We start from the raw sequence: 57671 nt of genomic DNA, 5'->3' as shown, positions 1-57671 counted from the left end.
ATAATACTGCTGCTGGTTATCGTCAGTGTCACCGCTGTGACAAAAATAAGCAGTATTAACAGCAGTATCGAACAAATAGTCAGCGACCGTTATGTCAAAGTACGATTGGCGTTTGACGTCCGCGATGGGGTGAACGATCAGATTAAATATCTTCGCGGTATTGTCATCGATACCAAAAATCCTGAGCAAAATAAAAAACGTTATTTACAGCTGGATGACACCGTTAAACACACTAATTTAGCGATGGATAAAATCGCCGCTATCCAGACGACGGTAACAGGCAAGCAAAAGATTAAATCTTTGCAGGACGCGGGGGATACGTTTGATGCTGCAAAAGATGAGCTGATTGCGCTGACCCGCGCCGGTGATATGGACGGCGCGACGGAATATGTGTTGCGTAAACTGACGACCTCGCAAAATGCGTTTCTGGATCTGGCGACAGCGTTCGCTAACTCGCAGGATCAGCAGTTGCAGGCTGAAGGAAAGAAAGCCGTCGCAGATGGATATACCGCGATCCAGCTGACGCTGATTTTCTCCGCGCTGGCGGTTCTGGTGGCGGCGGCGCTGGGTTATTTCCTCACACGCTCCATCACGCGTCCGCTGCATACTGCCGTAAAAGTGGCGGAAAACGTCGCGGCAGGGGATCTGACCACGCAAATTCAGGTGACATCAAACGATGAGACCGGTCAGCTCATGCAGGGGTTGAAAAACATGAACGAAAACCTGCTGAAAATTGTGACCGAAGTCCGCGCTGGCACCAACGCAATTAACAGCGCGTCGGGTGAAATCGCGGCTGGAAATCTGGATTTGTCTTCCCGTACTGAACAGCAGGCCAGTTCTCTGGAAGAAACGGCTTCAGCGATGGAGCAGATGACGGCGACGGTTAAGCAGAATGCCGATAACGCGCGTCAGGCCAATCAGCTGGCGGCGCAGGCCTCCCGCGTGGCAGTGCAGGGCGGCGAAGTGGTGGGTGAAGTGGTCAACACGATGGAAGGTATCAATGCGTCTTCCCGCAAAATTGTCGACATCATTGCCGTCATTGACGGCATCGCGTTCCAGACCAACATTCTGGCGCTGAACGCTGCGGTAGAAGCCGCGCGTGCCGGTGAGCAGGGGCGCGGGTTTGCGGTGGTGGCTTCTGAAGTGCGTAATCTGGCGCAACGATCAGCGAGTGCGGCGAAAGAGATTAAGGTGTTGATCGACGATTCGGTGGCAAAAGTGGACAACGGCACGCAGCTGGTCGCGAAAGCCGGTTCGACGATGGCGGAAGTGGTGTCCAGCGTGAAAAACGTGACCGACATTGTGGGCGAAATCGCTATCGCCAGTAACGAGCAGAGTACCGGCATTGAAGAAATTAATAAGGCCATCACGCAGATGGACGAAGTGACGCAGCAGAACGCCGCGTTAGTGCAGGAAGCCTCGTCCGCGGCGTATTCGCTTAATGAGCAGGCGGAGCGTTTGTCGCAGGCCATCAGCATCTTTAAAGTCAGCGCCGGTTCTGCGACGGCGGCTGTTCGTCAGGCGGCACAGGCTAAGGCTCCGGCATTGCCGAACCGCCAGATGGCGCTGCCAGGCAAAATTGACGAAGGCTCATGGGAAACGTTCTGAACCTCTGATGATCGCTGACATTGTCTGATTCATTTCTCAAAACCCGACATCTTTTGTCGGGTTTTTTTATGTTTTTCATCATTTTTTGCGATAATCCCTGCGCCAATAAAAAGGAGAAGGCTTTGATGATGAAAAATACCCTGCGTAAAACGGTGCTGATGGCGGCGGCTGTGGTGCCAATGCTTGCATTCAGCGCGGCGTCATGGGCGCAAACTGCCACGAAAATGACTTCCATTCAGCAACAACTGACGGCGCTGGAAAAAGAGAGCGGCGGACGTCTCGGCGTGATGCTGATTGATACGGCGGACAACTCGCAAATCGCTTATCGTGCCGATGAACGATTTGCGATGTGCAGCACCAGTAAGTTCATGGCAGCGTCGGCAATTCTGAAAGAGAGCGAAGTGAAGAAGGATCTGCTCACTCAGCATGTCGAACTGAAAAAATCGGATCTGGTGAATTACAACCCGATCACTGAAAAGCATCTCAATGATGGCATGACGATGGGCGAACTGGCGGCGGCGGCCTTGCAGTACAGCGATAATGCCGCGATGAACAAGCTCATCGAGCACCTTGGCGGACCACAGAAAGTCACCGATTATGCGCGCACGCTGGGTGACAAAACTTTCCGTCTGGATCGCACCGAACCGACGCTGAATACCGCCATCCCCGGCGATGACCGTGATACCAGCACGCCGCGTGCGATGGCGCTGAGCCTGCAACACGGCACGCTGGGCTCTGCGCTGGCTGAACCGCAGCGCGCGCAACTGGTGGAATGGATGAAGGGGAATACCACCGGTGCGATGAGTATCCGCGCAGGATTACCAGCGACGTGGGTTGTCGGTGATAAAACCGGCAGCGGCGATTACGGCACCACTAATGATATCGCGGTGATCTGGCCGGAAAACAAAGCGCCGCTGGTGCTGGTGACCTATTTCACCCAGCCTCAGCAGGATGCAAAATCCCGTCGTGATGTGCTCGCCAGTGCGGCGAAAATTGTGACGCAGGGTTATTGATTGACGCTTAGTCAGGCGAAGAAAAGGGTCCGAAAGGACCCTTTTTTGTATCCGTTTAACGCCCGACGCGCGCCATTAATGCAGCCGGATAACGGTCGCCCTGAACTTTCACCGTTTCCAGCGCATTGGCTATCGTGCGCAGTTCGCTTTCTGAAAGCGTGACATCGGCTGCGCCCAGGTTTTCTTCCAGACGATGCAGTTTTGTCGTGCCGGGAATGGGCACGATCCACGGCTTCTGTGCCAGCAACCACGCTAACGCTATCTGAGCAGGTGTCACTATTTTGTCCTGCGCAATCTGATGAATCACCGCCACCAGACTCTGGTTCGCTGCCAGCGCTTCAGGTGAAAATCGCGGAACCTTACTGCGGAAATCGTCACTGCCAAAGGTCGAATCTGCGGTGATAGATCCGGTGAGGAACCCTTTGCCTAACGGGCTGAACGGGACAAAACCGATGCCCAGTTCTTCCAGCGTCGGAATAATTTCCTGTTCAGGTTCACGCCACCACATCGAATACTCACTTTGCAGCGCGGTCACCGGTTGTACCGCGTGCGCACGCCGGATTGTCTGCGCGCCCGCTTCGGAAAGCCCGAAGTGTTTCACTTTACCTTCGCTGATCAGGTCTTTCACCGCACCGGCGACGTCTTCAATCGGTACTTGCGGATCAACGCGGTGCTGATAAAGCAAGTCGATAACGTCAGTTTTCAGGCGTTTCAGCGAACCTTCAACGGCCTCGCGGATATGTTCCGGGCGGCTGTTTAGGATTTGCTGTTTATTGTCATCGCCAAAGGTGAAACCAAATTTGGTGGCAATAATGACGTTATCCCGTACCGGCGCCAGCGCTTCGCCGACCACTTCTTCGTTGAGATAAGGGCCGTAAACTTCGGCGGTATCAAAGAAAGTCACGCCCCGTTCGACGGCGGCACGGATCAGTTCAACCGCCTGTTTAGTATTGGTAGCAGGGCCATAACCGTGGCTCAGTCCCATGCAGCCTAAACCGATTGAAGAAACTTCAAGGCCAGATTTTCCCAGCAGACGTTTTTGCATGTGATTTTCCTCGATTGATGTTTTTGATATCCTGACATCTTGTGATTATGGGATTTCAGGATTTATCGTTACACGCCACTGCAGGTGGTCAGTGCCGCTGGTCAGTGTCGAAAATAATAGCGCCTGAGCTTTCATTAGATTAGAGGGTGTTATCTGCAAGAGTTTATGAATTGTATTCATGAATCCGTATTGAGCGACTTATCTCTGTGCTTCGCAGTAAAGATAAACCTCGTTAAGAATTTGAAAAATAGTGAAAGTATTTCCTGACAATGCAGCCTGTGAACGTGCTCCGCTGTTATATCCTTACAGAATAACCTTGTATTAACGGTAGTAATAAAAGTCCGAATTATTTCGTCCCTAAGTGGAATTTATATCGGTGTAATATATTTAAACATTTATATCAGGCCAATATTCAGCCAGTTACTGCCGTTTTAATTATTATTAACGCTTAAGCATTGTCCCCAAGGCTATAATAGCTATGTTCACTAAAGCGTCTGAACGGGCATGCTGGCCCGTGCAGTGTCACGTCTAACTGGCCGTACCTGTAAAGGACTGCCATGCAGGACAGCACAGGGTTATGAGCCTGTTGTAATAGGTATTTATCCTATGTTTAGCAGGCCGGAAGTGCTTTTTATGCCTTTATTAATGACCGCGTAATGGGCATAACTCAGCACGATCGTTCATTAAATCAGCAACATATTGATTCGTATGCAAAAGAATAAACAAATCTATACAAAATAAATTATTGAGGTGGGGGCAAAAAAGCCATATATTGGCCGCGTTTTTCACAGGCTAGTAATTTTCTTAATCAAATTTATTCAATTGTGGCGTTCTAATAACCCACGGTTGTAGGAGAGATATGATGACGGATAAAGTCCGTATTGACAGTTTAGGTGCGAATTCATTAAACGGAAACAATGAAACCTATTTGGCGAGACAAGCTGAATTTGAATCGAATGTTCGGAGCTATCCTCGTAAATTGCCTCTGGCAATAGCGAAAGCCAACGGCGTGTGGATCACTGATGTTGAGAATAATCAATATCTTGATTGCCTGGCAGGCGCGGGTACGCTGGCTCTGGGACATAATCATCCTGACGTGCTGCAAAGCATCCAAAATGTCATTACCAGCGGCTTGCCGTTACATACACTGGATCTGACAACACCGTTGAAAGATCAGTTCTCCGAATATCTGCTTTCTTTATTGCCACAACAGGGCAAAGAATATTGCCTGCAGTTCACCGGCCCGTCGGGTGCTGATGCGGTTGAAGCCGCAATGAAACTGGCGAAAAAAGTCACTGGCCGTACCGGTATCATCAGCTTCTCGGGTGGCTACCACGGTATGACTCACGCCACGCTGGCAGTGACCGGTAACCTGTCTCCGAAAGAAGCGGTTAACGGCATGATGCCCGAAGTCCAGTTTATGCCATACCCGCACCAGTACCGTTGCCCGCTGGGCATTGGCGGTGACGCTGGCGTTAAAGCATTAACCTACTACTTTGAAAACCTGATCAACGACGTGGAAAGTGGCGTTCGCAAACCTGCGGCTGTGATTCTGGAAGCCGTTCAGGGCGAAGGCGGCGTGAACCCGGCTCCGGCCGAATGGTTGCAGCGCATCCGTAAAGTGACTCAGGAACACGGCATTCTGCTGATCCTCGACGAAGTTCAGGCGGGCTTCTGCCGTACCGGCAAACAGTTCGCCTTCGAACACGCGGGCATTGAGCCGGACATCATCGTGATGTCTAAAGCTGTCGGCGGTGGTCTGCCACTGGCTGTGCTGGGTATCAAAAAACAGTTCGACGCCTGGGCTCCGGGTCACCACACCGGGACTTTCCGCGGCAACCAGCTGGCGATGGCCACCGGCCTGACCACGCTGAAAATCCTCAAAGAAGAAAAAATTGCCGAAAAAGTGGCTGCACAGGGCGAGTGGCTGAAAGGCAAACTGGCTGACATGCAGAAACGTTATCCGGTAATAGGTCACGTGCGCGGTCTGGGTCTGATGATCGGTATCGAAATCGTGAAGCCAAACGAAGCGCAGGATCACATGGGTTGCTACCCGGCTGACGGCGAGCTTTCTGCCCTTTTGCAGAAAAAATGCTTCGAAGCGGGCCTGATCCTTGAACGCGGTGGCCGTAATGGTTGCGTTCTTCGCCTGTTGCCTTCCCTGCTGATCACCAACGATGAGCTGGGTATTTTCCTCGATAAGTTTGAGCAGGCGCTGTTAGCGGCTGGCATCAAGCCTGTCTGAGCGGAGTAAGAGATTCTGATGTCCGAGTTAAACCCGATTCTGGCAGGTTCAGCGCAAAGCACTGAAGCCTATCAGCAAGCCATTGCGCAAAGCACTGAAGCGGTTGTGCAGTGGCTGCAACAACCTGAGATGTATCAGGGCAAAACCGTTGCTGAGCTGCGTGAACGTATCAAACTGGACTTCAATCCCAACGGCCTGGGTAACCAGGCCGCGATTGAACGCGCCATTGAATACTTTTTAAAAGACAGCCTGTCTGTTCATCACCCGCAATGTGTCGCGCATCTGCACTGCCCGAGTCTGGTCGTCAGCCAGGCGGCGGAAGTGCTGATCAACGCCACTAACCAGAGCATGGACTCCTGGGACCAAAGCCCGTCAGCGACCATCATTGAGATGAAGCTGATCGAATGGCTGCGTACTCAGGTGGGCTATCAGGCTGGCGACGCGGGCGTATTCACCAGCGGCGGCACCCAGAGCAATCTGATGGGCCTGATGCTGGCGCGTGATGCCTTCTTTGCCCGTCAGGGGCATTCCATTCAGCAGGATGGTCTGATCGGTAATCTGCGTAAAATTAAAGTGTTATGTTCTGAAAACGCGCACTTCTCCGTGCAGAAGAACATGGCATTGCTCGGTCTGGGCTATCAGTGTGTGACGCTGGTGAAAACCGACGAGTTCGCGCGTATGGATCTTAACGATCTGCGCGAGAAAGTCGCACAGGCTCAGGCGAATGGTGATCAGATTCTGGCGATCGTTGCCACCGCCGGTACCACCGACGCCGGTGCTATCGACCCGCTGCGAGCCATTGCTGAACTGGCCGCTGAGCATCAGATTTGGGTTCATGTGGATGCGGCGTGGGGCGGTGCATTATTGCTGTCCGAAAAATACCGCGACTATCTGGACGGCATCGAGTTAGTGGATTCCATCACACTGGACTTCCACAAACAGTTCTTCCAGACCATCAGCTGCGGCGCGTTCCTGCTCAAAGAAGAGCGCCATTACGAGCTGATGCGCTATCAGGCGGCTTATCTGAACTCTGAGTTCGACGAAGCTGCTGGTGTGCCGAATCTGGTGTCCAAATCCCTGCAAACCACCCGTCGTTTCGATGCACTGAAACTGTGGATGGGTCTTGAAGCGTTAGGGCAGAAACAATATGCCGCGATCATCGACCACGGTGTAACGCTGGCACAGGAAGTCGCGCAGTATGTGACTTCTGAAGCTGCGCTGGAACTGGTGATGAAGCCACAGCTGGCGAGCGTTCTGTTCCGTTATCGTCCTGAGCAACTGGCAGGCAGCAGCGATGCGGCTATCGCGTTGCTGAACCAGAAAATCGGCGATGCGCTGCTGGAATCCGGTCGTGCGAATGTTGGTGTGACCGAGCATAACGGCGTGACCTGCCTGAAACTGACTCTGCTGAACCCGACGGTGACGCTGGAAGATGTGAAAATCCTGCTGGCGCTGGTGGAGAAAACCGCGCAGCAACTGCTGAACGCGTAAGTTTTAGTTCTGCACGAGTCCGCAGTAAAAAGCCGGTGATACGAAAGTATTGCCGGTTTTTTTATGTATTTTTTTACCCCGCACGCCTGATGGCTTGTGAACTTTCCTATTCTTTCGCCCGGCTGACCCTCGTTTCCTATACTGGTAGTTTGTGCTGAAAAGGGGAGGGACGATGAATTTTCTGTCACATTTTAATTTTATCGCGCTGGTGATGACGCCGGCATTCTGGATAGGCGTCGCGACAATGGTCGTGGTCACGCTGGTGACTTACTGGCTGCTGAGCTGGTTACTGTCGTTTGTGCGCAAAGGCGTTAAAAACTGGGGAGAAGTGCACCCGGCGACCAACAGAATGCGGTCCATATTGGGCGATATTCTTGAGCGCACTAATAATCTGCTGATATTTTTTGCGGCATTCCTGTTCAGTCTGCGTTTCGTCAATCTGCCGGACAATCTCTATAACACCATCAGTCACGCGTGGTTCCTGGTTCTGGCGCTGCAAATGGCACTCTGGCTGGATCAGGGCGTGGTGTCGTGGCTGCGACATATCATGAGACAGCCGGGCATGAACAAAAACCCGGTGACGCTGGTGATCACCGGCCTGATATTCCGCGCGTTGGTTTGGTCGGTGATGCTGTTATCGATTCTGGCTAACGTCGGCGTCAACATTACCGCGCTGGTGGCCAGTCTGGGTGTCGGCGGTATAGCTATCGCGCTGGCTATCCAGACCATTCTCAGCGATGTGTTTGCCTCGCTGTCGATAGGCTTTGATAAGCCTTTCGAGATTGGTGATTTTGTGGTGTTCAATGACGTCGCCGGTACGGTGGAACATATCGGCCTGAAGACCACGCGAATCCGCAGCCTGAGTGGTGAGCAGATTGTCTGCGGGAACGCCATTTTGCTTCAGCAGACGCTGCATAATTACAAACGTATGCAGACCCGCCGCATCGTGTTTAATTTCGGTATCGCCATCAATACGCCGCCGGACAAGCTGCGTAATATTGGTGAGATGGTCAAAGAGATTATTATCGATGTGGGCGAAACCAAATTCGACCGAGCGCATCTTCTGGGTTTCGGCACTGACCGCCTGAACATCGAAGTGGTACATATCGTCAATACCGCCGATTACAATAAATACATGGATATCCAGCAGGAAATTAATATCCGCATTATCGAAAAGTTAATGGAAAACGGTATTGAGATGGCGCTGCCTAATATGATTGTCAAAACACCGGAGAAAAGCGGTGCGGGAGAATGGGAAGCCGCCAGCGCAAAACCACTGGCGTAGGATGAAAATAAAGGGTTGCCGCGAATAATTTCGCAGCAACCCTCTCTCTTATGGATCTGATTATCGCAATTGCTGTGCGATAGCGCTGTACATCAGCGAGGCTTCCAGTGGCTGTGCGCTGAAATCAGGTTCTGCCTGCGGCCACGTTGACCACTGAACTATCACCAGGTTTTCCGCGCGATTCACCATAATCACCTGACCATAAATACCCAGCGCCCACATCGAACCTTTTAACGATTCAGACGGCGCAGGCGTGACGTTTTTGGCATTAACCGGCACGGCGTTGTTCCACCACTGATAACCGTACATCCCGTCGGGATGCGCCGCAGAAACTGAATTCTTCGCCTTGTTCCAGTCTGATGCCTGTGTCAGCCAGTTTTCAGGCAGGATTTTCTTGCCGTCCGGCAACTGGCCGCCACTCATCACAAACTCACCGAATCGGCCCCAGTCTTCCAGCGTCGCGTTAAATCCGTGCGCACCGACGTCATGTTTCCCCTGCTGATATGAATGCCAGACGCCATCCTGCGCCATGCCGTAAGGCTGCCAGAGCGTTTTTTCCAGATACTTTGCCAGCGGCATGCCGGTGGCTTTTTCCAGCACATCGCCCAGCAGCCATGCACCGCCGGAAGAATATGACCAGAATTCACCCGCCGGATGGGCGCGTTTCAATCCGGTAATAATTTTACGTACGCAATCGTAGGTGCCCGGCTGCGCCTCACATTGAGTCAGATGAGCAAAATCCGAACCGGGATTGGTGTAATCCTCATTCCACGCCACGCCGGACGTGTGCTGGATAAGCTGGCGCAGCGTGACGCCTTCCCACGCGGTGCCTTTCAGATCCGGCTCGTAATCGGTGATGACGTCATCCAGCGAGCGGATTTTTCCTTCTTTGACAGCAATCCCCACCAGCGTCGACACCACAGATTTCCCTACGGAGCGTGATGTCCACAATGTGTGGTCAGTGTTGCCTTCGCCCAGATATTTGTACGCGATTTTGCCGTTTTTCAGCACCAGCATACCGGTGACATTTTCGCGCTTCAGGTAATCCTGCAAGGTATAGGTTTTACCGTTCACGCTGTACGTTGGATTCTGAAGTTGCTTTTCTGCCTGTGCAAATGGCGTGGCCTTGCCGTGACGGAACACATCACCGGCATAGTTGCGGTAGTCGTTCCGAAAACCAATAACGCGTGCGGCCTGATCCCAGTTCAGCATGTCTTTAGCATCCGGCAGCGTTTTATCGAAAGGCACCGGACAGGCGCTGAGCATCACGCCGCCGCAATCCTGTGTCTGCCCTGCAAATGCAGGCGTCATAAACGACACCGCTGCGCTCATCGCTACAGCCAGCATCAGGGGTTTTAAGAGGGGATTGTTCCGTGTTTTCATTTTTTCGCTTATCCATCAGAGTATCGGGAAACATGAGTATAAGGAGGGGAAACAGTTTGAAAAAATCATCTTATGGGGGAAAATCCCCCGCATAAACGTAGTCGAAAGGAGCTGAAATGTCCGCGTTACGTTATTCCTTCTCGCAGATTGAGGCCTTTGCCTGTGTCGCTGAACTGGGGAATTTGTCCAGAGCCGCAGTATCCCTGGGTAAAGATCGCACCACGCTGCGTGACTTAATTGATTATCTCGAAGACGCGCTGGGCTACACGTTGTTTATCCGTCAGGGGCGTACGCTGGTGCTCACGGAGCAGGGCCAGCAACTTCACCGGCAGGCGCATTTGCTGATGCGTCAGGCTCAGGCATTTGAGTTTTACGCGCAGTCGCTGCCAGAGACTGAGCAGCAGGAACTGGTTATGGTCTACGATCCTTTCGTCTCGCAGGCGTTTATAGACGCGGTGATTGTGATGATGGCAAAAGAGGGGATCCGCTTCAGCGCCTGGAGCGCGTCGAGAGAAGAGGCCGAAGCTGCCCTGAACGCCGGAACGGCGCAGATTGCGGTTTGTCAGGCGAACAATCGTGCGCTGGGCATGGATATGGAATGGTGCGCGCTGGGAAATATCGAACTGGATTTTTACGCCTCCGGCGGGTTGTTTCAGCATCAGCAGCGTCCGCTGACATTGCTTAATCTTTCCCTGAAACCTCAGCTGGTCATGCATCACAAGCACGATGAACAGATTGCCCGCCGGTTACAGATTTCCGGTCATACTTTGTATGTTAACGAACGCTCAACGCTGCGTAGTTTGCTGGAGAATGGCCTGGGCTGGGGATTTTTACCCACGCATTATCAGGCATCCACCTGGAATGATGTGCAGGCCATAGAGACGGAAGTGGGTAATCAGGGACTGACTATTACCATGGTGGCCATCTGGCAACCCGGTCAGACAAAACAGCCAGTAACTGGCAGCCTAATCAGCATGCTCCCCGAATTATGGCGCAACACCCTCCACCGCTGAGTGACTCCCTGCCGGATAAATAGGTTCACCGGCAGGCAATTTCATAAGGCTTTGCTACGCTTTCTGAGCATCCCAATTTTATAAACCTCACCCTGCATACCGTACCGTTTTCCCGATAATCTGCTGAGGAGTGCATTCTATGCCATTTGTTAAAACCAACGACGGCGTTAATATTTTCTTCAAAGACTGGGGTCCAAAAAACAAGCAACCCATTGTTTTCCACCACGGATGGCCGCTGAGTGCCGATGACTGGGACAATCAGATGTTGTTCTTCCTGGCCGAAGGCTTTCGTGTGATTGCCATCGACCGCCGCGGGCACGGGCGTTCGGATCAAACCAGTGAAGGTAACGATATGGACCACTATGCGTCAGATGCTTCTGCTGTGGCCGAGCATCTTGATTTGCATGATGCCGTGCATATCGGTCATTCGACCGGTGGCGGTCAGGTTGCCCGCTATGTGGCGAAATATGGTCAGCCTCAGGGACGTGTGGCAAAAGCGGTGTTGATCAGTGCCGTGCCGCCGTTGATGGTCAAGACTGACGCTAATCCCGGAGGCACGCCGATTGCCGTCTTTGATGATTTCCGCCGTGCTCTCGCGGCGAACCGCGCGCAGTTTTATCTGGACGTCGCTTCCGGCCCTTTCTACGGATTTAACCGCGAGGGTGCACAAGTGTCACAAGGCACCATCAACAACTGGTGGCGTCAGGGGATGATCGGCAGCGCCAATGCACATTACGAAGGGATAAAGGCGTTTTCAGAAACGGACCAGACGGAAGATCTCAAAGCCATCACCGTGCCGACGCTGGTCTTGCAGGGGGACGACGATCAGGTTGTGCCGTATAAAGATGCCGCTCTTTTGCAGGATAAGCTGCTGGCGCACAGCACCCTGAAGATTTATCCGGGCTATCCGCACGGCATGCACACCACTCACGCTGACGTGATTAACGCAGATATCCTGGCGTTTATCCGCGGTTAATTTCCTGGTGTTGCTGCTTTTTTATAAACCCGCCCTGGTTAACTGACCCCATAAATTTGGACGGTTGATATCAGGCGGCTAAACGGGCCTGGGTTCGGTACTCTACCGGACTCAGGCCCTTTCATTTCTGTTCTATTCATTAGTGATGGTAATCGTCGATATATTCGTCAATAGCTACGCGTAATACACTGGTACTTTCCAGATAAAGGCATTCCACTTTCAGCGTACCAGAGAAGCTGTCTGTCACCGCATTGTCATCACAGTTTCCTTTGCGTGACAGGCTCGGTTTCAAGCCGGTGTCCCTGAGCCGCTTATAATAGTGCCTCATCTGATACGCGATGATTTCACCGTTGTACAGGTCAGGAACCGGGGATACATTTTGATCATGCACAGGCAGCATGGGCTGCCGTCAGAATGCGGTCTCCAGTGTCTCCAGCACGTTGTAATTCTCATCGACCAGCAGCAGCGCTTTCCATTTGTCGAAGGTCAGACAGGGGTGAGAGGTGCTGAACACCAGAATATCCTCCACCTGCACGTCGGCCTCAGGAGCCAGTTCCAGCATCGCGTGCTGATCCATAATACCCGTGGTTTTGATACTTTTTGCCGTCAACGGAAGTGCTTTACCCTGACGATAATGCGCCACCGGTTGCGGCAGACCTGCATCGAAGGCGCTGTCGCGCTTGCCGAAGTTCACAATCGCACGGCCACTTTCCGGCACCGATTGCACCATTGCAACCAGTTCCAGCGCTGACACCAAATCCCCCCCCAATTCGCAGGCCACGCGGTCGCGGGCCATCAGCTCGTCTTGTGCCTGCTGATAAATGCCTGCGTCATGGGTGATATAGCAGCCGGGGCGAATCACCACGCGGCAGTTTGTCGGTTTTTGTGCATCCAGCCAGACGTTACACACCACGTCATACCAGACTGATCCTGCGCCCGTGAGAATAAATTCCCCTTCGACATAGCGCTCAAGCTGGCAGGCAAGGGCGGCGGCATCGCGTAACAATGCTTCCACTTTGGGCTGCGGATTTTCACCGTGCAGCACCCCTTCGTAAAGTTCAAGGCCGCGTAAATGTAAGCCCGGCAAACCTGAAATCTCTTCTGCCAGCAGCAGGGCTTGCGCGGTGGTACGGCAGCCGCAACGCCCGCCGGGTACGCCCAGTTCGATCAAAATATCCAGCTGCTGGTTCTGTGCGCTGAAAAATGCCGAAAGGGTTTTGGCATTGGCAAGGCTGTCAACGCAACAGAGGTAATCGACGTCCTGATATTCATTTTTGAGCGCTGAAATCAGCTGCATATTCGCTTTGCCCACCAGCTGGTTAACCATCAAAACCCGCTTCATGCCGCTGACCATTGCGATACTGGCCTGCCAGGCGCTGCCCACGCCAACGGCCCAGGCACCAGCACGCTGCTGTTGCTGAAAAATCCACGGCGTCATGGTGGTTTTGCCATGAGGGGCCAGCGATACGCCACGGGTATCGGCATAGCGTTGCATCCACTCAATGTTATTTTCCAGAGCGGATTTTTTGATCACAGCGGCGGGCAGGCAGACGTCTTCATTCAGCATGTTGGCTGGGGAAAACAGGAGCGCTGATTTGTGTGGAACGAGGTTGCTTTCTTGGTATTTCATAACATAATTCCTTTCGGTTTTTTAATCTTTCAGTATAAATATCAATTTTAATACAATGAAAAATAGGTGTTTTTATTTTGAATAATCAATTTTATGAATAAAAGTATCAGATTTTGGTGTGCGTTTTGTGTAGTCTTCCACTGTTTTTCGTCCTTGTAAATGGTTAAATTTAACCCAGAACACTATGGAGGGCAGGAACACATGAAGTTTGATTATCTGTTCAGAAACGTTACGGTCATTGATGGCAGCGGAGGGGAACAATACCGCGCCGATGTTGCGGTGCAGGGCGACCGTATCGCTGAAATTGCACCGGCAATCCGTGGCCAGGCTGTGCATGAAATCGACGGTACCGGCCGCGTGCTGGCGCCGGGATTTATTGATGTCCATACCCACGACGACATCAATGTGATCCGGCTGCCGGAGTATCTGCCTAAGATCAGTCAGGGCATTACTACGGTGATTGTGGGCAACTGCGGTATCAGTGCGGCCACGGCGACCATTAAAAGCCGCGTGCCAGACCCGATGAATTTACTCGGTGAGGCGGAGCATTTTATCTACCCGACAGTGAGCGCTTACGCTCAGGCCGTTGAGCAGGCGAGACCGGCAATTAACGTCGGTACGCTTATCGGCCACACGGCGTTGCGTAATAACCATATGGATGACCTGTTACGCACCGCGACGGCAGAAGAAATCAGCGGGATGCGCGCAGAGCTTAAACTGGCGTTGCAGCAGGGCGCTTTGGGGCTGAGCACCGGCCTGGCATATGCTTCGGCATTTCACTCTTCGACGGAAGAAGTCATGGCGCTGGCAGAGGAACTCGCGGCACAGAAGGGCATCTATACTACCCATTTGCGTTCCGAGTTTGAGCCGATTCTGGAGGCACTCGACGAGGCGTTTCGCATTGGTCGTCACGGCAAGGTGCCGGTGGTGGTGTCCCACCACAAATGTGCCGGGGCGAAGAACTGGGGCCGCACGGTGGAAACACTGAAGCTGTTCGATAAAGTGCGCGAAACGCAAGATGTCTCCTGCGATTGCTATCCGTATTCGGCCAGCTCTTCTACGCTGGATCTCAAACAAATCACCGATGAGTTTGAAATTGTCATCACCTGGTCAGAGCCGCATCCGGAAGTGGCCGGGCAGTCGTTAAAGCAGATTGCGCAAAGCTGGTCGATGTCACTTCACGAAGCTGGAAAATTACTGATGCCCGCCGGAGCCATTTACTACAACATGGACGAGCGCGATGTCCGGCGCGTGCTGAGTTATCCGGTCACGATGGTGGGTTCCGACGGACTGCCAAACGACCCGATGCCCCATCCGCGTCTGTGGGGCGCATTTCCCAGGGTGCTTGGACATTACAGCCGCGACGAGAAACTTTTTCCGCTGACGATGGCGGTTCACAAGATGACGGGCATGTCTGCGGCGCGTTTCCAGCTTGCCGAACGCGGGCTGGTCAGACAGGGCTATTTCGCCGACCTGGTGATGTTCGACCCGCAAACCGTGCGCGATGTGGCCAGTTTTAGCGATCCCCAGCAGCCTGCGGCGGGTATCGAAGCGGTGCTGGTCAACGGCGTAATGAGTTATGGCCAGGACAAACAGGTTATCGGTCGCGCCGGGCGTTTTTTACGCCGGTAGAATTTTGCGGGGAGAGCCAGACGCTGTCCCCTGAGCACGCATTTATACAGTATGCATAAGGAGCAATGATGAGTATTAAACGTTACGGAGTGGGCGGGAGTACGGGAACGGGCGGGCAGTCATTGCCGTTTGCCAAAGCCGTAGAGGCGGGCGGCTGGCTTTATGTTTCCGGGCAAACTCCGATGAAAGATGGCGAAGTGGTGGAAGGAGGCATTATCGAGCAGTCGCGCCTGGCTATCCAAAACTGCGTGGACATCATGGAGAGCGCTGGCTACACCCTGGCGGACGTGGTGCACGTGAAGGTATTCCTGACCGACGCGCGTTATTTCCAGTCCTTTAACAAAGTGTTCAGCGAGTTTTTTTCCGCCCATCCTCCGGCCCGTGTCTGCTGTGTTGCGGATCTGGTGGTGGATTGCAAAGTGGAAGTAGACCTGACCTGTTATAACGCTGAACGCGTGAAGTAATTAATCCGTGATCAGGCCGGATGCCCTCAGCGTGCATCCGGCTTACTAAAAGAGTTTTATAAAAAATACAGGTGCGCTACGAACGTGCCAATGGGCTTTCTTTGTCTTTTTTCAGAGAGCCATTGCAACTTTATTAATCTGGAAGTGAGCCATGAATAATTATTCTTTTCTTATTTGGTTTTCAATATATGCATGCGCCATGATCACACTGGGCTGGTATGTGTCACGTAATCAGAAAAATGGCGATGACTTTTTATTAGGCGGGCGTTCATTACCCTTAATTTTAACGCTGGGATCCACCGTAGGCACGATGGTCGGTACGGGATCCAGCGTCGGCGCGGTGGGCTTCGGTTACACCAACGGCTGGGCGGGTATGCTGTATGGTCTGGGCGGTGCGGTCGGTGTTCTGCTGCTGGCCTGGTTGTTTGCGCCGGTGCGTAAAATGCGTTTTATGACCATGAGCGAGGAGATCTCTTATTACACTGGCGGCAATAAAGTCATTAAGAATGTCGTGGCGATATTAATCTTTATTGCCTCTATTGGCTGGCTGGGAGCGCATATTCTTGGCGGCGGATTATATCTGTCCTGGGCAAGCGGAATAGATATTAATACGGCGAAAATTATTATTGCAGCAGCCTTTGTGGTTTACGTCGGTATTGGTGGATATTCCGCAGTGGTATGGATTGATACCGTGCAGTCGTTAATTCTGTTTATCGGTTTTATCCTGATGGCAGTGCTGGCGGTACATCACGTTGGCGGCTGGAGCCATATCCAGCAGGCCGTGGATCCGGCAAAACAAAGCCTGTTTGGAGTGGATAAGCTCGGCATCCTGCCTGCTTTTTCTCTGGCAATGGTCATTGGTGTCGGGGTGCTGGCCACGCCTTCCTACCGCCAGCGTATTTATTCTGCCAAAAACGTGGGCACGGTGCGTAAATCCTTTGTGATCACCGGTTTGCTCTATCTGGGGTTCTCCTTCCTGCCCGCGATCATTGGTATGGCCGCTTACACCATGAATCCGGCACTGGCAAACAGCGGCTTTGCCTTCCTGTTCGCCACTCAAGTTTTGCCACCGGTGCTGGGAATGGCGGTGCTGATTGCGGGAATGTCAGCCAACATGTCTTCGGGCAGTTCTGACGCAATTGCCGCGGTCTCTATCATGCTGCGTGATCTTTACACTCTGATCACCGGTCATATGCCTGCACCAGAAAAGGCGATCCGCATGTCGCGTATTTCCCTCGTGCTGGTGATCGGGCTGGCGCTGATCTTCGCGCTGACCTCCAACGACATCATCAGCTACATCACCAAAATGATTTCGATGGTTATGTCCGGCCTGTTTATCTGCTCAATACTGGGCCGGTTCTGGATACGTTTTAACTGGCAGGGCGCGATCGCTGCGTTGATTGGCGGCGCCGGGACCTCAATGGCGATGCTGGCAGACGACAGCTGGATGAGCTTTTGGGGTAACCCGGTGGTGCCGTCTGTGTTGATGAGTCTGGGCTGTGCGCTGGTCGTGACGGTGGTAACGCCGGCCAGCAAAATGAGCCGCGAAGAGGCACTGGAGATGATCACCCGCGAACGCGAAAGTCAGCCTGAGCCGGTACCGGTGCCGTTGGGCAAACGCGCGACCGGGAGCGCACGATGAGCGGAAATTATATTGCCGTTGACTGGGGTTCAACGCATCTGCGCGCCTGGTTATACCGGGACGGGCAGTGTGCGGATAGCCTGCAACTGCCTTATGGCGTCAGCCGGTTGGTGGATCAAACCGCCCATGAGGTGTTCACGCAATATATCCAGCCGTGGCGCGGTCAGGAAGTTCTTCCCGTGGTAATGGCAGGCATGGTCGGCAGCGATGCAGGCTGGCAAACGGTGCCTTATCTGGCTTGCCCGGTGTCGTTACAGACACTGAGCGCGCAACTCTTTGAGGTCGCCCCGCAGGTCTGGATTGTGCCGGGCCTGAATACGCCACACAACGTCATGCGCGGTGAAGAAACGCAGTTGCTCGGCGCGATGCAGCTGGCCCCTGACACCTGTTACGTTCTGCCCGGAACGCACAGCAAATGGGTGCAGGTGGCAGAGGGGGCCGTCAGCGGGTTCACCACAGCGATGACGGGGGAGCTGCATCACCTGCTGATGCAGCATTCCCTGATTGGCAGAGGTTTACCAACACAGCAAGACGATAACCGGGCGTTTCAGGCTGGCCTGCAACGCGGGCTGGAATCGCCTGCATTAGTGAACCGGCTGTTTGAAGCGCGTGCGCGGCGGGTGCTGGGGGAAGTGGCTCCGGGATCGGTCGGCGACTGGTTGTCCGGGCTGCTGATTGGTGCGGAAGTGGTGGCAATGCGCAGTGAATTATCCGTCAGTCAGGTCACTCTGGTCGGTAGTGAGTCGCTGTGCCGCCGTTACTGGCTGGCCTGTGAACAGGCGGGCATAACGGTGAATGAAATTGCGGGTGACACCGCTTTCCAGCAGGGAATAAGGAGCATTCTTGATGCAAGACGCTAAACTTTTGGTCGCGATTTTGCGCGGCATTTATCCTCACGAGGCCAGTGATCATGTCGGCGCGCTGATTGAAGAGGGCTTCCGCTACATTGAGATCCCGCTGAACTCGCCGGACTGGCAGAAAAGTATCGCTGAAATGGTCACGCGTTACGGCGACTCGGCGTGCATCGGCGCGGGAACGGTGCTGAAGGTAGAACAGGTCGATTTTCTGGCGACGATCGGGGCAAAGCTGGTGGTGACGCCGAATACGCAGCCTAAGGTGATCCGTCGGGCTGTCGATGCCGGAATGTGGGTTTGTGCCGGTTGCGCCACCGCTACCGAAGCGTTTACCGCGCTGGAAGCCGGGGCACAAGGGCTGAAGATTTTCCCCTCGGCGGCATTTGGTCCGGCGTACATTTCCGCCCTGAAAGCGGTGTTACCGCCGGAAGTCCCGGTGCTGGCGGTGGGGGGCGTCACGCCGGATAACCTGGCGGAATATTTACGTGCCGGTTGTGCCGGGGCAGGACTCGGCGGCGATCTGTATCGTGCCGGTCAGAATGTCGAAACCACCCGCCTTCAGGCGCGGCGGTTTATGGCCGCATGGCGCAGTTAAAAGCCCCGGAGCCCACGTCACCTCTTCCTAATCCCCCAACGGCTGGCGGTCCACGCCGCCGCGGTGGCCGTCAAGTGCCAGCTTGATGCGTCTCAGACGGTCTTTTGCCTGTGTTTTGTTGGCCATCGCCAGTTCGGTGGCCAGCACATCAATCATCGCCAGCATGGCGTAGCGTGAGGTACTTGGCTTAAAGATGTAGTCATTTTCCCGCACGATCAGCGGCAGCACGATGTCGGCATTGGCCGCCAGGGGTGAATCCTGCGTGGTAATGGCGATGACTTTGGCCCCGTACTGCCGGGCTATCGCCACACTCTCAATGATTTCCGTCGTGTAACCCCCCAGCGAGAGCGCAAGTACCACGTCGTTTGGCGCAACGGCTGAACACATCATGCGCACCAGCAGGCCATCGCTCTGGCTCACCACCGGCAGGCCAAGGCGGAACAGACGGTACTGGACTTCCTGAGCGCAAATCGTTGAGCCACCGCCCATCCCAATCGCCAGAATTTGCCGGGCATTACTGAGCCATCCGACCACTTTTTTGAGTGAATCCGGGTTAAGCGCGCGCCGGTTAATGTCCAGCACGTTAATGATTGTTTCGTAGATCCCCTGAACGCCGTCCAGATCCGGCACGTCCAGAATAAAACGCTGACCTACCGCCAGTGACTGCGCGAGTTTTACTTTCAGTTCACGCACGTCTTTGCAGCCGATAGCACGGGCAAAACGGGTGATCGACGCCTGGCTTGTCCCGGTAAGATGCGCCATTTCTGCAATCGGCAGCGTGGAGGCTAACTGCACGTCATCCAGAATAAATTGCGCGATACGCTTTTCCGTCGCGGTAAGCTCCACAAAGCGGTCGGTGATGCAGGAAATAATGTCGATGGAAAAGGCCATTGCGCGTCTCTGAACGGGTAAGTGAATAGCTGATACTTTGTACCATAAATACGCACGCAGGAGTATGGCGGCTGCCAGAAAGGGAAGATAGTGCTGCACGACCTGAAGCTTAAAGCTGAGCGAATATCTGCTCATAAAAAAATGCACCTTAGTCAGTTGGGGGGCCAACGTTTGGGGTGCAGTTCATGGAGGCGGTTTTTTTTCAGATAAGCGGACTGAGCTTTTGGTGTATTTCGCCCATACCTTTCATATCTTTTTCTGAGTAATACACGGTATTCAGCGCTTCAAACTGTTCAAGACGGGACAGGGCATCAAATGCCTTCGCAACATCCGTATGTGTATCAAATACCTCATCGGTACGGATTTTGTCTGTTCTGGCTGCTTTGATTTCTGATCTGAGTCTGAGGATTAATAACTCATTACTGGAATATAGATTCTCTAAATCGCCGGATGAAATTTTTGCTGTCACGTTTGCCGGTTGCTCTGTGGTGCGTACTGGATAAGAAAGCGCATTGATCGACTGAATCGTCTGCGCTTCGTGAGAGCTGCATCCTGTCAAAATAACTGCCAGCAAAATAATAGTTTTCTTCACGCTTATACCCGTCTGCTCTGTGAACTGTAATTCTGCGACGCATGTTAACAGGTCAAAATAAGGCGATTAAACCGCGGATTTGTTTAAATCCGGACGGATCAGGGGTTGTTTTGTACAGGGAATTTCGCTTTAAACAGGCTCTGATCGAAAGTCATCGGGAAAAAGACAAGAAAAAGCCCGTCAAGGGAAACGGGCGTTTTGAAAGTTACGAGGGGAACTCGTGAGGTATCTGTAGTTTGCTACAGAGACGTTCACTATACCCTACATGTGTGACGGAAATGTGTAGGAGAATTCTGCATGTACTCCAAAAGTGGTACCTTGATCACCTATTCCCCGTATTCCAGACAATAAAAAAGGCCCGCAGGCCTTTTTTATCCGGACGTTACCGGTCTACTTACGGCCGAGCAACAACCCGAGAACGACGCCGATGGCGCCTGCCGCGATCAAACCGGACAGTGGGTTTTCTTTGATCTTCTCCGCGACGTCAGAGACGACTTCACTGGCCTGAGCCGAGTATTTACGCGCTGCGCCTTTAATCTGGTGCTTAGGAGAATCAACAAAATCGCCAAATTGTTTCTGGGCTTCACCGGCAAGCTGGTTGCCCTTATCTTCGAGCTTATCTGCCAGATGGTTTGCATCTGCATCGATATCATGTGATGACATGGTTCTCTCCTTTTGTTAACCGACTTTAAGCCTAGTTGATAATTGACAGCTCAGGACATTATTCCGCTTATTCCTAAAAAATGCTGATTAAATGACCGGCATCAGATTGTCAGGGAATACAGCACCACCGGTTTATTACGGGGCCAGCTGCTGAAATCTATCTGGTCAGTAGCCGTGATTTCCCTGCCGCTGAGCAGATCCCGATAGGAACGGTGAGCCAGCGATTCTGGCAGCAACACCTGGATATCAAATCCGCCTTCAGACGGGTGAAAGCCCACCGTTTGCTCATCAAAGACCAGACGCGGTGCCGCGACGATCACGGCATCGCTCTTTTCCTGCCGCGCAAAGGCGATCACGTTTTTGGCGTGATCTCCCGCTGCGGTCAGTGGCACATAATCACCCAGCAAAAATAACGTGGGCTTTTGCTGACGATAGCGGGCAAGCACCGCAGCCACATGTTGTTTCAGCTGTCCGCTCGTCCAGGCGGCTTTGTTGTCCCACACCGGTTTTTCTCCCTGAACCAGCAGACGTTCCAGCTCACTGAAATCTGGCAAACGCCGGTTATCCGGATCCACCAGACTGTCATTAAGCAATTCACTGCCCTGATAAATATCCGGCACGCCAGGCGCCATCATTTTGATCACCGTCTGGGTCAGACTGTTCACCAGTCCGGCGCGGATAAAAGGCCGGAGTGCAGCGTAAAAATCGTTCAGAAAAACGTGATTGTCCGGTGAAACCAAATGACGGGTATAACCGAGCACAGCGTTTTCATAATCGTCATTACTGTCACCCCAGTTGGTGCGCAGTTTGGCTTCGCGCAGCGCTTTTTCAACGAAAAGCTGAAGTCTTTCATTGAGTTCACGTAACCCTTTTTTATCGTCCGGATGCAGTGTTGCCGGCCATGCACCGGCCAGCGCCTGATAGAGCATCCATGCGCCGGTCAGTTTCGGTGCCGGGCCATCGGGTAATGTGATGACTTTAGACTGATTCATCTGATGCCAGCGGGTGACATTTTCTGCCCAGAGCTCCGGCGCTTCGGTCAGGGTAAACAGTCTGGCGCGGGCATCTTCGCCGCGCTTGGTATCGTGAGTGGAGGTGGTGGAGAGGGCAGCCGGTTGTTCTTCGAGACGGCGAAGCATTTCCTGATGGAAGCGCTCGGGAGAGAATTTTCGCAGCAAAGGCTCGGCGCCCACTTCGTTCAGGGCGAGATCCATATGCTGGCGAAAGAACAGCGTGTCTTCCACGGATTTCGCCATCAGCGGCCCGGTCAGTTGCTGAAAACGGGTGCGGAACAGGCTGGCCTGAGCGGATACGGATGCCGTTGTCTGCGCAGAGAGAATGCGTGCCAGAAAATCGAGAATATCCGCAGGCACGTCGAGTGCTGAGGTATGTATCTTTTCGATAATCTGATGCAGCAGTGCAGTATCCTCCGCGGGTAATCCCTGCGCGGTGCCGTAGGTACGATAAACAGGGAAGGCGATCAGCAGTTCCCGCAGCGTGGCGCGCAGGGTATTGGCATCCCATGCGTGGTCTTCTTTATCCGCAATATCCAGCGCCAGCTGGCAGAGCGTGTTGAATTCCCCTTCGAAATTTTTCTCGACCATCATCAGTTTGGCGGCGCGTAACTCGTCGCGCATATCCACCGGCTTGCCGACGACGTTCTCATACAGATTGCGCAGCACCGCGATGTTTTCATCTTCGACCAGCACATCGGAAAGCGCGGCGATAAATTCATAACCGGTAGTGCCGGAAACCGGCCAGTCAGCGGGCAGCCGCTCGCCTTTACCGAGGATTTTCTCCACCGTGATGTAGCATTCCGCTCCGGCCTTTTCCCGCAGACGCTCAATATAGGCTTTCGGATCGGCAAGACCGTCCACATGATCGACCCGCAGTCCGCTCACCGCGCCGGAATGCACCAGTTCGAGGATTAACCGGTGCGTATCATCGAACACTGAATCCTCTTCCACCCGCACCCCTGCGAGGCCGGTGATTTCAAAAAATCGCCGGTAAGAGAGTTCGCGTGGCGCATCCCGCCATGACATCAGCCGGTAGGGCTGGCGCTCATGTAATTCAGCTAACGCAGCGCTATCCATTGTGGTTTCACCGTTGGGATACGTGTCTGGCGCAAGGGGATAGAATGTGTCGAAATAGGCAAACGCAGGCAGGCCGGTTTTCGGATCCGGCTTCAGGGTGATTTCCCCTTTTTCCAGCACCTCTTCAAACGTATCGCCAAGAAATGGCAGGGTGAGGCGCTGTGACCAGTCGATGTCAAAATGCCGCGCGTAACGGCTTTTTTCGCCATGCTCAATGACGTCGCGCCACCACGGGTTTTCCAGTGACGCGGCCATGTGATTGGGAACAATATCCAGAATCAGTCCCATCCCTGCCGCGCTCAGTGCCTGTGACAGGCGGTCAAACCCTTCTCTGCCTCCCAATGTCGGGTCGATTTCGTTGGCATCGGTAATATCGTAACCGTGCGTAGAATCTGAGGTCGCGGTAAAAACCGGCGAGGCATATAAGTGACTGATCCCGAGCCGTTGCAAATAAGGGATAAGTGCCGCTGCTTGGTCAAAGTCCATGCCATCGCGGAACTGAATTCGGTAGGTCGCGGCGGGTATGTTCACATTTATTCTCCCCAGGAAAGACGGGCGATGATCGAAACTGGCTCTGACTTTCCTGTCGCTTCTGGCCAGGCAAACAGCGTATCACCCGGTTGTTCCGGCAGTGGCTGCGCGGTTTCCCCGAGATTGAAGGCCAGAGAAAGGGTGCCTTTGGGGAAAGTCCAGGTGACGGCGAGAACGTCCCCTGAGGCCTGCACTATTTTGCCGACATTGCCCTGCGGCGGAGTGAGCAACGGCACAACATATTCCCGGCGCAGAGTGAGCAAGGTTCGGATGAGTGCCAGATTGTCTGCACCTTCAGGGCTGACGGCCTTCTGCCAGTCAAGTTTAGACCTTTCGAAAGTCTTAGCTGCGTTAGGGTCGGGTACGCTCTCATTGCCATATCCACTATGGCCTTCAAATTCCCGCGCACGTCCTTCGCGAACGGCTTTCGCCAGTTCCCCTTCAAAATCGGTGAAAAACAGAAACGGGTGGGTTTCGCCATACTCTTCACCCATAAACAGCAGCGGGATATGGGGCGAAAGCAGTAGTGCGGCGAGCAGGATGCGTGTTTTGCGCTCACCGGCCAGCGTAATAAGCCGTTCGCCCTGCGCGCGGTTACCAATCTGATCGTGGTTTTGAATGAAATCTACAAAGGCGACCGGCGGCTGACCGTTGCTCTTTTCCCCGCGAGGTTTGCCGCTTTGTGAAGAAATCTCGCCCTGATAGGCGAACCCTTCGGCAAACGCGCGGGCGGCCATGCCAATGGGGTCAGCGGCAAAATCCTGATAATAAGCGTGCGTTTCACCGGTGCTGAGAACGTGGATGGCATTATGTAAATCGTCATTCCATTCGGCGGTGAACAGCGGAGCCTCGCCTTCCGGCGTGCGCGGATGCAAAAAGGTAATATTGCGGCTGTCTTCGGTGGTCAGATGGATGGGACGATCGGTGATTTCAGTACGGATCCGCCGGGCGATTTCCGGCAGGATGTGCGGTTCGGTGGCATCTTTCATCTGATCGACGGCGTCAAAACGCAGCCCGTCGAGGTGATACTCTTTCAGCCAGTAAAGCGGCGCTTCCAGAATATACTGACGGGCGCCTTCCTGGTCATAGGCGATGCCTGCGCCCCAGGCCGTCTGGCGTACCGGATCAAAGAACTGCGGTGCCAGCAAAGGCAGATAGTTGCCTTCCGGGCCAAAGTGGTTGAGCACGATATCCAGCACCACGGAAATGCCGTGGCCGTGCGCCGCATCGACAAACGCTTTGAAATCATCTGGGGTGCCGTATGCGCAATGCGGTGCGTACAGCAAAACGCCGTCATATCCCCAGCCGCGTTTGCCACCAAACTGCGCCAGCGGCAGCACTTCAATCATGGTGATGCCGGTTTCGGCGAGGTAAGGCAGTTTTCCCATGGCTGCCCGGAACGTTCCCTGCGGGGTAAATGTCCCGATATGCAGTTCATAAATCACCGATTCTTCCCACGGACGTCCTGCCCAGTCAGCATTTTGCCACTGATAGCTTTCTGATGACGTGACAAGCGATGGGCCGCTGACGTCCGCCTGCTGGCTACGCGAAGCGGGATCAGGTACCGCCATGCCGTCGGCCAGTACAAACTGGTACGGCTCACCGGCAGACACACGGGTCGCCACCACCTCGAACCAGCCGTTTCCCGTGGCGGGCATTTCTGCCTCCTCACCGGAGAGCCGTAATGTCATTTTCTCCTGACCCGGAGCCCAGACCCGAAAGTGAACCGTACCGGCGGCAATGAAATTAGCCCCCCAGCTGGTGGTGAATGCGCTGAAATGCATCTCTTTACCTCGCATAAAAATGGGCGATGAAACGGTCAGTTAGCAAACGAATAATAATCATAGACGAGGATGAAGGAGTCGGGGGCTCGGCGGACAACTTGCCGGATAGCTGGCCCCGGTTATGGCCGGGGCGTTAACGGAAAATATCCGGCTGAAATCAGGATGAGGAGGTGAAAAATACGATGGAAATAACGAAAGAGACGACAGTCCCGATGAGCAACATGCATTTGCTCGGCGTGAAGAACTTCTTGTTCTGATTGGCTTTATAAGCCTTGATTAATAACCACAGCATCACTATGCCAATGATAATAAATATAATGCCACCTGAGAGACCTGCGACGGGAGCCATATAAGTATCCTTCTCATCGGTAAAACCTGAATTATAGCTCAGCCTCAGAGAAGCGTTTTAAGGTTGATACAGCGTTAGAAATGGGTATCGGCGTCAATGAAGCCACGGCGAGAACAAAGCTTAACGGATTCGCACAACGCAATGGCTGGAGTGCATTACCGGCAATTAAGAATGGCAAACTCTTCGGCATTTATCAGGGCGCATCGCGCACACTGGTTGATTTTACGATGGTACAGTTTATTGCTAAATCCCTTTATCCTGACTTATTTAAGGATATTGATCCTGTGAAGAACTATCACGATTATTATAAAAAATATCTGCCCGTCACGCCGGTGGGAACTTTTGCTTTGTCGGCCAGCGGTGAGCAACAGTGATTATGCCTGTTTGCTGATAACTGCTCGTTGCTGTTAATCGCGCCTGGCGATACGTTGCAGCGACAGGGACATTATGCAGACGCACCCTGAAACCAGCGGGTGCGTCTGAGTCTTTTTTATGGCTGCGGCTGCGTAAACATTTTCACCAGGCTTTGCGGGGAGTCAGCGCCGAATAAGGTCACTAAAAGTTCCTGAGTTTCCACGGCAACTTTGGCGGTGCGCGGGAACAGCTGCTTTTCGTATTCGCGGATAGCGGCGTTTAAGTCGTCCGGATTTGCGGCAATGGCTTTACCCAGTTGTGCACCATCAAACAGGGCGAGATTTGCCCCTTCACCATTCGGTGCCATCAGATGTGCCGCATCGCCAATCAGGGTGACGCCGGGAACATGCTGCCACTCGTGCCCGTAAGGCAGTGAGTAAACCGGGCGGAAAGCAGGGGCGGTATCACTTTCTGTTATCAGCGATAGCAGTTCCGGCGCCCATCCTGCAAATTCGGCGGCCACTTCAGCGAGCGCAACAGCCGGGGAGCGGCGACCGATGCTCTCCACCCAGTCAGCAGATTTGTTCAGCGACACGTACATATGCAACACGCCATGAGGTTCCCGGTGCGCCAGAATGCCTTTTCCGGGAGCCACTGCAAACATCGAACCGCCGCCGTCAATCTGAGCGCCCGCAGTATGCTGGTTATCGGCATCATGCAGCCCGATTTCGACGTAGACATTCCCGGTGCAGGCCGGATGAGCGTCAGAAACCAGCGGGCGAACTTTTGACCACGCGCCGTCCGCGCCAACCAGTAATCCGGCGGTGATCTCTGACCCATTTGCAAATTTGATCAGATGCTGTCCGGCACCGGTAGCTGTTGCAGACGCCACTTTGTACCCCCACTGAACGGTTCCGGCGGGCAGGGATCCCAGCAGGATACGGCGCAGTTCTCCACGCAGTACTTCCGGGCGGTTGCCGGTTCCGTCATCCTCTTCGGCAAAAAGCAGCGCGCCGTTTTTGTCGTAGACTTTTGTGGCTTCACCGCCTGCATGAATAAGCCGGGTGAATTCTTCGTATAACCCGGCGTCCTTCAGCGCCAGCTGTCCGTTGTAATCATGAATATCCAACATCCCGCCCTGAGAACGTGCCTCTGCCGAGTCATCTGCTTCATAAACCGTCGCCGCGATGCCGTGAACATGCAGCACTCTGGCGAGGACTAATCCGCCAAGCCCTGCGCCGATAATCGTGATGGGTTGAGTCATTTTGTTTCCTTAAGAATGTTGAACAGGCGGGAATGTCGCCTGAGTTGATATATCAACATGCTTATCCTTTTGAGTTGATATGTCAACCTCATGTGATAAACTGTGTCTATGAAAACAGAAAAATTAACCGATCAGGAACTCATGGCGTGGCGGGGTTTTCGCCGGATGGCAGAAGTGATTTCATCCAAAATTGCCAGCGAGTTACAGAAAGCGACCGGCATTTCCGGGCAGGATTTTGCCATCCTGGCTCTGCTGAAAGCGACCCGCCTCGGAGAGCTCAGGCAGCGTGACATTCAGCAGTTTCTTGGCTGGGACAAAAGCCGCCTGTCACATCAGCTGAGCAGGATGGAGACCCGCGCCGTCGTGACCCGTGAAAACCGGTCGGGGCAGGTCGTGATGGTTTGCATAACCGAAGAGGGCATCAGGCAAATAACTGAGGCAGAACCGCTACATGCCGCCGCAGTCAGACAATATTTTCTGAAATTCCTGACCACAGAGGATACCGCCGTGCTGACGGATATCACCGGCAAACTGCGCAAGGGGAATGAGCCTGACGCCACTTATGAGGATTTTCAGTAAGTGAGGGCGGGAATGAGCGCTGCTTTATACTTTCATTGCTGATTCATATAAAAATGTAATCCGTCAACAACTGCATTCCCATTCTTCTGGCGGCATCAAGGTAAACTTTTGCTGAGCAAGATATATTACCGGCTTGTTGTATTTTGGATGCCCAGGGAATGTACGAATTTAATCTGATCTTGCTGCTGTTACAGCAAATGTGTGTGTTTTTGGTGATCGCCTGGCTGATGAGTAAAACGCGGTTATTTATTCCGCTGGTTCAGGTCACCGTGCGCCTGCCGCACAAGCTGTTGTGCTATATCACGTTTTCCATTTTTTGTATTATGGGCACCTATTTCGGGCTGCATATCGAAGACTCGATTGCCAATACCCGGGCGATCGGCGCGGTGATGGGCGGATTACTCGGCGGGCCGGTGGTCGGCGGATTAGTCGGTTTGACCGGCGGGATCCACCGTTATTCGATGGGCGGCATGACGGCGCTGAGCTGTATGATGTCAACCATCGCCGAGGGATTAATCGGCGGTCTGGTTCACAGCGTTTTAATTAAGCGTGGCCGCATCGATAAACTGTTTAATCCGCTGGTGGCGGCTGGCGTGACGTTTGTCGCCGAAATGCTGCAAATGCTGATCATCCTGCTTATTGCCCGTCCGTTTAACGATGCGCTAAATCTGGTCGGCAGTATTGCCGCGCCAATGATGGTGACAAACACCCTCGGCGCGGCGATGTTTATGCGCATCTTGTTGGATAAGCGGGCGATGTTTGAAAAATATACCTCGGCGTTTTCGGCGACAGCGCTGAAAGTGGCGGCTTCAACAGAAGGTATTTTGAGGCGCGGTTTTAACGAAGAGAACAGCATGAAAGTGGCGCAGGTGCTGCTGAAAGAGCTGGATATCGGTGCTGTGGCGATTACCGATCGCGAGAAATTACTGGCCTTTACCGGTATCGGTGACGATCACCATCTGGTCGGCAAACCTATTGCTTCTGAATATACCTGGCGCGCCATTGAGAACGATGAGGTGGTGTACGCCGACGGCAACGAGCTGCCTTACCGCTGTTCGCTGCATCCCAACTGCAAGCTGGGCTCGACGCTGGTGATCCCGCTGCGCGGTGAGAATCAGCGGGTGATCGGCACCATCAAATTATACGAAGTCCGCAACCGGCTGTTCAGTTCCATCAACCGCACGCTGGGCGAGGGCATTGCCCAGCTGCTGTCGGCCCAGATCCTCGCCGGTAAGTTTGAACAACAAAAAGCGCTGCTGGCGCAGGCTGAAATCAAACTTTTGCACGCGCAGGTGAATCCGCATTTTCTGTTTAACGCCCTTAACACCCTGATGGCGGTGATCCGCCATGACAGCGATAAGGCCGGGCAACTGGTGCAGTATCTCTCGACGTTCTTTCGCAAAAATCTCAAACGCTCTTCCGAGGCCGTCACGCTGGCGGACGAGCTTGAGCATGTGAATGCCTATCTGCAAATCGAACTGGCAAGATTTCCGACGCAGCTGAAGGTGGATTTGCAGGTTCCTGAGGCCTTTTCCGGTCAGAGTTTACCTGCGTTTACCCTGCAACCGCTGGTGGAAAACGCCATCAAACACGGAACTTCTCAGCTGCTGAGCAATGGCAATATTGTGATCCGTGCTTACAGTGAGGGTCAGATGGTGATTGTTGAAGTGGAAGATAACGCCGGGCTATACCAGCCGGAAGAGAGCAGTGACGGACTGGGTATGAGTCTGGTGGATAAGCGTTTACGGGCGCGATTTGGTGATGATTACGGGATTACTGTCATCTGTCAGCCTGATGATTTTACCCGGGTTACTCTTCGTCTGCCGTCCGAGGGAGCAATATGTTACGAGTTCTGATTATCGATGATGAGCCGCTGGCGCTGGAGAACTTGCGCCTGCTGCTTGAGGATGAAAGCGACATTGAAATTGTCGGTGAATGTAATAACGCCATTGAAGCTATCGGCATGATCCATAAAATCCGCCCCGAGATTGTGTTTCTGGATATTCAAATGCCGCGTATCAGCGGACTGGAAATGGTCGGTATGCTGGATCAAGAACATCGCCCGCATATCGTATTTCTTACCGCCTTTGAGGAGTACGCGGTGCAGGCGTTTGAGCAGTGCGCGTTTGATTATCTGCTTAAACCGATCCAGACTGCGCGGCTACAGAAAACCCTGGCGAGGTTACGTCTTGGTTATCAGGAAAAGGATATTTCCCTGCTGCCGCAATTTCAGCAGCCGCTGAAGTTTATTCCCTGCCTCAGCAGTAACCGTATCTGGTTACTGCAAATGGAAGATGTGGCCTATGTCAGCAGCCGGATTGGCGGGGTGTACGTGACCGGGCAGGATGGCAAAGAGACCTTCACGGAACTGACATTGCGCACGCTGGAAGTCCGCACACCGCTGTTACGTTGTCACCGGCAGTATCTGGTGAATATGGATTATCTGAAGGAAATCCGCCTTGAGGATAAGAATCAGGCGGAACTTTTACTGCGCGATGGACAGATTGTGCCGGTCAGCCGCCGGTATCTGAAATCGTTAAAAGAGACGGTGGGGTTGTAATCCCCGCCGGTTTTTTCAGACTGAGCTGACGGGGCGCAGCCGGGCAAAGGCACTGCGGATTTCGGTTTCAGGCAACTTCGTGCCGATAAACACTAACGCGCTGCGCGGTGTTTCGTCCAGTTGCCACGGGCGGTCCCAGTCAGCACTGTACAGCCGCTGCACGCCCTGAAACAGCAGGCGGCATGGCTGGTCTTCTATCCACAACATCCCTTTGTAGCGCATCAGATTGTCGGCAAAACTGGCCAGCAGTTCTTCCATCACTTTCGATATTGCCGTCAGCGCCACCGGATAATCCAGTTCCACCACAATCGAGGAAACGGTGTTTTGCTCCGTCGCAACGCGATGGAACAGCGGTCTGGCGGCGACCACATTTTCTTCCAGCATAAACCCGCGGGTATCAAACAGCAGCGCCGGATCGATATCGCCCTGCACCATTTTATATACCGGTGCGCGGGCATTAATGCGTTGCAGCCGTTCCGTCAGTGCCGGGCATTCACCGGACACATCCGTTTTGGTCAGCAGAATGCGATCGGCATACCCAATCTGCGACTGCGCCAGCGGGAACTGATCCAGCTGTGACATGGCATGAACGGCATCCACCAGCGTGATAACGCCGTCTAAAATATAACGTTCACAGATAACCTCATGGGCGAAAAACGCCTGGAGGATCGGGCCGGGATCGGCCATGCCGGTGCATTCAATCATCAGCCGGTCAAACTGCACATCGCCTTTATCCACGCTGTCGAGCAAATCCAGCAGCGCGGCTTCCAGTTCGCCCGAACGGGTGCAACAGATACAACCGTTGGACAGCGTAGTGATACGCGTGGCGCGGTCGCCAATCAGCTGGTTATCGATTGGCATCTCGCCAAATTCATTCTCAATGACCGCAATTTTTATCTCTTGCTGCGTATGCAGAATCTGGCGCAAAAGCGTAGTTTTCCCGGCACCCAAAAAACCGGTTAATACTGTGACTGCAATCGGTGTCATGGTTCATTCCTCTTCATAGGCCGCATCCTCTAGCAACAACGCATTCCACCTTTACCGTCCCCGCCGTACCGTGCCTGCTGACGTTCGCGGAAAAACTCCTCGTAGGTCATCGGCGTGGTGTCCGGGTGGTTAGTTTGTATATGCAGAACGTAGGTGTCGTAATCCGGTATGCCCACCAGCATACGTGCGGCCTGACCGAGATATTTCTTCGCCGCACCTAAGTTGTCAAACATACGTACTCCTCTGAATCTGTGTGGAAAAGCCCAGCGTATGCAGGGCTTTCAGGCGAACGGTTAGTGACCGGAGACGGTTTTTATTCCTTCTGCCGGAACCGGCACGTAAGGGGTTTCGTTATCGGTGCGGTTGTCGGTTTTACGAGCCTGAAGGCAGGCACGGATCCCGTAAAAAATGATGCTGTACACCACAATCAGGAACAAAATACTCAGCCCGGCGTTGGTGTAGTTGTTGATAACAATATGATGCATATTGCTGATTTGTTCCGGTGTCAGGTTCTCGCCGCCAGCAGAAATGCGTTCTTTGTACTGACCGGCCATGTAGAAGAAGCCTTCCATCTGCGCATTGGTGCTGAACAGTTTCAGACCCAGCGCCCAGGTGGTGCAAATCAGCAACCAGATGGCAGGCACCATCGTGACCCAGATGTACTTGGTGCGTTTCATCTTGACCAGAACCACAGTGGCGAGGATAAGCGCCACGGCAGCCAGCATCTGGTTTGAAATCCCGAACAGCGGCCACAGGCTTTTCACGCCGCCCAGCGGATCGACCACGCCCTGATACAGCAGATACCCCCACAGGCCGACACAACCGGCGGTGCCGATAATCCCGGCGACCAGCGAATCGGTTTTCTTCAGGAACGGCACAAAGTTACCCAGCAAATCCTGCAACATAAATCGGCCGGAACGCGTCCCGGCATCCAGTGCGGTCAGGATAAACAGTGCTTCAAACAGAATACCGAAGTGATACCAGAAGCCCATATCCGCCAGCGGCATGATCTTATGGAACACATGTGCAATCCCGACAGCCAGCGTTGGTGCGCCACCCGCACGGTTCAGCACTGACGGCTCACCGATGTCTTTCGCGGTCTGCATAATCTGTTCAGGCGAAATCACAAATCCCCATGAACTGACGGTCGCCGCCGCATGCGCCGTGACATCTTTCAGCTGCGCCAGGATCATCGGTGCATTTTCGCCCCCCAGTTCGTGCAGGTTTGGCATGGTGATGCCTAGCCCGGCTGGCGGGGTATTCATCGCAAAGTACAGACCCGGCTCGATGATGGATGCTGCAACCAGCGCCATCACCGCCACAAAGGATTCCATCAGCATCGCGCCGTAACCGATAAACCGCGCATCGGTTTCGCAGGCCAGCAGTTTAGGTGTGGTACCGGAGGCAATCAGCGCATGGAACCCGGAAACCGCCCCGCAGGCAATGGTAATAAACAGGAACGGGAACAGCGCGCCTTTCCACAACGGCCCCGTGCCGTCGATGTACTGCGTCAGCGCAGGCATTTTCAGCTCAGGATTGAGGATAACGATCCCGATCGCCAGCCCGACAATCACGCCGATTTTCAGGAAGGTCGCCAGATAGTCACGCGGTGCCAGAATCAGCCAGACCGGCAGCAGGGCGGAGACAAACGCATAGCCAATCAACGTAAAGGTGATGGTGGTGTCTTTGAACGTCAGCGCCGGACCCCAGTACGGATCGCGGGCGATCACGCCACCGAAATAGATGGCAGCGACCAGCAGGATAACGCCAATGACCGAGATTTCACCCACGCGCCCTGGCCGGATAAAGCGCATGTAGATGCCCATAAACAGCGCAATCGGCACCGTTGAGCACACGGTAAACACGCCCCACGGGCTTTCCGCCAGCGCTTTCACCACGATGAGTGCCAGCACCGCCAGAATAATAATCATGATCAGGAAGCAACCGAACAGCGCGATAGTCCCCGGCACCGGCCCCATTTCTTCTTTGATCATCTCGCCCAGAGACGCGCCGTTACGGCGTGAAGAGATGAACAGCACCATGAAGTCCTGCACCGCACCGGCCAGAACCACACCGGCCAGCAGCCACAGCACGCCCGGCAGATACCCCATCTGCGCGGCGAGCACCGGACCGACTAACGGACCGGCACCGGCGATGGCGGCAAAATGATGGCCGAACAGCACGTTGCGGTTGGTCGGCACGTAGTTCAGACCGTCATTGTTGATCACCGCTGGCGTCGCGCGCGAAGGGTCAAGTTTCATGACCTTTTGCGCGATATACAGGCTGTAATAGCGGTAAGCCACCAGATAAACCGAAACAGACGCCACGACTATCCATAAGGCGCTGATGTTTTCACCCCGCCGCAGGGCGACGACGCCCAGACAGCACGCACCGAGGAGGGCCACAATCATCCACGGTATATGCCTGAGTAATGTTTTTTTATTCATAAATAACCCGGTTATTTTGAAAAAATGACGAAATACCCCTCTCTGTTTTCTTTATTAAGGATTGCTGTCAGAGAGCGGGGAACCTGTTGACTTGTGCATGTTTGTTGCGCACGTTAATTGCACGCATAGGGTGCCAAATTCCTACTGACAGAAGCAGGAAACTTGGTTAGCGGTCACAGAGGGAGATAAGCGGTTGTTAAGCAGGATGAGCGGTTCAGGGGGAGATTAATGCAGGGAAATCTGTGAGTTAGATCACGGGGCAGATCAGGCCAAAAGCCCGGTCACTTCTGATGGACTGACCGGCAGGGAGGGGTTAATTCCCCATTTTCAATGCCTCCATCACCAGTGAGAATGCCGGCGAATGCTGTTTTCTGCTCGGGTAATAGAGGTAATAACCGGGAAAAGGCAGGCAATAAGGTTCCAGAAAGCGTATCAGACGCCCTTGCGCAATATAGGGTTCGAACTCTTCTTCCGGTAAAAACGCGACCCCCAGCCCGGCTAATGCCGCGTCGACCATCGGTGCAGAAGTATTGAATGTCAGCTGTCCGTTAACACGCACATTGACCGGCCCCTCATCGTTATCGAACTCCCAGACATACAGCCCGCCTGACGTCGCCATCCGCATATTCATGCAGTTATGGTGTAGCAAATCCTGCGGCATGAGGGGGATAGCGTATGAACGCAAATACTCCGGCGATGCCACCGCGGCCATGCGCAACTGAGGGGTTATCGGCATGGCAATCATATCTTTATCAATGGTGTCACCCAGTCGCACACCTGCGTCAAACCGGTCAGCCACAATGTTGCGAAAACCGTGGTTCGCATCGAACTCCAGTTTTATGTCGGGATATTCGCGCAGCAGTGCTGATAACTTCGGTAACAGAATGGATGAAAGAACATGCGGGCCACAGGTGATGCGCACTGTACCTGCTGGTTTGTCGCGCATTTCTGTCAGCATGTCGAGTTCCGCTTCAATCTCATCAAAACGGCTGCCGATGGCTTGCAATAACCGCTCGCCCGCTGCCGTCGGCGACACATTGCGCGTGGTCCGCGTCAGCAGACGGATATCCATGCGGTTTTCCAGCGCGGTAATGGTCTGGCTGAGGGCGGGCTGCGTGACACCCAGCTGCGCTGCCGCGCGGGTGAAACTGCCTTCGCGGGCAACGGCCACGAAAGCAATAAGGTCATTGAGATTACGTTTCATCGCACCTTCTTCAAATTCGATTAATAAGCTGAGCTTATAGCCTCATTAAGGATTCATTACCTAGTAAGACTATACCCATCGTGTAGAATTTTTCGCAAGCCGGAATACGAAAGAACCGGGATAAAAAACCCTTCATCTTATTCGATTAACCCCATGATATTTTTGTTTTTATTCTCACGAATAAGACACGGCACCGGTTTGCCAAAAATTCATCCTGCAGAACGAAAAAAGGATCACAAGTGACGACAGCAGCAGAGAAAGATTTTATGAACCAGACTCCGGCCGCGCACTGGAACGGGGTCTGGGCGATAACGATGTGCGTATTTGCGCTGGTGGCATCTGAGTTTATGCCGGTGAGTTTGCTGTCACCGGTTGCCCGCGATTTGGGCGTCAGTGAAGGGTTGGCCGGACAGGGGATTGCCATCTCCGGTGGACTGGCGGTGTTAACCAGCCTGTCGATCTCCCGGTTGGCCGGTAACGTCAACCGCAAGGCGCTGCTTTTAGGACTGACGCTTCTGATGGCCTTTTCCGGCGGGCTGATTGCTTTAGCGCCAGGCTATACGACTTACATGATCGGGCGAGCCCTGATCGGCGTAGCCATTGGCGGATTCTGGTCCATGTCGGCCGCTGTCGCAATGCGGCTGGTTCCTCAGGATCAGGTTTCCCGCGCACTGGCTATTTTCAACGGCGGTAATGCGCTGGCAACTGTGGTCGCCGCACCGCTGGGCAGTTATCTGGGAGGCGTCATTGGCTGGCGCGGTGCCTTTTTGTGTCTCGTGCCTGTCGCACTGATCGCCTTTATCTGGCAGTGGATCAGCCTGCCTTCTATGGCGCCGGAAAGCAGGAAAAATTCTGCAGCGAACGTCTTTCGGTTATTCAAAAATCCTTTAGTGCTGGCGGGTATGGCTGCGTGCGGGATTTTCTTTATGGGGCAGTTTGCGCTGTTTACCTATATCCGCCCGTTCCTGGAAACCGTCACACGGGTCAGTGCAGAGATGCTGTCCCTCATTTTGCTGGCGATTGGCGTCGCGGGTTTTGCCGGGACATTACTGATCGGCACGTTTCTGAATAAGCGTTTCTATCTCACGCTCATGGTGATCCCACTGCTGATGGCCTTCATCGCCGTCATGCTGATGGTTCTTGGCCATTCGTCCGGGATCGTGATCATTCTGCTGGCGTTATGGGGGCTGGTGGCAACGGCAGCACCGGTCGGCTGGTGGTCCTGGGTGGCGAGAACCTTCCCCAATAATGCCGAAGCCGGGGGCGGGCTGATGGTCGCTGTGGTGCAACTGTCGATTGCGCTGGGTTCGACCTTAGGCGGAGTCGCCTTTGACCATATCGGCTGGCAAAGCACGTTTATTGTCAGCGCCGCATTGCTGGCACTGGCGTCCGGACTGACGTTTATCACTTCCCGCAATGACCATTGACCACACAAGTATTTTTAACCGGATGAACTGATGTCCATTCACCGCAATACCTGATTAAGGATAATTCCATGAGAGTGTTAACGATGTTGTTAGGGCTGTTTGTCAGCTCATTTGCTGCAACAGCCGCCGATATGTCCAACGGTGCAGATAACTTTTATAAAAGCGATAAAGTGACTCAGCAAAAGGTGACGTTTAAAAACCAGTATCAGATGAATGTGACCGGCAATCTTTTTATGCCAAAAGGCATGAATAAAAGCGCGAAAAATCCGGCCATTGTCATTGGTCATCCCATGGGGGCGGTGAAAGAACAGAGTTCCAATCTGTATGCGCAAAAGCTTGCCGAGCAGGGATTTGTGACGCTGGCGATAGACATCTCTTTCTGGGGCGAAAGCGAAGGTAAACCGCGCAATGCTGTCGCGCCGGATATCTATGCAGAGGATTTCAGCGCCGCTGTGGATTACCTCGGGACGCGCCCGTACATCGACAGAAACCGCATCGGGGTACTGGGAATTTGTGGCAGCGGCAGTTTCGTTATCAGTGCGGCAAAAATTGATCCGCGTATGAAAGCGATTGCGACGGTCAGCATGTATGACATGGGGTCGGCAAATCGTCACGCGCTCAATAATTCGTTAACCCTTGTGCAGCGTAAACAGATCATTGCCGAGGCGGCAGAGCAACGTTACAGCGAGTTCACCGGTGGCGAAACGAAATACACCAGCGGCACACCGCATAAAATTGATGAAAATTCTTCACCCATTGAGAAAGAGTTTTACGATTTCTATCGCACGCCGCGCGGTGAGTTTACGCCAGCAGGATCATCTTCCGCGCTGACGACGCACCCGACGCTGACCAGCAACGTAAAATTCATGAACTTCTATCCGTTCAACGATATTGAGACTATTTCGCCGCGTCCGATGCTGTTTATCACCGGAGATCAGGCACATTCAAAAGAATTCAGTGAAGATGCCTATAAACGTGCGGGCCAGCCGAAAGAGTTATACATCGTACCGGGTGCCGGTCATGTCGACCTTTACGACCGCACCGATCTGATCCCCTTTGCGAAACTGACCGCGTTCTTTAACGAAAACCTGAAATAACCCCCGCCGGTTATCCACAGTCCGGGTGATGCCCGGACTACACCTTTGCTTTCACCAGCTCATTAAACCTTGTCGTATAGGCCGGTGACAGCATTTCGCGTTTCATCGACCAGCCGCGCTGGATCCCCTGACCGGCGAACCAGACTTTGCCGGTGCCTTTTTTGTGGATCTCGTCCAGCGTCGCCATCAGTTGTTCGCTGTTTCTTTTGGGCTGATATTCATCAAACAGATTCAGCTGAGCGACGCCCTGACTGAAAAAGTCGCCCAGCATCACGCCGCCTTTCTGATAGCGATAACCGGGTTTCCAAATTTGCTCGAGACAGCGTACGGCGGCGGCGAGAATATCGCGGCTGTCCTGCGTCGGTGTCAGAAGTTTGATCCCCGCATGATTGCTGTAATAGGGCACTTTAGGATCGTGCGGACTGGTTTTCACAAACGCCGACACGTAGCGGCAGTACTGATGTTCCCCGCGCAGTTTTTCCGCTGCCCGTACGGCGTAATTGCAGATGGCTTCGCGCATATCCTGATAATCCGTAATGCGCTCGCCAAAAGAGCGCGAGCAGATAATCTGCTGCTTGGTGGGCACCGATTCTTCAAAAGCCAGACAGGATTCGCCGCACAGCTCGCGCACGGTACGTTCCAGTACCACGCTGAAATGTTTGCGGATCAGCGCAGAAGGGCAGTCTGCCAGTTGCAGCGCGGTGGTGATCCCGAGCATGTTGAGCTTCTTGCTGATGCGACGCCCAACGCCCCAGACTTCTTCCACCGGCACCAGATTCATCAATTTTCGCTGACGGACTGTCTGCGATAAATCCAGCACACCACCGGTGCCTTTCCAGGTTTTCGCCGCAAAGTTCGCCAGTTTTGCCAGCGTTTTGGTGGGCGCAATCCCCACGCCGACTGACAGATGTGTCTCTTTCCAGATGGTCTTCTGCACCTCTTTACCGAAATCATGCAGTGAGATGCAGTTTTCAATATTGGTGATATCCAGAAAGGCCTCGTCGATAGAATAAATATCCACCGCGGGTGACAGCCGTTCCAGCGTTTCCATCACGCGGTTCGACATGTCGGCATACAGCGCGTAGTTGGACGAAAACACCGCCACGTTGTGCTGGCGGATCGCGTCGCGTGCCTTGAAGAAAGGCGCACCCATCGGGATCCCCGCCTTTTTCGCCAGCGCATTACGGGCAATCACGCAGCCGTCATTGTTCGATAACACAATCACAGGCCGTCCGCGCAAATCCGGCCTGAACACGGTTTCGCAACTCGCGTAAAAGGAATTCACATCAACGAGGGCAAACATGGTTCGGCTGCCGTTTATCAGGGTTCATTTTCCACATCTTTTCTGTATCCATAAAATACTGGTTATGCATACAGTATAATCATAAGTGCAGGAAATGGAAAATTCTTAAGGTGCCGCCACAGAAGTATCCGTTTCCGTGGCGGTATTAAAACCTCGTTATCCCTGCTGGCGCTTCGCAGAGGAAAATGCGGTCATGGATACCCCGGCGAAAACTAGCGCCAGACCGGCGAGAAACAGGCCCGATAGAGACGTGCCCAGCAACACAATCGACGCCAGCGCGCCGATAAGCGGTACGCCGAGGGTGAAGTTGGACATAGCGAAAACGCTGATCCGCCGGCCATATTCTGAAGAAATCACGAAGCAAACGGACGTGGCGATCGGGCCGATGAAAAAGAGTAACCCGAGGAGCCCCTTGCTGAGATGAATGGCCTGCGGGGAACCGTCAATCAGGCGGGCAATAAAAATCAGGGGCAGCGTGGCGATCAACATCTGCCACGGTGCCAGAGACAGAGGCGTCGCCGTCCATTTATGGTGTCTGACATGCACAATCACCAGCGACCAGGAGATGGCACCTGTGATCAGGAAAGCGCATCCCATTACCACGCCGGGTTTTGACCAGTCCATTTCCAGCGGTGAACAAATCAAACCGATGCCTGCCAGACCGATAACCAGCGCGCAGATTTGTATGGCGGAAGGCGTATGGCGCAGCAGCAGCCAGGAAGAGACGATGCCCCATAAAGGCGTCGTATAAGCCAGTAAAACCGCATGACTGGTATCGGTATATTGCATAGCAATCATGCCCAGACCGGTGAACACCACCATCTGTAACACCCCGATGCTCAGCACAATGGGCAAATCACTTTTCGCGGGCAAACGCAGCTGTTTTTTGAAGGCAACGAAGATAAACAGGCAAACACCGGCGCTTCCGAACCGGATAGCCCCGAGCCACAATGGCGGCACGTCATTGAGTGCCAGTTTCGTTGCAGGCCAGCTCAGCCCCCACAACACCACCATCACCAGAAGCCAGCACACAGTTCCCTTCATTGAGGAAGGGCCGGAGCTTAAGGTGATTGCTGAACTATTTTCCTGGCGCATACAGAACACTCTCTATTTTTATCAGAGGGATATTCTATTTTGCCGATGGCGGAAAAACTGTTCTTATTGCCCGCAGGAATCATTATTATAGGTATATCTGTTCTGTAAAAATGATTATGGAGAATAATTTTGCCTGATAATGCCATTGAGCTGGATGAAACCAGCCTGCACATATTGGATCTGCTGCAGACGAATGCCGATATCAGCAATGCCGAATTAGCCGAGCGTATCGGTTTGTCTGCATCTCCCTGCTGGCGAAGAGTGACGGAGATGAAAGAAAAAGGCGTGCTGCGCGGCTCAGTCATGCTGGTTGATCCGCTCAGCCTCGGGCTGGCAGTGAACGTTTTTGTGCATGTGTCTCTGAAGCAGCAAGACAAAGACTCGCTGAATCACTTTACCGATGCGATCAGCGATCGTCCGGAGGTGATGGAATGTTATCTGATGACCGGCGAATCAGACTTTTTGCTGCGGATCGTGGTGGAAAATCTGCAAAAATATCAGCTGCTGATCACTGAATGTCTCACACAGATTGAAGGCGTCGCCAGCATCCGCTCAAGTTTTGCCCTCAGTCAGGTCAAATACACCACGGCATTACCGACCCGGCATTTAAGACGCTGATAAGTTAAGAAGAGGAGAAGTGCTTTTGTACTTATCCCAACCGCACAAGGTTATCCACAAAATCTGGGGGTAACCCTGTGCAAAGTTTGGCTGAAGGTCGCAGAAACGAGGTCAGATGGCGTGCGCGATTTTATCACCCGCTCTTCGCGCCGTGGATGGCAGAAGGCTGGCGATGGCGATATAGCCGTCGGGATCCACACAACGATCTTCCTCAGACGCCCGTGCAATGATGTCTGCATCCCAGTAAAGACGTTTACGATGATCCCCGCGGGTGGTCAGCGTGGCTTCCATTTCACCGTCGATAGCACGATAACTGCGCCAGCTGTTAGCCGGGACCGACACCACTGAACCCTCTGCGGCGACGATGGTTACTTCTTCGCCATCACGATTATAGGTCACTTCCAGCGTTCCCTTAAATACCATCAGCACCTGCACATCCGGGCAGAGGTGTCGTCCGACGCAATGCTGGTTCGAAATACGCAGCCACTCAACGGAAAATCCGTGCGGATTGAGTATCGGCGGGGCAGAGCTTCTGTCCTGTGAAATGCCGTAACCAATTACCGGTGCCAGTTCTCCTCCGTGGCCGGGCAAAGCCGAATCCAGCAGGGCGTTTTTTGACCAGGCGCGCTGTTCGCCGGTGACGGCGCGGCGGCTCATCTCCTCAACGGAATAATCGCGCAGGGCGGCGATATGCTCCGCCGCCAGCGACGGCAACAGGTCTGCTTTAGCCGGTGGCGGGCTGCCCGCTTCGACTTCAATCAGCATATTGTCGCGGCTCAGATACAGGCCGTGTTCGCTGGCAGCGTCCAGAATCGACGGATGCCAGATAATCCCGCCGGTGTTGTCACCGCCGAGGACGGTAAATACCAGTCCGCTGGTCTCCTGCGGACTGACGTTAGTAAAGCCGCGGAAAATCCAGGTCGGGATCGACAAAATGGCCGGTGCGCTGAATTCGGCTTCATGTTCGCCCTGAGCGCCCCAGCGAAAACGCCAGCTGCCTTCGTGGATCAGAAACACTTCGGCAGTGAAATGCAGATGCAGATTGTTGGTCACGCCTTTAGGCATCGCCGCCGCACCAATATTAAAACCGTGCGCTTCAGGGATATTCACCACCTGCGAGGCGGACTGGGTGACGCCGGGGCCGACGAAGGAAAAATTTTGCTTCAGGTGTGAGCCGGGGAGTTTGCAGTCGATGAACGCCACACTACAGGAAACGCGATCTTCGGGACGAACCAGACGGCGTTGTGCTTCTTCTTGTGTCAGGGTGATGTTTTGCATGTCTTTTCTCCTTAATCTTCTGATTAATAGCCGGATGTGCCGCGAACCGGTGCTGTTTTACCCTGTGCTGCCGCAATGGCTTCCCGTGCAGCGCGACCCAGCTGCATGACGTCATTGGCGGGGGTCACGAAATGGAAGCCCTGCGCCAGACGGGTGGCAGCGGCCTCTCCGGAGGTGCAAAAGATCCCGGCGAGTTTTTGATTGGCGTGACAGCGGGTCAGAACGCGTTCGATGGCCTCCAGCATCTCAGGATGCTGGGATTCCGCGCTGGCCTGCCCGGTGAGCGTTAAAGAGAGATCGTTCGGGCCGATGAAAACGCCATCCAGGCCGTCGGTATCGAGAATGGCATCCAGATGCTCCAGCCCTTCACGCGTCTCAATCATCGCCAGCGTCAGGATCTCTTCATTGGCGTATTGCGGATAATCCTTCCCGCCATAAAGCAGCGCACGCGCAGGGCCGAAAGAACGGTTGCCGAGCGGCGGATAACGGCAGGCTGCGACAAACTGTTTCGCCTGTTCAGGAGTGGAAATCATCGGGCAGATAATCCCCCATGCACCGGCATCCAGCAGCCGCATGATCTGCGCCGGTTCATTACTGCCTACCCGTGCCAGCGGCGTGGCGGGCGTGGCAGAAATGGCCTGCAACATCGACAGCGCGCTGGCGAAGTCGATCATGCCGTGTTGTAAATCCACGGTGACACAATCGTAGCCCTGATGTCCGGCGATCTCCGCGCTGTAGCCGGAGGGAATGGCCAGCCAGCCGTTGATGATTGGCTGCTGCTGGCGGAACGCCGCTTTAAGCGGATTTTTGCGCATGGTAAGACTCCTGTATCCAGTTGCGCAGTGCGGTGGCGACCGCCTGCGGAGATTCTAAAGGCAGAAAATGCCCGCTGTCGGGAAGGGTTAACCCGCGGGCGCGGGGAGCGGCGGACACTGCCGCCTGATGATGTCCGGCGGTACAAATCACATCGTGAGCGCCGCCTATCACCAGCACCGGCGCGGTAAACGCCGAAAGTGCCGCACGGTGATCGGCGCGGGTAATGGCAATCTCTGTCTGACAGGCAAAGGTCTCAGTGCCGCATTCCTGCGCCATCTGCACAATGGTGTGATGTAAGGCCGAGTCTTCCAGCCGGTCGGGCGCGACATAACGCGGCCAAAGGGTGGCACTCAGCCAGGAACCGACACCGGAAAGTGCGGCTTCCTGAACAGCATTCCGGCGGCCAGCAGCATTGGCGGGCGCATCGCAAAGCGGATTCACCGATAACAGTGCCAGTCCGGCGAGCCGTTCCGGAGCCTGCGCCAACATCTCAAGTGCCACGATGGCACCGAGAGAAAATCCCGCCAGATAAAAGCGCGGCGGCAACACAGCCAGAAGCTGTTGTGAAAGCGCCTTCGCCGAATCCGCACCGCTGACCGTGATGGTCTGCACGCTGCTGACATTGAGATGTTCGATCACCGGTTGCCAGAGACGTGCGTTACATAAGGTTCCGCCCAGTAACACCAGCGGAACCTGATGGTTATCCAGCAAAGGAAAAGGACTGATGAGTGAGGTCATGTGGCGGTCCATCCTCCGTCTACCATCAGCGACGCGCCGGTGATCAGCGCAGATGCGGTTGACGCCAGAAACACCACCGGCCCCATCACATCTTCCAGCGTGCCGAGACGTTTGAGTTTGATGTTGTCCAGCACATAACGGCTGAACGCGGGTGAGGCGAGATTTTCCCGCGAGAGTTCGGTCTCTATAAAAGTGGGGCAAAGCGTATTGACGCGGATACCGGCCTCGCCAAGTTCCAGCGCCATCGTTTTGGTTAAGCCTTCCAATGCAAATTTAGACGCGCAATACACGCTGCGATCCGGGCCGCCGACATGCCCCATCTGCGAGGAAATATGAATGACTGAACCGGCAATTTCTTGCAGTTTCATCCGGCGTGTGACCTGCTGACTCAGGAAAAACGTCGCCCGCAGGTTGAGCGCCATCACGGCATCATAATTTTCCTCGCTGACTTCCAGAAACGGCTGATGACGCGCCAGTCCGGCGCTGTTCACCAGAATGTCGAAGTCAGGAAGTCCGCTCAGGGTGTCCGTAACCTGCGCGGTGTCGGTGATATCCAGCGTCACGGTGTGCAGCATCAGCCCGCCGGTGGCGGCCAGTTCAGCCGCTTCCCGCAGCGGCGCCGCCTGGCGTGCGATGATCCACACCTCTGCACCTGCGCGGGCGAGCGCCACCGCTGCAGCGAAACCGATGCCTCTGGAGCCGCCCGTCACCAGCGCGCGGCGGTTGTCGAGGCGAAAATCCGGCGAGCGGGGAAGAGCAGCCATCACGACGCTTTTCCCAGATCTTCCGCAGGCACCGAACCGGCGTAAGGCACTTCCTGATTTCCGTAACGGCGCACGCGAATGTTGGCCTGTTCCGCATGGCCGGAAAATCCTTCTAACTGGCAAAGGCGCGAGCAATAACTGCCGATTTCCGTTGAGGCTTCATCGCTTACCACTTTCTGCCAGGTGCAGGTTTTCATGAATTTACCGACCCACAGACCGCCGGTATAACGTGCGGCTTTCTGCGTAGGCAGTGTGTGGTTGGTGCCGATCACTTTGTCGCCGTAAGCGACGTTGGTGCGCGGACCGAGGAACAGCGCGCCGTAGTTGGTCATGTTGGCAAGGAACCAGTCATCCCGGTCCGTCATCACCTGAACGTGTTCCGAGGCAATGCGATCCGCTTCCTGAAGCATTTCTTCGTAGCTGTCGCAGACAATCACTTCGCCGTAATCGCGCCACGACTGACGTGCGATGTCCGCCGTTGGCAGTTGCGTCAGCAGACGTTCCACTTCGCGCAGGGTTTCACGGGCGAGTTGCAGGGAATTGGTCAGTAAAATGGCCGGTGTGGTCACGCCGTGTTCAGCCTGCCCGAGCAGATCGGTGGCACACATTTCGGCGTCCACGGTTTCATCGGCAATCACCAGCGTTTCGGTCGGGCCTGCGAACAGGTCGATCCCCACGCGGCCAAACAGCTGGCGCTTGGCTTCGGCTACGAAAGCGTTACCCGGCCCGACCAGCATATCGACCGGTTGCAGGGTTTGTGTTCCGAGTGCCATCGCGCCAATCGCCTGAATTCCGCCTAATGCGTAGATTTCCGTTGCGCCTGCCATTGCCTGCGCAGCCACAATGGCGGGCGCGGGCTGACCGTTAAACGGCGGGGCGCAGCTGATAATGCGCGAACACCCCGCGACATTCGCGGTAATAATCGACATATGCGCCGAGGCGAGCAGGGGATATTTTCCGCCAGGTACGTAGCAGCCGACGGCATTAATCGGAATATTTTTGTGGCCGAGAATAACGCCAGGACGGGTTTCCACTTCCAGATCTAACAAACAGGCGCGTTGCTGAGTGGCGAAATTAAATACCTGCTCCTGTGCGAACTCGATATCTTTAATATTCTGACGCGTTAACTGTTTTACACAGGCATTAATTTCATGCTGAGACAGGCGATAATCCTGACGGTCATAATTATCAAACTTAATGGATAATTCCCGCACTGCCTGATCACCGCGTTGTTCAATATCCGCCAGAATATTTTCGACAATGATGCTGACTTCTTTGTTTGCCTGCTGACGTTCAGATAATGATTTGCTGGTTTTTAAATACTGAGCCATGAGATCTCCTTGCCTGTTTAAGACGTGGCGACACCGCCGGAATAAACAGGTGAATTGAATTATTAGAAAATTAAATAACGCCGGGTGTTTACGCTTTCTTCACGTAATCCTGTGCCGGTGTCAGATGAGCGTGTTCATTCTGCACTGCCGGTTTCTTTACCTGCCGCTGATACACGCTGCGTGCGGCCATCGGTGTCATCAGGGCGGCCACCACGGACAGGGCACCAATCAGGTAATAGCCGGAAGATAAATTAATGTGTTGCAGCATCAGCCCCATTAAGACCGGGCCGACAAACATTCCGCAGGAGTAGATGGTCTGAAACAGCCCCATGCGCGTAGATTGCTCATCCTCAACGGTATTGACCACGCTCAGCGACATAAATACCGCGAACGCCATACCAAACGAGAACCCGGCAATCGCCTGCAAGAAGTAGATCACATAAAGATTGGCGGTGAAGGGGATGCCGATGCTGGAAATCACCTGCAAGACAATGCCCACCAGCGCGGTATTCACCAGCCCGAGCCGTTTGTAGAACACCGAGCTGCACAGCGCGATAGCCAGTGCGTAGAAAACCAGATGGATGTTGCTGAGCAGGGTGAGGATCCCGGCTTTTGCGCCGAGCTGTTGCGCATAAATCGGCGTCAGCGTATCGCGGGTGGCGAAAGGCACCAGAATGACAATGGTCGCCAGCAGGCCGATTAGCCACACTGAGGGATCACCCAGCTGGCGTTTCGCACTGGTCATACAGGCTCGCAGCGTCGGTGCGCTTGCCGCATCGTGAAACTCTTTAATGCGGGTGGTGAGGATCAGCGCCAGTAACGCCGCTGCGCTCGACACAAAGTAACCAATGCTTTTGTCGATAAAGTGGATCAGCGCACCACCGATACAGTTGCCCAGAAATACACCCAGTGGCCCGGCGAGCGCCAGCAGCGCCACAGCGGCGGGGGCATCTTTACGGTCGAAATAGCGGATAAACAGGATGTTGTATAGCACCCAGGTGGCGGCGGTGAAGCCGTCAGCGGCTTTCGCCAGATACAGCGTCACGGCGTTCGGTTCCAGATAGGCAATCGGCCAGGTGACCAGCGGCAGCAGCAGGCTGAACTGGATAAAAATCTTCCGGCTTTTCACCACATCCGACAGGATGCCTATGGGAAAACGCACGAACAGCGTCGCCAGACCGCTGGCGCCCATGATGATCCCCACAATCTCCGGCTGCATGCCTTCGCTGATCAGCATCGGTGCCAGAAACGCATCGATGCTGTGGATACAGATAAAAAATAACACACTGATAGCAAAAAAAAGTCTGACTTCGGAACGACTAAAGAGTGCACGAAACATGGTGGTAAACCTCTTAAAATTAATGGGTTGTGACCAATCAAGTACGGCATTAACCGGTTCATTCCTTTGGTTCCTGCTCCCTGTCCCCGGTAAAAATTGACGGCGTGTTTGCATTGCATGAATACGTATTCAAAAACTGAAGTTACGAAAAGGTTTCAGTTTTGTAAAGGTTAAGATTGTAAATGTGAAAAAAAGATTTTTGGTTGTTGCATACGCATGCAAAGATGGTGTAAGTATAAAAAACAGACATTCCTGCGAAGGGGTAAACCGCCAGACTGGCGTTCTCTGCGCGGTACGTTAGACTGATGCAACACTCTGTTTGTAAAAGATGTTTGTAGAAATTAGTGCGATAACGGGAATGTTGATAAGGAACAGCGGCAATGAAACGTAAGACTTTTGGGCCCGTGACATCACAACATGTCGCGCAGCTCGCCGGAGTATCACAGTCAGCGGTATCGAGAACCTTCACGCCGGGGGCCAGTATTTCCCCGGCCACGCGTGAAAAGGTGCTGAAAGCAGCACGCGAAATTGGCTACCGGCCTAATGCCATCGCCCGTTCACTGAACACGGCCCGCTCACGCATTGTGGGGGTGGTGATGTCCTATTTTGATAATCAGTTTTATCCGCAGGTGTTGGAAGCGCTGGCGCAACAGCTCGATGAGCTGAATTACCACCTGTTGCTGTTTGTCGGCGATCGTGACGGCAATGTGGACCGGATTTTCGACCAGATCATGCAGTACCGGGTCGATGGTATCGTACTGGCTTCCGTGTCGCTTTCGCTCGAGCTTTCCGAAGAGTGTCTGGCGGCGGGGATCCCGGTGGTGCTGTTTAACCGCAGCGAAGAGACCGGCATCGCGTCGAGCGTCAATACCGATAACGTTGCCGCTTCGCGCCAGATCGCAGAATTCCTGCTGGCCGGTGAGCATAAACGCTTTGCTTACGTGGCCGGGGTTGCTGATTCCTCGGTGAATCTGGCGCGTCAGCAGGGGTTTGTCAGTACGCTTGAGGCAAAGGGTGTTCAGGATATTCGCGTGGTGCAGGGCGATTATGACGCGCAGAAAACCGCGCGTGCGGCGCAGGAACTCTTCTCTTCCTCTGCACCGCCTGATGCAATTTTTGCCGCCAACGATCATATGGCGCTGACGGTGATGGATGTCGCCCGCTATGAGTTTGGTCTGCGTATTCCTGAGGATGTGTCGGTGATTGGCTATGACGATACCGGCGCGTCGGGCTGGCCATCATACGCGCTAACCTCCGCCTCACAGCCGGTGACGGCGATGGTGACGGCGACGGTCGCGCTGCTGATGAAACAGATCGAAAGCGAAAATATTGAGCCGGAGCAGGTGGTGGTCACCGGTGCGCTGATCGTCCGCCATTCCGCGCGACGTCCACATTTTGGCGTGGTCGAGAAAGAGGGATTGTCATTGTTCCAGCCGCAGGAGGTTGAATGAGCAGGTTGCCAGGGTTTAGCCCACAGTTTGATTCGATACAGCAATTTATCCTCACGCTGACCCATGTTGTCTGGGAGCAGAAGGACATAGGCCAGCTGGCTGATTTCTATGCCAATCCGGTGGTGTTTCACACTCCCGAGAAGCAGCTGAACGATCTCTCACAGTTTATGCGCCTGACGCTGGAAGCGATGCACAGTTTTCCGCAGCGCACGGTGCTGACCGAAGATATTTTGTGTTCTCACACACCGCACGATGAATATTACGCCGCGCAACGCACGCTGGCCTGTATCCAGCATCAGGGCGAAGGCTTTTTCGGGCATCCGAGCGGTAAATCCGTGTGGGTGCGGACGTGGGCCGATCGCGTTTGTGCCCATGGCGCGGTGCGTCAGGAGTGGTTATTGCAGGATCGCGCGGCCATCGTTTCACAGATTGGTCTGGATGTGCGTGATTTTGCCCAACAGCTGGCGCGGGTGCGCCGGGAAGCCGGACTTGAGAATGTGTCGCCGGAAGAAATGGATGCTCGCTGGGCAGGCGGTCCGGAAGGGGATGACGTCGAAGGACCGCTGGCCGGGCTGGTGGAACGTTATCTGTCGATGTGGGCGGGCGGTAACAGCGGCGTAGTGCCGGGGTTATATCATCCAGCTGCCACCCTGCACGGGCCGGGGCATGTGTTGCGCACCGGTGAACAGGATATCGGCGGCTATTTATCCGGTTACCGGGCGTCATTCGCCGATTGTGAAACGCAACTGCATCATCTGATTGTGCGCCGTGATGCTAACGAGCCGATCCGTCTGTCACTGCGCTGGTCGATGCTCACTTGGCACGACGGCTATGGAAAATTTGGAACGCCGACGCGCCGCCCGGTCGCCATCACCGGGATCAGCCAGCTGGAATTACGTGACGGACTGATTATCCGGGAATATCTTGGCGTGGATGAACTTGCCATCTGGTCACAAATTTTTAATTAACCGCTCTTTATTTAATTAAGGGGGATTTCCCCCTTAAAATCATTATCTGATAAATCATTTAATTTATCAGCGGGTGACTGTTGTCTGAATAACGTAAACGCATTATCGCCATTTTCTGGTGAGGGAGTTCTTCATCCCTAAATAACAGTGCCGGGTATTAGCGCGGCGCATCAAAACAACGCAGGAGGTTATATGTCTTCAACCGAAGCTACAAATAAAACACCGGTAGTTGCTGAGAAAACGAATACTAAATCCGCACGTGAAGAATCTGTATTACAGGTTGAGCGTCGCGACTTTGTTGATTTAGTGCCGGAGAAACGTCCGCGCGCGCAATCATTAAGAGGTTTTGATGACTGTTATACCGATATTGTTGATTACATCGTGCGATGCACCCATAAAATATGGGATGAACGGGATGTTGGATTAATTTATACCCACTACACCCACAACTGCGTTTTATATAATGCACTCGGCACGATGTATAACCGCGAGCAGGTGGTTCATGACACTCTGCAACGTCTGGTGGCATTCCCGGAGCGTCGCGGCATGGCCACGCAGGTTATCTGGAACGGCAATGACGTCGATGGGTTCTATACCTCGCATCTGGTGACCGGCACGGGCCGCCACACGCAACACAGCCATCTCGGCAAACCGACGCAGCGTACGTTTGTTACCCGTACCGTCGCTGACTGCATGATCCACGAGAATAAAATTTACCGTGAGTGGGTGGTCAGCGACAACATGTCGGTGATGAAGCAGCTCGGCCTGGATACCGATGTCATTGCTTACGATATGGCGAAAGAGCAGTTCGATAAAGGTTTCCGCGTGACCGATATCGGCGAGAACCGCCGTATGGTCGGGCAGTATCCGCCTGAAATGGAATGTGATGTCTCTATCGCGCATACCGATACCGAAGAACAGTGCCTGCGCTGGCTGCACGAAATCTATAACCGCCGCATGCTGGGCAAAATCAAAGATGTCTACGCGCCAAACGTGCAGTGGCACGGCCCGTTACTGAAAGAGTTATACGGTCAGGCGGCGGTGATCCATCAGACACTGGCACTGATCGGCATGATCCCTGACGGCGCGTGGATGCCGCAGCATATCTGTTCTAATCCCTGTGAAGAAGGCGGCACCAAAGTGGCGGTGCGTTGGATTATGGAAGGGCATCACCTCGGTTATGGCGAGCTGGGTAAACCGACCGGCGAGCGTCTGTTCGTGATGGGGATGTCTCATTACCACATTGTGAAAGGCAAAATCATCGACGAATGGGTGGTGTACGACCATCTGGCACTGCTGGCGCAAATCAAACTGGGACAAATGGAGGAGTAAGTCATGGGCAAGATTAATGCGGATGATGTGCAGTTTCTTAAACGCCCGCAGGGGCAGGATGCGCAGGCAGACCGGTCGCTGACCGAAACCGTTCATCAGATTATTGAACAGGTGCGCACGCGTGGCGATGCGGCACTGCGCGAGTACTCTGCGAAGTTCGACCAGACAACGCCGGACCAATTTGAAGTGTCGGAAGCGGAAATTGAACGTGCGCTGGCAGATCTTGATCCGCAGACCCGCAAGGACAGTGAGTTTGCCATTGCCCAGGTAAAGCGGTTTGCCGAGGCGCAGCTGGCAACCATGAAACCTCTTGAAGTGGAGACACTGCCGGGTGTGCATCTCGGGCACCGCATTATTCCTATTCAGACGGTGGGATGTTATGTCCCCGGCGGGCGATACCCGATTTTGTCGGCACCGGTGATGTCCATCGTTCCGGCGGTGGTGGCAGGCTGTGATGAGATCATCGCCTGTCTGCCGCCGGGCGCTCATCCGGCGATGATCGCGATTTGTCATCTGGCGGGCGCGCACCGCATCTTCAAAGTGGGTGGCGCGCAGGCGATTGCAGCCATGGCGTGGGGCACGGAGTCTGTTCCGGCGGTGGATAAAGTTGTCGGGCCGGGCAATGCTTTTGTGAATGAAGCGAAACGGCAGGTATTCGGAAAAGTGGGCATCGACGCGCTGGCGGGGCCAAGTGAGATCTATGTCATTACCGATGACAGCGCCGACCCGCGTATGCTGGCTGCTGATCTGCTCGCGCAGGCCGAGCATGACATTCATACCCGCGTCGGCATGGCAACGACCAGCCCGCGCATCGCCAGTGAAACGCTGGCTGAAATCGAAAGGCAGCTGGAGACGCTGCCTACCGCCGCGACGGCTGGCGAAGCCTGGAAGCGGCAGGGCGAAATTGTGGTGTGTCAGGATGAAGAACAGCTGATTGCCTGGGCCGACCACATAGCGACGGAGCATTTGCAGGTGCATACCCGCGATCCTCATGCCACTGCCGGTAAAATCCGCAATTATGGTTCGCTGTTTATCGGACAAAATGCCAGCGTGGTGTTCTCGGATAAATGTTGCGGCACCAACCATACGCTGCCGACGATGGCCGCCGCGCGATATACCGGCGGCCTGTGGGTGGGGGCGTATGTGAAAATCTGTACACATCAGTGGATCGACGACCACGGCATTGCCTCAGTCGCCGAACCCGCCGTTCGTCAGAGCCGCACCGAAGGTATGCAGGCACACCGCCGCGCCGCTGAGATCCGCCTGCGCCCGCAGGATATCGATCTCATCACCGGCGGAAAATGCGACCAGTAACCGCGTTTATCAAAAATCAGATCACCGTTAAGTCAGTGGAGGCATTGGCTTAGCGGTGAGTTTAAAAAGATTTTAAAATACCACTAGACGACTGGTCTAATAGTTGTTAGCTTAGCGTCAAGGTTACGGCAGGCGGGCGATATCACACGCTTTCCGTTCTGGCCGGATCCAATGTCTGTTCGGTTATTTTTTTATCCAATGAATAGACGACTGGTCTAATTCAATAATAATTCTGCACGCTGGAGATTTGCTATGAAGATTCTTATGGTTCTCACCTCACACGACAAACTGGGCAATACAGGCCGTAAAACGGGTTTCTGGCTGGAAGAACTGGCCGCGCCTTACTACGCATTTAAAGATGCCGGGGCAGAAATTACGCTGGCTTCGCCAAACGGTGGCAACCCGCCGCTGGATCCAAAAAGCAATGAACCTGATTTCCAGACTGAGCAGACGCATCGCTTCGAAGCCGACGCGCAGGCAACCGCTCAGCTTGCCTCCACGGTGCGTCTCGACAGCGTTTCACAGGCGGATTATGACGCCGTTTTCTATCCTGGTGGCCACGGCCCGTTGTGGGATCTGGCAGAAGATAAAAACTCCATCGCCCTGATTGAAGCATTTCTGGCGGCAGACAAGCCTGTCGCGCTGGTTTGTCACGCACCGGGCGTACTGCGCCACGTGAAAACGCCTGCCGGAAAACCACTGGTCGAAGGTAAAAAAGTGACCGGCTTTACCAACACCGAAGAGGAAGCGGTGGGCCTGACCAACGTGGTGCCTTTCCTGGTGGAAGATGAGCTGATCGCCAAAGGCGGTATCTATTCCAAAGGTCCGGACTGGGGTTCTTATGTGGTGATCGACGGATTGCTGATCACCGGTCAGAATCCGGGTTCTTCAGCAAAAGCCGCTGAACTGTTGATTAAACAGCTGAGTGTATAAAGGCTCTTCACGCGGGGTGGCGGGCTTTACTGTCACTCCGCTGAGCGTGTTTCAACATGTTGATGTTGCGGGATGAGCGGGAGCAGGGTCATAAATAATAGTGTCCAGCCATTCGCTCATAGACGACTGGTCTAGTTTTTTGGTAAATTCAGCCTATGACAACTGCAACTCAACACCATAACAATGACGTCCGCGAGCACATCCTTGCAACTGGCCAGCGCATTATGGCCGGAAAGGGTTTTTCTGCTGTCGGACTGAATGAAATTCTCAAAGACGCGGGCGTGCCTAAAGGGTCTTTCTATCACTATTTTGGCTCGAAAGAGGCATTTGGTGTGGGGATGCTTGAGCGTTATTTTGAAGATTATCTGGCTGATCTCGACCGCGCGCTGAGCCAGCCCGGACTGAATATGGCGCAGCGGCTGATGAATTACTGGCAGCTATGGCAGGAATCTCAGTCATTTTCCGACTGTCAGGGCAAGTGCCTTGCCGTGAAACTGGGTGCGGAAGTCGCGGATCTTTCTGACACGATGCGTTTAACGCTATTGTCCGGGACGTCGGGAATTATCTCGCGGCTGGCGCAGGCATTAGAAACCGGCGTGGCTGAGGGATCGCTGACCATTGATGATACCCCCGGCACAGTGGCTGAAAGTTTGTATCAGCTGTGGCTGGGAGCCAGTGTGATGGTCAAGATTGTCCGCAACATGAGCCCGTTCGATTCCGCGATGGCGACGACGCAAAAAATCATTCACATCGCCTGAAAAGAATGCCAGCCACCTGTGTGCCTGACATGCTTTCGCGAAGAGGTTTATTCCGGCAGCTGAGCCAGCGCGTTCTTCACCGCATCCGGCATCGAAGGACGTCCGTTAGTCAGACAGGTCGCCACGAAAGTGGCTTCGGCAAACACCACACCTTCCACTTTGATCTGCTGTACGAAGTTAACGCGGTTACGCTTCTCATTGCGCGCCAGTTCGCAGGTCACTTCAACCTGGTCGCCTTTTTGCAGGCTTTTACGAAAGCGCAGGGAATATTCCAGCACCATGTACATATTGCCCTGAGCAAACTCCGCTTCGATATCAATCCCCAGCGCTTCCCGCATGTAAGCATGACGCGTCCATTCCATGTAGAAGGGGTAATACAAACCGTCCACGACACCCTGAAAATCGATATGGTTTTCATCTACTTCATAATGCTTAGAAAACATCTGATGCACCTTAGCCTGAGAAATTTTTAAACGGGGCATCATATATACAACAGTCAGGTCTTTTGGTAAAAACCAACGTGTTTCAGGATATAAGATGATGATTCCCTTTACGGGAGCCGGTGACTAAAGGAAAGAACCCATGCTGAAAGAAAACTTCAACGAGCTGCAAATTTTTCTGGTCGTTGCGAGAGAACGAAGTTTTACCAAAGCAGCGGGTAAGCTGGGGGTTTCGCAGTCTGCGCTCAGTCATGCCGTTAAGGCGCTGGAAGAACGTTTAAATATCCGCCTTTTGACCCGTACTACCCGAAGTGTGGCACCGACTGAAATCGGCGAAAAGATTATTGCCTGTCTGGAACCGCGACTTGCGGATCTGGAGCAGGAGCTGGAAACGCTTGTTCAGCTTAATGGCCCAACTTCCGGCAATATACGTATTTCGGCGGGGGAGCATTCCGCAAGAAACTTGTTGTGGCCAAAACTGAAGCCGTTTTTAAAAGAATACCCCGAGATTAATGTCGAACTGCGGGTGGATAACGGGTTCGTCAATATTGTCGATGGTCGCTACGATGCCGGGGTGCGTCTGGGCGAGAGTGTAGATAAGGATATGGTGGCCGTGCGCATCGGTCCCGATTTTCGTATGGTCGTCATCGGTTCTCCGGACTATTTCGCCGCGAATGGTGTTCCGCAGACCCCGCATGAGCTGCAATTTCACAAATGCATCAACATGCGCCTGCCGACCGCCGGTGGCCTGTATCACTGGGAATTCGAGAAAGAGGGAAAACCGTTGCGGGTTCGTGTGGAAGGGCAACTGACGTTTAATTTTCTGTCAGAAAGAATCGACGCAGCGCTGTCAGGGTTCGGACTTGCCTGCGTGCCGGAAGATATGGTTGAGGAGCAGGTAAAATCGGGTGAACTTATCCAGGTGCTGGATGCCTGGTGCCCAACGTTTCCGGGCTATTACCTTTATTACCCGAGCAGAAAACAACATCCGCCGGCGTTTGCGCTGATGATTGACGTGTTGCGCTACACCGGCTGATGTCAGGTCAGACGGGATCAGACATCCAGTTTACGGGCGGTCAGCCATTCAACCCTCGCCGGATCACGGTGCGAGAAGAACATACTGGTAGCGGTGTCCATCGCGGTGATTTTGTTCATTTCCTCAGGGCTCAGTTCGAAGTCGAGTATCTGAATATTTTCTTCCATTCGTTCTTTGCGCACAGATTTTGCCAGCGAGACAATACCGCGCTGGAAAATCCATCGCAGGACCACCTGACCGACGCTTTTACCGTGTTTCTCCCCGATAGCGGCCAGCAGCGGATTCTGGAACAAACCGTTTTTGCCTTCCGCAAAAGGCGCCCAGGCTTCCGGTTGGATCCCGCGCGACAGCATCCACGGCACCGCGTGTAATTGCTGGTTGAACGGGTTCACTTCAATCTGGTTAACGGCCGGAACCACGTTGTTAAAGGCCATCAGATCCGCCAGACGATCCGGCTGGAAGTTACTGACCCCAATCGCACGGATTTTTCCTGCCTGCTGCAACTCTTCCATCGCATGCCATGCGCCATGCACGTCGCCATAGGGCTGGTGAATTAGATATAAATCGACATAATCGAGCTGCAACCGGTTGAGCGAACGTTCAAACTGCGCTTTTGCTCCTTCGTAGCGGGTGTCCTGCAACCACAATTTTGTGGTAATAAATAGCTCATCTCTGGTAATACCGCTTTGCTTCAGTGCATTCCCTACCTGAGTTTCATTCTGGTAGGAAGCGGCGGTATCAATCAGGCGATAACCCGTTTCGATGGCATCAATCACCGCGCGCTCACACTCAGCGGCGTCCGTCATCTGGAAAACACCAAAGCCCAGCAGGGGCATTTCGATACCGTTGTTCAGTTTGATTGTTTGCATCACGTTTTCCTTTTGCTGTTGTGCAGAAAAGCATAACGCAGGCTGATTTAGTTGATTAGTCAGGGTAATAAACTAGGGTTTATCAGCATTATTCATGAGTGATTTCAGGGAGTGGTAATACGAGGGTGCGGCTGGCCATCAGATCAGGCAGCGGCTGGATCCGGCGAAGATTGTTGAGGACGGTAAAGCTTAAGATCGAGAAAATGGCGCGTCAGTCCTGAGGCGGAGGATTATTATGTTTGGTGGGATTAATTGGCATTGAGGGGAGATAGCGGAAAGCCTGAAGAGCAGGGCGCCAGCATTCTGTGAGACGCGCCTGCAGGTTTCTCGTCGGGAAGAGGTATGTTGCAGGAGCGGACGACAGATCCTGTGAAGAAAATCAGTGCAATGACTTTGAGAAACAGACAGCTTCTGTCCTGCCTATATATGGGCCGTAATTCTCAATACGGATATAACCATTTTTCTCGTAGAAATTTACAGCCCGATAGTTGATGAGTCGGGTTTCCAGCCTAAGTTCGGTATATCCCATCTCTTTTGCAGATGTTTCAAGAAAAGCGAGTAAAGCATTGCCAATCCCTGACACACTTCGGTCTGAAAACATTCTTTTAAGCTCGGCTATATTTTGCGTTAATGGCCGTATAGCACCGCATCCTATCGCTTTGCCATGAGAATTCTTTGCTAATGCCCATAAAGCTTTGTCATCACTCATTGCTTCAACGGTGAAATTACTTTTGCCGGTATCACCAGTTATAGCGGCAAGTTCTGCTGACAGCATTTCGATTAAGCGATGGGATTCTGAAGAAAATGGATCTGATTTCTCTACTGTTATCATGGTTATACCCTGCAGGATGAGTGTAACCAACATAAAGCATCCTGCTAATGAAAGCATCAGCCAAAACGGGGGATGGGACACACCGTTTCCAAATTATCTTTTTCTGTTCCATCCAAAAGTGTCGGCGCAGGGTGATAACCATTGACGGATTTTGGAATTGCACGACAGCACCTCGGGTTCGAGCAAGCGCGCTCCGAAATTGGCATGTCGCAGGAAGCGCACATCCAGGCATTGCTCCAGTTGCCCAGCCAGCAGGGGAAAATCCATGAGGCTCGATAGTCGGGGCCATTTGATTAATTTTCGGTAACGCAGTTGCTCCGACTCGATGCGCAAGTCATCATCCGGGCGCCACTGAATGTTGAAAAGCTTGTCATGACGCGATAGGTCGACCAACCAGTTTCCGTTAGATGGGATGCGCAAATCCAGTTTCAGGCTTTCAGGCCGCAACTTGTTGCGCTTGTAAAACCAATGCTCAGGTGGTTCGTTGGTTAGGTCGACGGAACATCCGCTATATGACACCTCGGCGATACCGAACCTTGCAAACCATTCGGCGACTTCGGGATGGATAGTATGGTCGAACATATTTTGCACGCTCCTTAAACAGCGTCATATAGCACAACAGATTATCGCTCATAGCAGCCCAATAAAATTCTTTTGGGCTGCTGTGAGCCAAGAGCGGAAGTTGTCGCTATAAATGATGAATTACGGGATCAGGCTGTGCAGAGAAAAAGCAATTAGCAACATCCCGCCCGCAATGT

General features: G+C 53.7%; 51 protein-coding genes and 2 pseudogenes (1 of these 53 running past the window's edge). 26 read left to right on the top strand and 27 right to left on the bottom strand.

All coding sequences use genetic code 11. The annotated features are described in order from the left end of the window. Both D5398_RS21550 and blaRAHN read left to right on the top strand, forming a co-directional pair. On the top strand, positions 1–1608 hold the 3' portion of the coding sequence (locus tag D5398_RS21550) for a methyl-accepting chemotaxis protein (protein WP_120509461.1). Its footprint begins 60 nt before the window's first position; 1608 of the gene's 1668 nt are visible here — the last part of the coding sequence; its start codon lies off the left edge, out of view; the stop codon is at positions 1606–1608. 125 nt (positions 1609–1733) lie between these two features. Beyond that, positions 1734–2621, top strand: a complete 888-nt coding sequence (gene blaRAHN / locus D5398_RS21545) for an RAHN family extended-spectrum class A beta-lactamase (protein WP_120509460.1) — start codon at positions 1734–1736, stop codon at positions 2619–2621. Between the two features lie 55 nt (positions 2622–2676). On the opposite strand, the gene D5398_RS21540 is transcribed toward blaRAHN, so the two are convergent. Beyond that, the gene (locus D5398_RS21540) at positions 2677–3666 is read right to left on the bottom strand and encodes an aldo/keto reductase (protein WP_120509459.1); all 990 of its coding nucleotides are present in this window, start codon (positions 3664–3666) and stop codon (positions 2677–2679) included. Between the two features lie 859 nt (positions 3667–4525). Here D5398_RS21540 and D5398_RS21535 point away from each other — a divergent pair. The 3 genes from D5398_RS21535 to D5398_RS21525 all read left to right on the top strand — a co-directional run bounded on the left by D5398_RS21535 (position 4526) and on the right by D5398_RS21525 (position 8687). Continuing rightward, entirely contained in the window at positions 4526–5911 is a 1386-nt protein-coding gene (locus D5398_RS21535; protein ID WP_120509458.1) for a diaminobutyrate--2-oxoglutarate transaminase, read from the top strand. A gap of 18 nt (positions 5912–5929) precedes the next feature. Continuing rightward, positions 5930–7402 (top strand): pyridoxal phosphate-dependent decarboxylase family protein, encoded by a 1473-nt coding sequence (locus D5398_RS21530; RefSeq protein WP_120509457.1) that lies wholly within the window; start codon positions 5930–5932, stop codon positions 7400–7402. A gap of 172 nt (positions 7403–7574) precedes the next feature. Further along, a complete protein-coding gene (locus D5398_RS21525; RefSeq protein ID WP_120509456.1) occupies positions 7575–8687 on the top strand; it encodes a mechanosensitive ion channel family protein in 1113 nt (370 codons plus the stop codon). Between the two features lie 60 nt (positions 8688–8747). On the opposite strand, the gene D5398_RS21520 is transcribed toward D5398_RS21525, so the two are convergent. Beyond that, positions 8748–10070, bottom strand: a complete 1323-nt coding sequence (locus tag D5398_RS21520; RefSeq protein WP_120509455.1) for a serine hydrolase domain-containing protein — start codon at positions 10068–10070, stop codon at positions 8748–8750. Positions 10071–10186: 116 nt separating this feature from the next. Between D5398_RS21520 and D5398_RS21515 the strand changes: the two genes are divergently transcribed. Continuing rightward, positions 10187–11083, top strand: coding sequence for a LysR family transcriptional regulator (locus D5398_RS21515; RefSeq protein ID WP_120509454.1), 897 nt, complete (start codon positions 10187–10189; stop codon positions 11081–11083). 139 nt (positions 11084–11222) lie between these two features. After that, entirely contained in the window at positions 11223–12059 is an 837-nt protein-coding gene (locus D5398_RS21510; RefSeq protein WP_120509453.1) for an alpha/beta fold hydrolase, read from the top strand. Positions 12060–12129: 70 nt separating this feature from the next. Here the strand turns inward: D5398_RS21510 and D5398_RS25680 are convergent. Beyond that, a pseudogene (locus D5398_RS25680) lies at positions 12130–12435 on the bottom strand (IS3 family transposase); the annotation flags it as partial. Positions 12436–12468: 33 nt separating this feature from the next. Next, positions 12469–13689 carry an amino acid deaminase gene (locus tag D5398_RS21500; RefSeq protein WP_120509451.1) on the bottom strand — a complete coding sequence of 407 codons (1221 nt, stop codon included), beginning with the start codon at positions 13687–13689 and terminating at the stop codon, positions 12469–12471. A 201-nt stretch (positions 13690–13890) separates the two neighbouring features. Between D5398_RS21500 and D5398_RS21495 the strand changes: the two genes are divergently transcribed. From D5398_RS21495 to D5398_RS21475, 5 genes are all read left to right on the top strand, one after another. After that, positions 13891–15321, top strand: a complete 1431-nt coding sequence (locus D5398_RS21495; RefSeq protein WP_120509450.1) for an N-acyl-D-amino-acid deacylase family protein — start codon at positions 13891–13893, stop codon at positions 15319–15321. Positions 15322–15389: 68 nt separating this feature from the next. After that, entirely contained in the window at positions 15390–15785 is a 396-nt protein-coding gene (locus D5398_RS21490) for a RidA family protein (protein WP_120509449.1), read from the top strand. Positions 15786–15936: 151 nt separating this feature from the next. Then, on the top strand, positions 15937–17427 hold the full coding sequence (locus D5398_RS21485; protein ID WP_120509448.1) for a sodium:solute symporter family protein: 1491 nt from the start codon (positions 15937–15939) through the stop codon (positions 17425–17427). Beyond that, complete coding sequence (locus tag D5398_RS21480; protein WP_120509447.1) at positions 17424–18287, top strand: 2-dehydro-3-deoxygalactonokinase; 864 nt, start codon at positions 17424–17426, stop codon at positions 18285–18287. The genes D5398_RS21485 and D5398_RS21480 overlap by 4 nt, the downstream gene beginning before the upstream one ends. Further along, positions 18274–18876, top strand: coding sequence for a 2-dehydro-3-deoxy-6-phosphogalactonate aldolase (locus D5398_RS21475; protein WP_120509446.1), 603 nt, complete (start codon positions 18274–18276; stop codon positions 18874–18876). Before D5398_RS21480 ends, D5398_RS21475 begins: the two co-directional genes overlap by 14 nt. A gap of 27 nt (positions 18877–18903) precedes the next feature. Here the strand turns inward: D5398_RS21475 and D5398_RS21470 are convergent, their stop codons facing one another. The 6 genes from D5398_RS21470 to D5398_RS21445 all read right to left on the bottom strand — a co-directional run bounded on the left by D5398_RS21470 (position 18904) and on the right by D5398_RS21445 (position 25779). Beyond that, positions 18904–19767 carry a MurR/RpiR family transcriptional regulator gene (locus D5398_RS21470; protein ID WP_120509445.1) on the bottom strand — a complete coding sequence of 288 codons (864 nt, stop codon included), beginning with the start codon at positions 19765–19767 and terminating at the stop codon, positions 18904–18906. 202 nt (positions 19768–19969) lie between these two features. Further along, positions 19970–20359 (bottom strand): hypothetical protein, encoded by a 390-nt coding sequence (locus D5398_RS21465; protein ID WP_120509444.1) that lies wholly within the window; start codon positions 20357–20359, stop codon positions 19970–19972. 390 nt (positions 20360–20749) lie between these two features. Beyond that, complete coding sequence (locus D5398_RS21460; RefSeq protein ID WP_120133298.1) at positions 20750–21022, bottom strand: ElaB/YgaM/YqjD family protein; 273 nt, start codon at positions 21020–21022, stop codon at positions 20750–20752. Between the two features lie 101 nt (positions 21023–21123). Then, positions 21124–23646 carry a malto-oligosyltrehalose synthase gene (gene treY, locus D5398_RS21455; protein ID WP_120509443.1) on the bottom strand — a complete coding sequence of 841 codons (2523 nt, stop codon included), beginning with the start codon at positions 23644–23646 and terminating at the stop codon, positions 21124–21126. Between the two features lie 2 nt (positions 23647–23648). After that, positions 23649–25430 (bottom strand): malto-oligosyltrehalose trehalohydrolase, encoded by a 1782-nt coding sequence (gene treZ / locus D5398_RS21450; RefSeq protein ID WP_120509442.1) that lies wholly within the window; start codon positions 25428–25430, stop codon positions 23649–23651. A 157-nt stretch (positions 25431–25587) separates the two neighbouring features. Next, positions 25588–25779, bottom strand: coding sequence for a hypothetical protein (locus D5398_RS21445; RefSeq protein ID WP_120509441.1), 192 nt, complete (start codon positions 25777–25779; stop codon positions 25588–25590). A gap of 59 nt (positions 25780–25838) precedes the next feature. On the opposite strand from D5398_RS21445, the pseudogene D5398_RS21440 reads away from it, so the two are divergent. After that, positions 25839–26153, top strand: a pseudogene (locus D5398_RS21440) (ABC transporter substrate-binding protein); the annotation flags it as partial. A 116-nt stretch (positions 26154–26269) separates the two neighbouring features. On the opposite strand, the gene D5398_RS21435 reads toward D5398_RS21440, so the two are convergent. After that, positions 26270–27397 (bottom strand): FAD-dependent oxidoreductase, encoded by a 1128-nt coding sequence (locus tag D5398_RS21435; RefSeq protein ID WP_120509440.1) that lies wholly within the window; start codon positions 27395–27397, stop codon positions 26270–26272. Between the two features lie 108 nt (positions 27398–27505). Here D5398_RS21435 and D5398_RS21430 point away from each other — a divergent pair, with 108 nt between their 5' ends. The 3 genes from D5398_RS21430 to btsR all read left to right on the top strand — a co-directional run bounded on the left by D5398_RS21430 (position 27506) and on the right by btsR (position 30536). Further along, entirely contained in the window at positions 27506–27976 is a 471-nt protein-coding gene (locus D5398_RS21430; RefSeq protein ID WP_120509439.1) for a MarR family winged helix-turn-helix transcriptional regulator, read from the top strand. 158 nt (positions 27977–28134) lie between these two features. After that, positions 28135–29832 carry a sensor histidine kinase gene (locus D5398_RS21425; protein WP_120509438.1) on the top strand — a complete coding sequence of 566 codons (1698 nt, stop codon included), beginning with the start codon at positions 28135–28137 and terminating at the stop codon, positions 29830–29832. Further along, positions 29817–30536 (top strand): two-component system response regulator BtsR, encoded by a 720-nt coding sequence (gene btsR, locus D5398_RS21420; protein ID WP_120509437.1) that lies wholly within the window; start codon positions 29817–29819, stop codon positions 30534–30536. The genes D5398_RS21425 and btsR overlap by 16 nt, the downstream gene beginning before the upstream one ends. Before the next feature lie 15 nt (positions 30537–30551). Here btsR and yjiA read toward each other — a convergent pair whose 3' ends face one another. From yjiA to D5398_RS21400, 4 genes are all read right to left on the bottom strand, one after another. Then, positions 30552–31523: a GTPase gene (gene yjiA, locus D5398_RS21415; RefSeq protein WP_120509436.1), complete on the bottom strand. Its 972-nt coding sequence runs from the start codon at positions 31521–31523 to the stop codon at positions 30552–30554. Between the two features lie 29 nt (positions 31524–31552). Next, positions 31553–31756 (bottom strand): YbdD/YjiX family protein, encoded by a 204-nt coding sequence (locus D5398_RS21410; RefSeq protein WP_120133308.1) that lies wholly within the window; start codon positions 31754–31756, stop codon positions 31553–31555. 60 nt (positions 31757–31816) lie between these two features. Further along, positions 31817–33970 (bottom strand): carbon starvation CstA family protein, encoded by a 2154-nt coding sequence (locus D5398_RS21405; protein ID WP_120509435.1) that lies wholly within the window; start codon positions 33968–33970, stop codon positions 31817–31819. A 313-nt stretch (positions 33971–34283) separates the two neighbouring features. Then, positions 34284–35174, bottom strand: coding sequence for a LysR family transcriptional regulator (locus D5398_RS21400; protein WP_120509434.1), 891 nt, complete (start codon positions 35172–35174; stop codon positions 34284–34286). Positions 35175–35440: 266 nt separating this feature from the next. Here D5398_RS21400 and D5398_RS21395 point away from each other — a divergent pair, with 266 nt between their 5' ends. Together D5398_RS21395 and D5398_RS21390 are read left to right on the top strand one after the other, a co-directional pair. After that, positions 35441–36601, top strand: a complete 1161-nt coding sequence (locus tag D5398_RS21395; RefSeq protein ID WP_120509433.1) for an MFS transporter — start codon at positions 35441–35443, stop codon at positions 36599–36601. A 68-nt stretch (positions 36602–36669) separates the two neighbouring features. Beyond that, on the top strand, positions 36670–37698 hold the full coding sequence (locus tag D5398_RS21390; RefSeq protein WP_120509432.1) for an alpha/beta hydrolase: 1029 nt from the start codon (positions 36670–36672) through the stop codon (positions 37696–37698). Positions 37699–37735: 37 nt separating this feature from the next. Here D5398_RS21390 and umuC read toward each other — a convergent pair whose 3' ends face one another. Further along, positions 37736–39001, bottom strand: coding sequence for a translesion error-prone DNA polymerase V subunit UmuC (gene umuC, locus D5398_RS21385; protein ID WP_120509431.1), 1266 nt, complete (start codon positions 38999–39001; stop codon positions 37736–37738). Positions 39002–39157: 156 nt separating this feature from the next. Further along, positions 39158–40045, bottom strand: a complete 888-nt coding sequence (locus tag D5398_RS21380; protein WP_208646044.1) for a DMT family transporter — start codon at positions 40043–40045, stop codon at positions 39158–39160. 180 nt (positions 40046–40225) lie between these two features. Here D5398_RS21380 and D5398_RS21375 point away from each other — a divergent pair, with 180 nt between their 5' ends. After that, positions 40226–40714 carry an Lrp/AsnC family transcriptional regulator gene (locus D5398_RS21375; RefSeq protein WP_120509429.1) on the top strand — a complete coding sequence of 163 codons (489 nt, stop codon included), beginning with the start codon at positions 40226–40228 and terminating at the stop codon, positions 40712–40714. 111 nt (positions 40715–40825) lie between these two features. Here the strand turns inward: D5398_RS21375 and D5398_RS21370 are convergent, their stop codons facing one another. The 6 genes from D5398_RS21370 to D5398_RS21345 all read right to left on the bottom strand — a co-directional run bounded on the left by D5398_RS21370 (position 40826) and on the right by D5398_RS21345 (position 46980). After that, positions 40826–41992, bottom strand: coding sequence for a cupin domain-containing protein (locus D5398_RS21370; protein WP_120509428.1), 1167 nt, complete (start codon positions 41990–41992; stop codon positions 40826–40828). 23 nt (positions 41993–42015) lie between these two features. Next, positions 42016–42807 (bottom strand): HpcH/HpaI aldolase family protein, encoded by a 792-nt coding sequence (locus tag D5398_RS21365; protein WP_120509427.1) that lies wholly within the window; start codon positions 42805–42807, stop codon positions 42016–42018. Beyond that, positions 42788–43546 (bottom strand): alpha/beta fold hydrolase, encoded by a 759-nt coding sequence (locus D5398_RS21360; RefSeq protein WP_162940807.1) that lies wholly within the window; start codon positions 43544–43546, stop codon positions 42788–42790. Before D5398_RS21360 ends, D5398_RS21365 begins: the two co-directional genes overlap by 20 nt. Further along, complete coding sequence (locus D5398_RS21355; protein ID WP_120509425.1) at positions 43543–44310, bottom strand: SDR family NAD(P)-dependent oxidoreductase; 768 nt, start codon at positions 44308–44310, stop codon at positions 43543–43545. Before D5398_RS21355 ends, D5398_RS21360 begins: the two co-directional genes overlap by 4 nt. Next, entirely contained in the window at positions 44310–45641 is a 1332-nt protein-coding gene (hisD, locus tag D5398_RS21350) for a histidinol dehydrogenase (RefSeq protein WP_120509424.1), read from the bottom strand. Before hisD (D5398_RS21350) ends, D5398_RS21355 begins: the two co-directional genes overlap by 1 nt. An 88-nt stretch (positions 45642–45729) precedes the next feature. Continuing rightward, the gene (locus D5398_RS21345; RefSeq protein ID WP_120509423.1) at positions 45730–46980 is read right to left on the bottom strand and encodes an MFS transporter; all 1251 of its coding nucleotides are present in this window, start codon (positions 46978–46980) and stop codon (positions 45730–45732) included. Between the two features lie 380 nt (positions 46981–47360). On the opposite strand from D5398_RS21345, the gene D5398_RS21340 reads away from it, so the two are divergent. The 6 genes from D5398_RS21340 (at position 47361) to D5398_RS21315 (ending at position 53736) form a co-directional block, all read left to right on the top strand. Continuing rightward, a complete protein-coding gene (locus tag D5398_RS21340; protein ID WP_120509422.1) occupies positions 47361–48431 on the top strand; it encodes a LacI family DNA-binding transcriptional regulator in 1071 nt (356 codons plus the stop codon). Further along, a complete protein-coding gene (locus D5398_RS21335) occupies positions 48428–49399 on the top strand; it encodes a nuclear transport factor 2 family protein (protein ID WP_120509421.1) in 972 nt (323 codons plus the stop codon). The genes D5398_RS21340 and D5398_RS21335 overlap by 4 nt, the downstream gene beginning before the upstream one ends. 192 nt (positions 49400–49591) lie before the next feature. After that, entirely contained in the window at positions 49592–50731 is a 1140-nt protein-coding gene (locus D5398_RS21330) for a nuclear transport factor 2 family protein (protein ID WP_120509420.1), read from the top strand. A 3-nt stretch (positions 50732–50734) separates the two neighbouring features. Then, complete coding sequence (gene hisD / locus D5398_RS21325; protein WP_120509419.1) at positions 50735–52045, top strand: histidinol dehydrogenase; 1311 nt, start codon at positions 50735–50737, stop codon at positions 52043–52045. 252 nt (positions 52046–52297) lie between these two features. Next, positions 52298–52978 carry a type 1 glutamine amidotransferase domain-containing protein gene (locus tag D5398_RS21320; RefSeq protein WP_120509418.1) on the top strand — a complete coding sequence of 227 codons (681 nt, stop codon included), beginning with the start codon at positions 52298–52300 and terminating at the stop codon, positions 52976–52978. Positions 52979–53133: 155 nt separating this feature from the next. After that, on the top strand, positions 53134–53736 hold the full coding sequence (locus D5398_RS21315) for a TetR/AcrR family transcriptional regulator (protein ID WP_120509417.1): 603 nt from the start codon (positions 53134–53136) through the stop codon (positions 53734–53736). 47 nt (positions 53737–53783) lie between these two features. On the opposite strand, the gene D5398_RS21310 is transcribed toward D5398_RS21315, so the two are convergent. Continuing rightward, positions 53784–54179, bottom strand: a complete 396-nt coding sequence (locus tag D5398_RS21310) for an acyl-CoA thioesterase (protein WP_120509416.1) — start codon at positions 54177–54179, stop codon at positions 53784–53786. A 139-nt stretch (positions 54180–54318) separates the two neighbouring features. On the opposite strand from D5398_RS21310, the gene D5398_RS21305 reads away from it, so the two are divergent. Continuing rightward, positions 54319–55212, top strand: coding sequence for a LysR family transcriptional regulator (locus tag D5398_RS21305; RefSeq protein WP_120509415.1), 894 nt, complete (start codon positions 54319–54321; stop codon positions 55210–55212). Positions 55213–55229: 17 nt separating this feature from the next. On the opposite strand, the gene D5398_RS21300 is transcribed toward D5398_RS21305, so the two are convergent. The 3 genes from D5398_RS21300 to D5398_RS21290 all read right to left on the bottom strand — a co-directional run bounded on the left by D5398_RS21300 (position 55230) and on the right by D5398_RS21290 (position 57495). Continuing rightward, positions 55230–56081: an aldo/keto reductase gene (locus D5398_RS21300; RefSeq protein WP_120509414.1), complete on the bottom strand. Its 852-nt coding sequence runs from the start codon at positions 56079–56081 to the stop codon at positions 55230–55232. Positions 56082–56460: 379 nt separating this feature from the next. Continuing rightward, on the bottom strand, positions 56461–56946 hold the full coding sequence (locus tag D5398_RS21295; protein WP_120509413.1) for a GNAT family N-acetyltransferase: 486 nt from the start codon (positions 56944–56946) through the stop codon (positions 56461–56463). Positions 56947–57006: 60 nt separating this feature from the next. Continuing rightward, on the bottom strand, positions 57007–57495 hold the full coding sequence (locus D5398_RS21290) for a hypothetical protein (RefSeq protein WP_120509412.1): 489 nt from the start codon (positions 57493–57495) through the stop codon (positions 57007–57009). Between the last annotated feature and the right edge of the window lie 176 nt (positions 57496–57671).

Origin of the sequence: Rahnella bruchi (assembly GCF_003614975.1) — a bacterium.
Taxonomy (GTDB): domain Bacteria; phylum Pseudomonadota; class Gammaproteobacteria; order Enterobacterales; family Enterobacteriaceae; genus Rahnella; species Rahnella bruchi.
The sequence above is the reverse complement of the archived record's forward strand: the minus strand, read 5'-3'. Positions and strand labels throughout refer to the sequence as shown.

Bases quoted from the DNA above. Each gene is read 5' to 3' on its own strand.
- blaRAHN (WP_120509460.1), top strand. From the start codon at position 1,734: ATGATGAAAAATACCCTGCGTAAAACGGTGCTGATGGCGGCGGCTGTG.
- D5398_RS21540 (WP_120509459.1), bottom strand. From the start codon at position 3,666: ATGCAAAAACGTCTGCTGGGAAAATCTGGCCTTGAAGTTTCTTCAATC.
- D5398_RS21535 (WP_120509458.1), top strand. From the start codon at position 4,526: ATGATGACGGATAAAGTCCGTATTGACAGTTTAGGTGCGAATTCATTA.
- D5398_RS21530 (WP_120509457.1), top strand. From the start codon at position 5,930: ATGTCCGAGTTAAACCCGATTCTGGCAGGTTCAGCGCAAAGCACTGAA.
- D5398_RS21525 (WP_120509456.1), top strand. From the start codon at position 7,575: ATGAATTTTCTGTCACATTTTAATTTTATCGCGCTGGTGATGACGCCG.
- D5398_RS21520 (WP_120509455.1), bottom strand. From the start codon at position 10,070: ATGAAAACACGGAACAATCCCCTCTTAAAACCCCTGATGCTGGCTGTA.
- D5398_RS21515 (WP_120509454.1), top strand. From the start codon at position 10,187: ATGTCCGCGTTACGTTATTCCTTCTCGCAGATTGAGGCCTTTGCCTGT.
- D5398_RS21510 (WP_120509453.1), top strand. From the start codon at position 11,223: ATGCCATTTGTTAAAACCAACGACGGCGTTAATATTTTCTTCAAAGAC.
- D5398_RS21500 (WP_120509451.1), bottom strand. From the start codon at position 13,689: ATGAAATACCAAGAAAGCAACCTCGTTCCACACAAATCAGCGCTCCTG.
- D5398_RS21495 (WP_120509450.1), top strand. From the start codon at position 13,891: ATGAAGTTTGATTATCTGTTCAGAAACGTTACGGTCATTGATGGCAGC.
- D5398_RS21490 (WP_120509449.1), top strand. From the start codon at position 15,390: ATGAGTATTAAACGTTACGGAGTGGGCGGGAGTACGGGAACGGGCGGG.
- D5398_RS21485 (WP_120509448.1), top strand. From the start codon at position 15,937: ATGAATAATTATTCTTTTCTTATTTGGTTTTCAATATATGCATGCGCC.
- D5398_RS21480 (WP_120509447.1), top strand. From the start codon at position 17,424: ATGAGCGGAAATTATATTGCCGTTGACTGGGGTTCAACGCATCTGCGC.
- D5398_RS21475 (WP_120509446.1), top strand. From the start codon at position 18,274: ATGCAAGACGCTAAACTTTTGGTCGCGATTTTGCGCGGCATTTATCCT.
- D5398_RS21470 (WP_120509445.1), bottom strand. From the start codon at position 19,767: ATGGCCTTTTCCATCGACATTATTTCCTGCATCACCGACCGCTTTGTG.
- D5398_RS21460 (WP_120133298.1), bottom strand. From the start codon at position 21,022: ATGTCATCACATGATATCGATGCAGATGCAAACCATCTGGCAGATAAG.
- treZ (WP_120509442.1), bottom strand. From the start codon at position 25,430: ATGCATTTCAGCGCATTCACCACCAGCTGGGGGGCTAATTTCATTGCC.
- D5398_RS21445 (WP_120509441.1), bottom strand. From the start codon at position 25,779: ATGGCTCCCGTCGCAGGTCTCTCAGGTGGCATTATATTTATTATCATT.
- D5398_RS21435 (WP_120509440.1), bottom strand. From the start codon at position 27,397: ATGACTCAACCCATCACGATTATCGGCGCAGGGCTTGGCGGATTAGTC.
- D5398_RS21430 (WP_120509439.1), top strand. From the start codon at position 27,506: ATGAAAACAGAAAAATTAACCGATCAGGAACTCATGGCGTGGCGGGGT.
- D5398_RS21425 (WP_120509438.1), top strand. From the start codon at position 28,135: ATGTACGAATTTAATCTGATCTTGCTGCTGTTACAGCAAATGTGTGTG.
- btsR (WP_120509437.1), top strand. From the start codon at position 29,817: ATGTTACGAGTTCTGATTATCGATGATGAGCCGCTGGCGCTGGAGAAC.
- yjiA (WP_120509436.1), bottom strand. From the start codon at position 31,523: ATGACACCGATTGCAGTCACAGTATTAACCGGTTTTTTGGGTGCCGGG.
- D5398_RS21410 (WP_120133308.1), bottom strand. From the start codon at position 31,756: ATGTTTGACAACTTAGGTGCGGCGAAGAAATATCTCGGTCAGGCCGCA.
- D5398_RS21405 (WP_120509435.1), bottom strand. From the start codon at position 33,970: ATGAATAAAAAAACATTACTCAGGCATATACCGTGGATGATTGTGGCC.
- D5398_RS21400 (WP_120509434.1), bottom strand. From the start codon at position 35,174: ATGAAACGTAATCTCAATGACCTTATTGCTTTCGTGGCCGTTGCCCGC.
- D5398_RS21395 (WP_120509433.1), top strand. From the start codon at position 35,441: ATGAACCAGACTCCGGCCGCGCACTGGAACGGGGTCTGGGCGATAACG.
- D5398_RS21390 (WP_120509432.1), top strand. From the start codon at position 36,670: ATGAGAGTGTTAACGATGTTGTTAGGGCTGTTTGTCAGCTCATTTGCT.
- umuC (WP_120509431.1), bottom strand. From the start codon at position 39,001: ATGTTTGCCCTCGTTGATGTGAATTCCTTTTACGCGAGTTGCGAAACC.
- D5398_RS21380 (WP_208646044.1), bottom strand. From the start codon at position 40,045: ATGAAGGGAACTGTGTGCTGGCTTCTGGTGATGGTGGTGTTGTGGGGG.
- D5398_RS21370 (WP_120509428.1), bottom strand. From the start codon at position 41,992: ATGCAAAACATCACCCTGACACAAGAAGAAGCACAACGCCGTCTGGTT.
- D5398_RS21365 (WP_120509427.1), bottom strand. From the start codon at position 42,807: ATGCGCAAAAATCCGCTTAAAGCGGCGTTCCGCCAGCAGCAGCCAATC.
- D5398_RS21360 (WP_162940807.1), bottom strand. From the start codon at position 43,546: ATGACCTCACTCATCAGTCCTTTTCCTTTGCTGGATAACCATCAGGTT.
- D5398_RS21355 (WP_120509425.1), bottom strand. From the start codon at position 44,310: ATGGCTGCTCTTCCCCGCTCGCCGGATTTTCGCCTCGACAACCGCCGC.
- hisD (WP_120509424.1), bottom strand. From the start codon at position 45,641: ATGGCTCAGTATTTAAAAACCAGCAAATCATTATCTGAACGTCAGCAG.
- D5398_RS21345 (WP_120509423.1), bottom strand. From the start codon at position 46,980: ATGTTTCGTGCACTCTTTAGTCGTTCCGAAGTCAGACTTTTTTTTGCT.
- D5398_RS21340 (WP_120509422.1), top strand. From the start codon at position 47,361: ATGAAACGTAAGACTTTTGGGCCCGTGACATCACAACATGTCGCGCAG.
- D5398_RS21335 (WP_120509421.1), top strand. From the start codon at position 48,428: ATGAGCAGGTTGCCAGGGTTTAGCCCACAGTTTGATTCGATACAGCAA.
- D5398_RS21330 (WP_120509420.1), top strand. From the start codon at position 49,592: ATGTCTTCAACCGAAGCTACAAATAAAACACCGGTAGTTGCTGAGAAA.
- hisD (WP_120509419.1), top strand. From the start codon at position 50,735: ATGGGCAAGATTAATGCGGATGATGTGCAGTTTCTTAAACGCCCGCAG.
- D5398_RS21320 (WP_120509418.1), top strand. From the start codon at position 52,298: ATGAAGATTCTTATGGTTCTCACCTCACACGACAAACTGGGCAATACA.
- D5398_RS21315 (WP_120509417.1), top strand. From the start codon at position 53,134: ATGACAACTGCAACTCAACACCATAACAATGACGTCCGCGAGCACATC.
- D5398_RS21310 (WP_120509416.1), bottom strand. From the start codon at position 54,179: ATGTTTTCTAAGCATTATGAAGTAGATGAAAACCATATCGATTTTCAG.
- D5398_RS21305 (WP_120509415.1), top strand. From the start codon at position 54,319: ATGCTGAAAGAAAACTTCAACGAGCTGCAAATTTTTCTGGTCGTTGCG.
- D5398_RS21300 (WP_120509414.1), bottom strand. From the start codon at position 56,081: ATGCAAACAATCAAACTGAACAACGGTATCGAAATGCCCCTGCTGGGC.
- D5398_RS21295 (WP_120509413.1), bottom strand. From the start codon at position 56,946: ATGTTGGTTACACTCATCCTGCAGGGTATAACCATGATAACAGTAGAG.
- D5398_RS21290 (WP_120509412.1), bottom strand. From the start codon at position 57,495: ATGTTCGACCATACTATCCATCCCGAAGTCGCCGAATGGTTTGCAAGG.